50 protein-coding genes, 3 tRNA genes and 1 pseudogene (2 of these 54 running past the window's edge) are annotated in these 57671 nt (G+C 69.4%); 27 read left to right on the forward strand and 27 right to left on the reverse strand.

The features are described from left to right. Together QSJ60_RS01580 and QSJ60_RS01585 are read right to left on the reverse strand one after the other, a co-directional pair. Positions 1-168: the beginning of a metallophosphoesterase family protein gene (locus tag QSJ60_RS01580; RefSeq protein WP_285462283.1), read on the reverse strand. The gene continues 660 nt to the left of window position 1, outside the view; 168 of the gene's 828 nt are visible here — the first part of the coding sequence; the start codon lies at positions 166-168; its stop codon lies beyond the left edge, outside the window. Further along, positions 131-436, reverse strand: a complete 306-nt coding sequence (locus QSJ60_RS01585) for a helix-turn-helix domain-containing protein (protein WP_285462284.1) — start codon at positions 434-436, stop codon at positions 131-133. Before QSJ60_RS01585 ends, QSJ60_RS01580 begins: the two co-directional genes overlap by 38 nt. Before the next feature lie 233 nt (positions 437-669). Between QSJ60_RS01585 and QSJ60_RS01590 the strand changes: the two genes are divergently transcribed. From QSJ60_RS01590 to QSJ60_RS01600, 3 genes are all read left to right on the forward strand, one after another. After that, positions 670-843: a hypothetical protein gene (locus QSJ60_RS01590; protein WP_251203932.1), complete on the forward strand. Its 174-nt coding sequence runs from the start codon at positions 670-672 to the stop codon at positions 841-843. 1 nt (position 844) lies between these two features. After that, on the forward strand, positions 845-1624 hold the full coding sequence (locus QSJ60_RS01595) for a Fic/DOC family protein (RefSeq protein ID WP_251203931.1): 780 nt from the start codon (positions 845-847) through the stop codon (positions 1622-1624). Positions 1625-1763: 139 nt separating this feature from the next. Continuing rightward, positions 1764-2678: a site-specific integrase gene (locus QSJ60_RS01600; RefSeq protein ID WP_251203930.1), complete on the forward strand. Its 915-nt coding sequence runs from the start codon at positions 1764-1766 to the stop codon at positions 2676-2678. Here QSJ60_RS01600 and QSJ60_RS01605 read toward each other — a convergent pair. Then, the gene (locus QSJ60_RS01605) at positions 2663-3001 is read right to left on the reverse strand and encodes a hypothetical protein (RefSeq protein ID WP_251203929.1); all 339 of its coding nucleotides are present in this window, start codon (positions 2999-3001) and stop codon (positions 2663-2665) included. The genes QSJ60_RS01600 and QSJ60_RS01605 overlap by 16 nt on opposite strands. Positions 3002-3079: 78 nt before the next feature. Between QSJ60_RS01605 and QSJ60_RS01610 the strand changes: the two genes are divergently transcribed. Continuing rightward, positions 3080-4018: a site-specific integrase gene (locus QSJ60_RS01610; protein WP_285462285.1), complete on the forward strand. Its 939-nt coding sequence runs from the start codon at positions 3080-3082 to the stop codon at positions 4016-4018. Then, positions 4018-5835: a hypothetical protein gene (locus QSJ60_RS01615; RefSeq protein WP_285462286.1), complete on the forward strand. Its 1818-nt coding sequence runs from the start codon at positions 4018-4020 to the stop codon at positions 5833-5835. Before QSJ60_RS01610 ends, QSJ60_RS01615 begins: the two co-directional genes overlap by 1 nt. 232 nt (positions 5836-6067) lie before the next feature. Here QSJ60_RS01615 and QSJ60_RS01620 read toward each other — a convergent pair. Continuing rightward, positions 6068-6154, reverse strand: a tRNA-Leu gene (locus QSJ60_RS01620). A 210-nt stretch (positions 6155-6364) separates the two neighbouring features. Between QSJ60_RS01620 and QSJ60_RS01625 the strand changes: the two genes are divergently transcribed. The 9 genes from QSJ60_RS01625 (at position 6365) to pknB (ending at position 18661) form a co-directional block, all read left to right on the forward strand. Next, entirely contained in the window at positions 6365-7150 is a 786-nt protein-coding gene (locus tag QSJ60_RS01625; protein ID WP_285462287.1) for an HAD family hydrolase, read from the forward strand. Beyond that, entirely contained in the window at positions 7147-9657 is a 2511-nt protein-coding gene (locus tag QSJ60_RS01630) for a glycoside hydrolase family 65 protein (RefSeq protein ID WP_285462288.1), read from the forward strand. The genes QSJ60_RS01625 and QSJ60_RS01630 overlap by 4 nt, the downstream gene beginning before the upstream one ends. Before the next feature lie 66 nt (positions 9658-9723). Continuing rightward, positions 9724-10458, forward strand: coding sequence for an FHA domain-containing protein (locus QSJ60_RS01635; protein WP_230765126.1), 735 nt, complete (start codon positions 9724-9726; stop codon positions 10456-10458). Further along, a complete protein-coding gene (locus tag QSJ60_RS01640; protein WP_285462289.1) occupies positions 10455-10997 on the forward strand; it encodes an FHA domain-containing protein FhaB/FipA in 543 nt (180 codons plus the stop codon). Before QSJ60_RS01635 ends, QSJ60_RS01640 begins: the two co-directional genes overlap by 4 nt. Positions 10998-11000: 3 nt before the next feature. Then, entirely contained in the window at positions 11001-12230 is a 1230-nt protein-coding gene (locus QSJ60_RS01645; protein WP_189083951.1) for a Stp1/IreP family PP2C-type Ser/Thr phosphatase, read from the forward strand. A 130-nt stretch (positions 12231-12360) separates the two neighbouring features. Next, positions 12361-13710 (forward strand): FtsW/RodA/SpoVE family cell cycle protein, encoded by a 1350-nt coding sequence (locus QSJ60_RS01650; RefSeq protein ID WP_229781629.1) that lies wholly within the window; start codon positions 12361-12363, stop codon positions 13708-13710. After that, positions 13707-15161: a peptidoglycan D,D-transpeptidase FtsI family protein gene (locus tag QSJ60_RS01655; protein ID WP_189083952.1), complete on the forward strand. Its 1455-nt coding sequence runs from the start codon at positions 13707-13709 to the stop codon at positions 15159-15161. Before QSJ60_RS01650 ends, QSJ60_RS01655 begins: the two co-directional genes overlap by 4 nt. Then, positions 15158-16900 (forward strand): protein kinase domain-containing protein, encoded by a 1743-nt coding sequence (locus tag QSJ60_RS01660; protein ID WP_285462290.1) that lies wholly within the window; start codon positions 15158-15160, stop codon positions 16898-16900. Before QSJ60_RS01655 ends, QSJ60_RS01660 begins: the two co-directional genes overlap by 4 nt. A gap of 66 nt (positions 16901-16966) precedes the next feature. Next, on the forward strand, positions 16967-18661 hold the full coding sequence (gene pknB / locus QSJ60_RS01665; protein ID WP_230765132.1) for a Stk1 family PASTA domain-containing Ser/Thr kinase: 1695 nt from the start codon (positions 16967-16969) through the stop codon (positions 18659-18661). Between the two features lie 37 nt (positions 18662-18698). On the opposite strand, the gene QSJ60_RS01670 is transcribed toward pknB, so the two are convergent. From QSJ60_RS01670 to QSJ60_RS01680, 3 genes are read right to left on the reverse strand one after another with little or no spacing between them, the layout of a single operon-like run. Then, a complete protein-coding gene (locus tag QSJ60_RS01670; RefSeq protein WP_285462291.1) occupies positions 18699-19331 on the reverse strand; it encodes an anthranilate synthase component II in 633 nt (210 codons plus the stop codon). Then, the gene (locus QSJ60_RS01675; RefSeq protein ID WP_189083956.1) at positions 19332-19487 is read right to left on the reverse strand and encodes a hypothetical protein; all 156 of its coding nucleotides are present in this window, start codon (positions 19485-19487) and stop codon (positions 19332-19334) included. It abuts the gene before it with no gap. A 1-nt stretch (position 19488) separates the two neighbouring features. After that, positions 19489-20229, reverse strand: a complete 741-nt coding sequence (locus QSJ60_RS01680; protein ID WP_230765137.1) for a class E sortase — start codon at positions 20227-20229, stop codon at positions 19489-19491. Positions 20230-20390: 161 nt separating this feature from the next. Here QSJ60_RS01680 and QSJ60_RS01685 point away from each other — a divergent pair, with 161 nt between their 5' ends. Further along, complete coding sequence (locus tag QSJ60_RS01685) at positions 20391-20630, forward strand: cell division protein CrgA (protein WP_189083957.1); 240 nt, start codon at positions 20391-20393, stop codon at positions 20628-20630. 239 nt (positions 20631-20869) lie between these two features. Here QSJ60_RS01685 and QSJ60_RS01690 read toward each other — a convergent pair whose 3' ends face one another. After that, entirely contained in the window at positions 20870-21724 is an 855-nt protein-coding gene (locus tag QSJ60_RS01690; protein WP_189083958.1) for a rhomboid family intramembrane serine protease, read from the reverse strand. Positions 21725-21749: 25 nt separating this feature from the next. Further along, positions 21750-22301 (reverse strand): peptidylprolyl isomerase, encoded by a 552-nt coding sequence (locus QSJ60_RS01695; protein WP_189083959.1) that lies wholly within the window; start codon positions 22299-22301, stop codon positions 21750-21752. A gap of 120 nt (positions 22302-22421) precedes the next feature. On the opposite strand from QSJ60_RS01695, the gene QSJ60_RS01700 reads away from it, so the two are divergent. Beyond that, positions 22422-22931 carry a DNA helicase gene (locus QSJ60_RS01700; RefSeq protein ID WP_189083960.1) on the forward strand — a complete coding sequence of 170 codons (510 nt, stop codon included), beginning with the start codon at positions 22422-22424 and terminating at the stop codon, positions 22929-22931. 529 nt (positions 22932-23460) lie between these two features. Continuing rightward, on the forward strand, positions 23461-23709 hold the full coding sequence (locus QSJ60_RS01705; RefSeq protein WP_189083961.1) for a hypothetical protein: 249 nt from the start codon (positions 23461-23463) through the stop codon (positions 23707-23709). Positions 23710-23832: 123 nt separating this feature from the next. Here the strand turns inward: QSJ60_RS01705 and QSJ60_RS01710 are convergent, their stop codons facing one another. Both QSJ60_RS01710 and QSJ60_RS01715 read right to left on the reverse strand, forming a co-directional pair. Then, a complete protein-coding gene (locus tag QSJ60_RS01710) occupies positions 23833-24270 on the reverse strand; it encodes an NUDIX hydrolase (RefSeq protein ID WP_189083962.1) in 438 nt (145 codons plus the stop codon). Between the two features lie 78 nt (positions 24271-24348). Then, a complete protein-coding gene (locus QSJ60_RS01715; protein ID WP_285462292.1) occupies positions 24349-26727 on the reverse strand; it encodes a hypothetical protein in 2379 nt (792 codons plus the stop codon). A gap of 168 nt (positions 26728-26895) precedes the next feature. On the opposite strand from QSJ60_RS01715, the gene QSJ60_RS01720 reads away from it, so the two are divergent. Then, positions 26896-29433, forward strand: a complete 2538-nt coding sequence (locus tag QSJ60_RS01720; protein ID WP_285462293.1) for a helix-turn-helix transcriptional regulator — start codon at positions 26896-26898, stop codon at positions 29431-29433. 15 nt (positions 29434-29448) lie between these two features. Here the strand turns inward: QSJ60_RS01720 and QSJ60_RS01725 are convergent, their stop codons facing one another. The 10 genes from QSJ60_RS01725 to dnaA all read right to left on the reverse strand — a co-directional run bounded on the left by QSJ60_RS01725 (position 29449) and on the right by dnaA (position 40362). Further along, entirely contained in the window at positions 29449-29994 is a 546-nt protein-coding gene (locus tag QSJ60_RS01725) for a putative immunity protein (RefSeq protein ID WP_285462294.1), read from the reverse strand. Between the two features lie 23 nt (positions 29995-30017). Continuing rightward, positions 30018-30093, reverse strand: a tRNA-Ala gene (locus QSJ60_RS01730). Positions 30094-30134: 41 nt separating this feature from the next. Then, positions 30135-30208, reverse strand: a tRNA-Ile gene (locus QSJ60_RS01735). A 90-nt stretch (positions 30209-30298) separates the two neighbouring features. After that, positions 30299-30703, reverse strand: a complete 405-nt coding sequence (locus QSJ60_RS01740; RefSeq protein WP_285462295.1) for a DUF3566 domain-containing protein — start codon at positions 30701-30703, stop codon at positions 30299-30301. 24 nt (positions 30704-30727) lie between these two features. After that, positions 30728-33316 carry a DNA gyrase subunit A gene (gene gyrA / locus QSJ60_RS01745; protein ID WP_189083967.1) on the reverse strand — a complete coding sequence of 863 codons (2589 nt, stop codon included), beginning with the start codon at positions 33314-33316 and terminating at the stop codon, positions 30728-30730. Between the two features lie 55 nt (positions 33317-33371). Further along, on the reverse strand, positions 33372-35390 hold the full coding sequence (gyrB, locus tag QSJ60_RS01750) for a DNA topoisomerase (ATP-hydrolyzing) subunit B (RefSeq protein WP_189083968.1): 2019 nt from the start codon (positions 35388-35390) through the stop codon (positions 33372-33374). 123 nt (positions 35391-35513) lie between these two features. Beyond that, on the reverse strand, positions 35514-35999 hold the full coding sequence (locus QSJ60_RS01755; protein ID WP_189083969.1) for a DciA family protein: 486 nt from the start codon (positions 35997-35999) through the stop codon (positions 35514-35516). Further along, entirely contained in the window at positions 35996-37285 is a 1290-nt protein-coding gene (gene recF, locus QSJ60_RS01760; protein WP_285462296.1) for a DNA replication/repair protein RecF, read from the reverse strand. The genes QSJ60_RS01755 and recF overlap by 4 nt, the downstream gene beginning before the upstream one ends. 64 nt (positions 37286-37349) lie before the next feature. Next, entirely contained in the window at positions 37350-38501 is a 1152-nt protein-coding gene (gene dnaN / locus QSJ60_RS01765; protein ID WP_189083971.1) for a DNA polymerase III subunit beta, read from the reverse strand. Between the two features lie 442 nt (positions 38502-38943). Further along, positions 38944-40362 (reverse strand): chromosomal replication initiator protein DnaA, encoded by a 1419-nt coding sequence (dnaA, locus tag QSJ60_RS01770; protein ID WP_189083972.1) that lies wholly within the window; start codon positions 40360-40362, stop codon positions 38944-38946. 435 nt (positions 40363-40797) lie between these two features. On the opposite strand from dnaA, the gene rpmH reads away from it, so the two are divergent. From rpmH to QSJ60_RS01810, 8 genes and pseudogenes are all read left to right on the forward strand, one after another. Beyond that, positions 40798-40935, forward strand: a complete 138-nt coding sequence (gene rpmH / locus QSJ60_RS01775) for a 50S ribosomal protein L34 (RefSeq protein ID WP_021010601.1) — start codon at positions 40798-40800, stop codon at positions 40933-40935. A gap of 8 nt (positions 40936-40943) precedes the next feature. Then, the gene (gene rnpA, locus QSJ60_RS01780; RefSeq protein WP_285462297.1) at positions 40944-41318 is read left to right on the forward strand and encodes a ribonuclease P protein component; all 375 of its coding nucleotides are present in this window, start codon (positions 40944-40946) and stop codon (positions 41316-41318) included. A gap of 1 nt (position 41319) precedes the next feature. Next, positions 41320-41610, forward strand: a pseudogene (gene yidD, locus QSJ60_RS01785) (membrane protein insertion efficiency factor YidD); the annotation flags it as partial. A gap of 195 nt (positions 41611-41805) precedes the next feature. Beyond that, positions 41806-42777, forward strand: a complete 972-nt coding sequence (gene yidC / locus QSJ60_RS01790; RefSeq protein ID WP_285462298.1) for a membrane protein insertase YidC — start codon at positions 41806-41808, stop codon at positions 42775-42777. Between the two features lie 5 nt (positions 42778-42782). Next, on the forward strand, positions 42783-43280 hold the full coding sequence (locus QSJ60_RS01795) for a Jag family protein (protein WP_189083976.1): 498 nt from the start codon (positions 42783-42785) through the stop codon (positions 43278-43280). A gap of 32 nt (positions 43281-43312) precedes the next feature. After that, on the forward strand, positions 43313-43954 hold the full coding sequence (rsmG, locus tag QSJ60_RS01800) for a 16S rRNA (guanine(527)-N(7))-methyltransferase RsmG (protein WP_285462299.1): 642 nt from the start codon (positions 43313-43315) through the stop codon (positions 43952-43954). Positions 43955-46927: 2973 nt separating this feature from the next. Next, positions 46928-47866, forward strand: coding sequence for a ParA family protein (locus tag QSJ60_RS01805; protein WP_271202658.1), 939 nt, complete (start codon positions 46928-46930; stop codon positions 47864-47866). After that, complete coding sequence (locus QSJ60_RS01810) at positions 47866-48849, forward strand: ParB/RepB/Spo0J family partition protein (protein ID WP_230765159.1); 984 nt, start codon at positions 47866-47868, stop codon at positions 48847-48849. The genes QSJ60_RS01805 and QSJ60_RS01810 overlap by 1 nt, the downstream gene beginning before the upstream one ends. 333 nt (positions 48850-49182) lie before the next feature. Here the strand turns inward: QSJ60_RS01810 and QSJ60_RS01815 are convergent, their stop codons facing one another. The 6 genes from QSJ60_RS01815 to QSJ60_RS01840 form a co-directional block, all read right to left on the reverse strand. After that, positions 49183-50139, reverse strand: coding sequence for a D-alanine--D-alanine ligase family protein (locus tag QSJ60_RS01815; RefSeq protein ID WP_285462301.1), 957 nt, complete (start codon positions 50137-50139; stop codon positions 49183-49185). A gap of 76 nt (positions 50140-50215) precedes the next feature. Next, entirely contained in the window at positions 50216-51541 is a 1326-nt protein-coding gene (locus QSJ60_RS01820) for an aminotransferase-like domain-containing protein (RefSeq protein ID WP_230765163.1), read from the reverse strand. A gap of 141 nt (positions 51542-51682) precedes the next feature. Further along, complete coding sequence (gene trxA, locus QSJ60_RS01825) at positions 51683-52006, reverse strand: thioredoxin (protein WP_189083981.1); 324 nt, start codon at positions 52004-52006, stop codon at positions 51683-51685. A 72-nt stretch (positions 52007-52078) separates the two neighbouring features. Continuing rightward, positions 52079-53053, reverse strand: coding sequence for a thioredoxin-disulfide reductase (gene trxB / locus QSJ60_RS01830; protein ID WP_285462302.1), 975 nt, complete (start codon positions 53051-53053; stop codon positions 52079-52081). Between the two features lie 129 nt (positions 53054-53182). Next, entirely contained in the window at positions 53183-54808 is a 1626-nt protein-coding gene (murJ, locus tag QSJ60_RS01835; RefSeq protein WP_285462303.1) for a murein biosynthesis integral membrane protein MurJ, read from the reverse strand. Beyond that, positions 54801-57230, reverse strand: a complete 2430-nt coding sequence (locus QSJ60_RS01840) for a DUF6049 family protein (protein ID WP_285462304.1) — start codon at positions 57228-57230, stop codon at positions 54801-54803. The genes murJ and QSJ60_RS01840 overlap by 8 nt, the downstream gene beginning before the upstream one ends. A 106-nt stretch (positions 57231-57336) precedes the next feature. Between QSJ60_RS01840 and QSJ60_RS01845 the strand changes: the two genes are divergently transcribed. Then, positions 57337-57671, forward strand: the beginning of a protein-coding gene (locus QSJ60_RS01845; RefSeq protein ID WP_285462305.1) for a CCA tRNA nucleotidyltransferase. 1102 nt of this gene lie beyond the right edge of the window; the window shows 335 of its 1437 coding nt (coding positions 1-335); the start codon lies at positions 57337-57339; its stop codon lies off the right edge, out of view.

Below are 57671 nucleotides of genomic sequence, written 5' to 3' on the forward strand. Positions count from 1 at the left end.
GCTCCAGACTCCGAGGTCTCCGAGGTGCAAGATCGTCCGCACATCCGAATGCTGCCGCGCAAGCGCCGGCACCGCCCGCTGGACCCAGCGGACATCGCCATGCCAATCGCCGGCGACCGCAACACGTCGCTCAGTCGCGAGTCGGTCGTCCAGGCCAGAGGTCGACACCCAGGCCGAGCTCGAGCTTCGCGATGGTGGCAAGGTCCGGCCACGCCCGGCCGGCGAGGAGGCTGAGGATAGTGGTGTGGTCGACCCCGGTGTCTTTCGCGACCGCTCTGACGCTCCGGTCACCGATGGCGTCGGCGACGTTCCGGGCGAAGAGACGGGCGACCTCACCAACGGGGTCTACCGCCTCCACGTCCGGCCATCCGGGCGCGACTTCGCGCGGGGACGGTCGAGGTGGCCTGGCCATGATCCGAGCGTAGAGCACGACCATCCAGCCAGCGGGTGCCACCTCGACCAGATGGGGGCGATTCCACGCATACGGTTATTCTAATAACCGACCTGGGGTTGTCAAGGTAGCCACCGCGGGGACCTCGTCGAACCACCGCGCATAGCAGGAGCAGCGGGCCACCCCGCTACCCAGATTGGTAGAATTGTGCTGCTCTCGCGGCACCGAGCGAAAGGAGCAGAGTCGCCATGTCGACCACTCCTCATGAAGATGCCCCGATGAGCGAAGCGGAGATCACCGAGCATCTCGCCGCCGCAGATGCCGCCCTCGCACTGGCAGGACACCATGCCTCCGCGGAATCGGAGGAACTGGCGCGTCGCGTCGGCCGGGGAGAGCTGACCATCGACGAGGCGGTCGAGCTCACTCGCCGTCGCATTCAGGGCGACAGCTGACGTGCCGGGCGCATTCAAAGCCTGGGACGACTACTTCATCCCCGGCACGGAGGTTCTGCGCAACCGACCAGGTTTCTCGGACGCTGCGATGCTCGCCCGCTTCGAACACGACGTCACGCGGCTGCGGATCTTCGAACTGTCCGCGAAACCGATCCCCGGCGACTTCGACTACGCCCACATGAAGGCCATCCACCGGCACATCTTCCAGGACGTGTACGACTGGGCGGGACAGGAGCGGGTCGGGCCAGGGCGGATGACGAAGTCAGGCGTGAACGTCGTCACCGGCAGTGGCGAGGCTGCGTATGCGTACTTCCCCGCCGAGTACATCGCCGAGAACGCCGAGGATCGCTACGCGCTGCTCGCTGAAGAACACCTCCTCGTCGGCCTCCCGCAGGCCGAGTTCGTGGACCGGCTGGCTGACCACTGGGGCGAGATCAACGTGATCCACTCCTTCCGGGAGGGGAACACCAGGGCCCAGTTCGTGTTCTTCAAACAGCTGAGCGAGAACGCCGGATACCTGCTCGACGCGGCGCAATTCCGAATCGGCAGCCCGCTCCGAGACGAGTTCGTCGCTGCACGTTTCGAGAACCAAGCCAGCGGCTCGCATCGGCGTCTGGCCGCCGTACTGGCGCGCGCGGTGCGGCCACGCGAACCGAAGCGAAACACGTCCGTCGGAGCATCCACCGAACGCCAGCCACGTCGGGGCACGCTCGGCCTCCCCGGGAACGCTGGTGAATTCGCTCCCAAGCAACACTCAGACCCGGAGGTCTCGCTCGGCTAGATGCCGCCGCAACGAGCGTTGCACCTCACCACCAGAGCGCGTATTTTAATACCCGTCGTACGTTGGCGGACCCCAGTCCGGGACCGCGCATGGATCCGCACATGGATAGCTGCGCTCTGCATGGAAGCGACGGTCCGCGATGAGCGCGAACCGCATCGGCGCCTTCACGCCTGCGATGCCGGCGACACACTGGACGCGGATCGCGCCGTTCGTGCGCGCCGCGGTGCTCGAATCGCACGCCCAGATCCCGTACTCGACGCAGCAACTGATGAAGACGGTCGCCGCGCACGTGCACTGGTGCGTGTTCGTCGCAGGCCTCGAACTCGACCGGGCGGAGGTGTTTGACCGCGCGATCATCGTGCATGCGGTCCACCACGCCGAGCGGCTCTCCGAGGCAAGCCGCGGGAACACCCGCTCGCAACTGCTGCGTGTCGCCGAGATCCTGCTTCCCGACGCGCACCCGGCACGGCTGCCGGCGCTCTCCTCGGCTGAACCATCCGCGCCGTACACGCAGGCGGAGCTCAATTCGTTCAACTCCTGGGCACGAACCCAACCCACCGAGGTCGCCCGGCAGTCTGCGGCCGCGCTCGTCACCCTCGGCGCCGGCGCCGGGCTCGCAGCTCGCGAGCTCGCTGCCGTCGTGCCTGAGGACATCGTGGTCGACGATGAAGGAACGCTCATCCATGTCCGTGGTGAACGGCCGCGCACGGTCCCGCTGCTGCGCTCCTGGGAAGAACTGCTCGAGCAGACGCGGCGGAGTTCTCGTCCAGGGGTCCCGCTCTTCCGCCCCGGGCACGGGAAGTTCTACCCGAACATCGTCACGAACTTCGTCGCCCGCAGCGCCGGCATCGGGTTGAAGCCGCAATCACCGCGACTCCGAGCAACGTGGATCGTCACGCTACTTGCTTCCGGGGCTCCGCCGCTCGCGCTGCTGGAGGCCGCTGGCGTGAGCTCCCTGGAGGCGCTCACCCGCTACATGCGTTTTGTTCCGCCGCCGAGCCCGGGCGCGGCGAGGTTCGCGCTCCGGCATGCCGAGCTTCAGGATGCCGGCTGATGCATCGGCGCCAGCCGGAGGTCGAAGCTGAAGAACTCCGCAGCGAGGAACAGGTCCTCGAACTTCGCGGGGATCTCACCTCTGAGTATCCGGCCGAACCGGTCGTAGTCGGTACCGACGGCAGTCGTGTACCTGCCGACCGTCCACCCACCTGACTGAAGGCTCCGCCACACGAGGTATGAGAAGTGGTGCTGCAGCTTCGCCGCCCGCAGACGCGCCTCCGCATCACGACCGGAGACGGGGTTCCAAACGATCTCCTTCTCCTTCCCGAACAGCTTCGGCAGCGCCGCGAAACTGCGCGGTTCGAACCTCGGTGCCCCCATAGACACGCACCCTACGTGGATTGCGTCTTTTCCGCATCTTCTGCGCCTCAGACGCAGAAGAATGCTCAGAATACCGGCGTGTCGCGACACCTCGCCAAAACCGAGCGCACAGAACCCCACGTGAATGCATCTTCCATCGACACTCTCATCGGCACCTACACCCCGAACGCTCCGGCGACCCACTGGGCCCCGGTCGCTGAGTTCGTCCGCGACGCCATCCGCGCGACGACGCTCGACGACGCCGAGCAGGTCCGCCGCGCCCTCATCTTCACCACCCAGTTCGTCATCTGGGCGGTCCGAGTGGCGGGCATGCCCCTGACCCGAGACGGCATCTTCGACACCGCCCTCATCGAAGAACACATGGCGACCCGCACCGGACTCTCGCAGACGAGCCAGGTGCGTCAACGTTCCCTCCTTCTCCGCATCGCCCACGACCTCGTCTCTGCGCCCGCACCCGCGTCCACGACCTCGCGAACGTCGGCGCAGCAGCCATACACACGGGCTGAACTCGCGCACTTCGCCGCGTGGGCAACCAGTCAGCCCAGCGAACGTCAGCGGAACAACGCCCTCGCCGTACTGACCCTCGGTGTCGGGTGCGGTCTCACGCCCGACGAGGTGCGAAACGCGCACGCCGACCACATCAAGCCCGCGGGCCTCGGCCTGCACGTGCCGGGCCGGGTACCGAGATTCGTCCCGGTCCTCGACGGATGGGAAGAGTACTTCCGCGCCGTCCGCGACGCGAACCCGGCAGCCTACCTCTTCCGAACCAATGGAGCGCGCGACCAGCACACGCTCAAGGTCTTCATCAGAGACACGCAAGGAATGGGCCCCAAGCCGCGCCCGTCGCGGCTCCGCGCGACCTGGATTCACGCGCAGCTTCGCGCAGGGGTTCCGCTCAACGTGCTACTCCCCGCCGCCGGCCTCACGTCCACCACCTCGCTACAGCACTACCTCGCGTACCTCCCCGACCCCGCAGACAGCGACGCGGTACTCACCTCGGCGAAGGCGGGTGCATGATGAGCCGGCCCACCCCGAACCGTGCTGGTCTCGCCGCCATGCTCGACACCCAGGCGAAAGTCAATGCCCAACGACGGAAAGACCCCATCCCGCTCGCCAGAGTGAACCGTATCGCGCAGTTCATCGACAACGCCGGCATCATCGAGCAGCTCGAAACCTGGCGGCGAGCGGACCGGACGAAGACCGCGCCCGGCGGCCGCCCGGGCACCACCACCATCCGCACCATCCTGCTGCTGATGTTCCTCCTCGCCGACGAGGACAACGCGCTCCTCATCCGGAACATGGTCGACATCGTCATCGACCGGTTCGACGACAAAACCCGCGAACGGTACGGCATCGCCCTGGGCAAGAACTACCGGGCCACGTACGGGCGGATCTGGCGCGCTTGGGAAACGCTCCGCACGCTCCTGGACCCTGAGCCCCTCCCGCGCGGCCGCCGGAAGCGCCTCGACGTCCACACGTACCTCCAGCTGGCCGAATCCGCCCGCAGTGAAGAGCTCTGGCGCGAACGCAAGGACCGCATCGACTGGTTGTGTAACCAGATGCTCGAGGCCACCATCCACGTCCTCCCTGCCGAGTACCAGAAATGGGGCGGCGGCGTCGCCGCCGACTCGACCTTCGTCGAAGCGTTCGGTCGCTACCACTCGCCACGGTCAGTCAAGGGCATCTCCACGGACCCCGACGCCGGCTGGTACATCCGCGACCCCGACCTGCGCGACGCGTACGCGAAGTACACCAGCACGAGCAAGGACCGCCCGCCCCTGAAGACCGCCAAATGGGGATTCGAAGCCTGCTACATCGTCCAGGCGACGAACGACCCCACCAAGCCCGCCGACTTCCCCCAGCTCGTCATCGGCATCGCCTTCCACCGGCCCGCGAAGAAGGCAGCCCAGGAAGCGCTCAGCGCCCTCCGCTCCGTCGCCGACCGCGGCCACCCAGCCGGGTACCTCATCGCCGACCGGCTCTACCTGCCCGGCGCAAAGCCGGAGAACTTCCAGCTCCCCATCCGCGCCCTCGGCTACCTCCCAATCAACGACTACGACAAGAACGAGGTCGGCCGCCAAGGCCACCACGAAGGCGCCATCCTCGTCGACGGCAGCTACTACTGCCCCTCCATGCCCGAATCACTCATCAACGCGACCCGCAACAACCAACGGCGGCCCGATCACCCCGACTACATCGACGACGAAACACACCGCAACTACATCAAGCGGCGCGAGCTCTACCGCTTCCGCCCCAAGGAGAAGCCCGACAAGCACGGCAACACCCCGATGATGTGCCCCGCCGCCGGCCCAAACCCGACCGCGAACTGCCCACTGAAGCCACGCGACGGCAAGACCGGCTCTCGCAAAGTCTCCGTCGAACTCACCATCAGGAAGCCGCCGAGCATGCCCCCAAAGGTCTGCACCGCGAAGTCCTCGACCAGCTTTCCCGCCGAAGCCGGCGCCAAGTACTGGCAGCCCATCCCGCACAAGAGCGACGAATGGCGCCGCTGGTACGCCCACCGCAACGTCGTCGAGGCCTACAACGGCGACATCAAGGACGACTCCCGCACCGGCCTCGGAAGCAAGCTCCGTCGCCGGTTCCGCGGCTACGCCGCCACCTACCTCGTCACCGCCGTCCTCACCGCCGCGACCAACCTCCGTCGCATCGCCAGCTTCCTCCACGACGCCTACGAGAAACACCTCGCCCCGGCAGGACGCCGAACCGCGAAGAAGCCGCGGCCACCCCGCACCAAACACAGCCTCACCAAGTGGGCGAACACCGGCACCATCCCGTACGAGCCCCCACACGAACACGAACGCTGGCAGGAGTAGCCCACCTGCTCAACAGACACCCGGCTGAGACGGCCACCACCCCAGCTCAACGAAGGCGGCAGCATGCCCGGAACCGGGTGCGGGCGCTGCTCGCAGGACTGTAGCCGGGTCGGGCGGGGCCATCGGGCGTCTGAACGGGCCTGAGAAGGAGGAAAGCCCCGGCACTCCTGCCGGGGCTTTCCTTCTGTATTGAGATTCGTGAACCAAATCGCTTGGTTTCGTGAATCTCTCGTGGTGCGCAAGGGGGGAGTTGAACCCCCACGCCCTTTCGGGCACACGGACCTGAACCGTGCGCGTCTGCCTATTCCGCCACTTGCGCATGCCGGCACTCGCGTGCCAGCCGATCGAGACTAACACTTCACCCGCCCGAACTCCATTCGACGGCCGCCACCTCGCGCCGCACGACGCCTTCGAACCCGCTGAGCGTCCTCGCCTCCCCTCGCGGGCCGCGCGCCTCCGGGCATAGCATCGGACGCGGGTGTTGACGCCCAGACCGACGTGACGACGACGACGTGACGAAAGGACCGGCGTGACTACCGTCGACCCCTCCCCCGATCTCTCCCCCATCCGCGCGTGGCTCTTCGACCTCGACGGGGTGCTGACGCCGACCGCGGTGGTGCACATGCACGCCTGGGCGCGGCTGTTCACCCCCTACCTCGCCGAGCACGGAGCTGCCCCGTACACCGAGGCCGACTACTTCGCGTACATCGACGGCAAGCCCCGTTACGACGGCGTGCGCAGCCTGCTCGCGAGCCGGGGCATCCGCGTCCCGGAGGGCGAGCCGAGCGATCCGCCGAGCGCCGACACCGTGCACGGCCTCGGCAACCGCAAGAACGCCGTATTCACCGACACCCTCGCCGAGGAGGGCGTCTCGCCCTATCCCGCGAGCGTCGCCTTCCTCGATGCGATCGAAGCGGCCGGATGCCTCGCCGCAGTCGTGTCGAGCTCGAAGAACGCCCCCGAGGTGCTGCGCGCCGCCGGCCTCGCCCCGCGCTTCGAGGTCGTCGTCGACGGCGGCTACGCGGCCGCCGAGCAGCTGCCCGGCAAGCCCGCGCCCGACACCTACACGCGCGCGGCCGAGCTGCTGGGCGTGCCGTCGAAGGCCTGCGCCGTCGTCGAGGACGCCGAGTCCGGCGTACAGGCGGGCGCCGCCGGCGACTTCGGCCTCGTCGTCGGCGTCGACCGCGGCGTCGGACGCGATACGCTGCTGCGGCTCGGTGCCGATGTCGTCGTCGACGAGCTCGACGAGCTCGTCCCCGCGCTGAGCATCGCACCGCCCTCCCCCGACCCCACGACCGGAAAGCGCACTGCATGAGGTTCGCCGACACCGACCCGCTGAACCGCACCCGGTTCCCGCTCGACGAGTGGGCGCTGGTCGAAACCGATTTCCAGGCCGACGACCAGGGCCGCACCGAGACCCTGTTCGCGGTCGGCAACGGCTACCTCGGCCTCCGCGGCAATATCGAGGAGGGCCGCGACGGCTTCGCGCACGGCACCTTCGTCAACGGCTTCCACGAGACCTGGCCGATCCGGCACGCCGAGGAGGCCTTCGGCTTCGCCCGCGTCGGCCAGACGATCGTGAACGCCCCGGACGCGAAGATCATCCGCCTCTACGTCGACGACGAGCCGCTCGTCATCACCGAGGCCGAGATCCTCGCCTACGAGCGCCGGCTCGACTTCCGCACGGGTGTGCTGAGTCGTTCGATCGAGTGGCGCACCCCGGCCGGCAAGCGGGTGCTCATCACGAGCCGCCGCATGACGAGCTTCGTCGACCGGCACCTCGCGGTGCTCGACTACGAGGTGGAGCTGCTCGACGCCGACGCCGCGGTCACGATCACGAGCCACATCCTGAACCGCCAGGACGGCCGCGACGAGTACCGATCGGGCGTCACCGAGGCGCCCGGCGCCTTCGACCCGCGCAAGGCCGAGACCTTCACCGAGCGGGTCCTGCAGCCGCGGGTGAAGCGGCAGCACGGCGACCGCTACCTGCTCGGCTACCAGACCACGAATTCCGGGATGGCCCTCGCGGTCGGCGCCGAGCACGCCATCGCGACGGACAACCCGTACACCGAGACCGGCACGATCGACGACGATCTCGCCAAGCACACCTATCGGGTGCAGGCGAAGCAGGGCCATCCGATCCGCGTGACGAAGCTCGTCAGCTACCACTCGGCCCGCTCGGTGCCGGCGCGCGAGCTCGGCGACCGCGCCGACCGCACGCTCGACCGGGCGCTCGAGCAGGGCGTCGCCGAGCTCTTCACGCAGCAGCGCGACTGGCTCGACGACTACTGGGTCCGCTCGGACGTCGAGGTCGGCGGGCAGCCGCTGCTGCAGCAGGCGATCCGGTGGAACCTGTTCCAGCTCGCCCAGGCCTCCGCTCGAACCGACGGCGGCGGCGTCGCGGCGAAGGGGGTCTCGGGGTCGGGCTACGGCGGCCACTACTTCTGGGACTCCGAGATCTACGTCATGCCGTTCCTCACGTACACGGCGCCGATCGTGGCCCGGAACGTCATGCGCTTCCGTCAGAAGATGCTGCCGGCGGCCCGTGCCCGTGCGCTCGAGCTGAACCAGCAGGGCGCCCTGTTCCCGTGGCGCACGATCAACGGCCTCGAGTCGAGCGCGTACTACGCGGCGGGCACCGCGCAGTACCACATCGACGCCGACATCTCCTACGCGCTGATGCACTACGTGCAGGCCACGGGCGACGAGGACTTCCTCGCCCGCGGCGCGATCGACATCCTCGTCGAGACGGCGCGGATGTGGGAGGACCTGGGCTTCTGGCGGCACAACGCCGACGACGTGTTCCACATCCACGGCGTCACCGGGCCCGACGAGTACACGACCGTCGTGAACGACAACCTGTACACGAACGTCATGGCCCGGGCGAACCTCGAGGACGCGGCGAGCGCGGTGGACCAGCTGCAGGTGCGGCATCCGCTCGAGTACCACAAGCTCGTCGAGCGGCTCGGCGTGACCCCGGCCGAGGTCGCCGGCTGGCGCCGCGCCGCGGCGCACATGCACATCCCCTTCGACGCGAAGCTCGGCGTACACCCGCAGGACGCCGCGTTCCTCGACAAGGAGCTGTGGGACCTCGAGCAGACCCCGGAGCAGCTGCGCCCGCTCCTGCTGCACTACCACCCGCTGGTGATCTACCGCTTCCAGGTGCTGAAGCAGGCGGATGTCGTGCTGGCCCTCTTCCTGCAGGGCGACCGGTTCACGACCGAGCAGAAGCTCGCCGACTTCGAGTACTACGACCCGCTGACCACGGGCGACTCGACGCTGTCGGCGGTCGTGCAGTCGATCATGGCGGCCGAGGTCGGCTATCACGAGCTCGCGCTGCGCTACTTCCGCTCGGCGCTGTTCGTCGACCTCGCCGATCTGCACCACAACGCCGCCGACGGCGTGCATGTCGCGTCGACGGGCGGCGTGTGGAGCGCACTCGTGTTCGGTTTCGGCGGCTTCCGCGACCACAAGGGCAAGTACGGCTTCGACCCGCGGCTGCCCGACGGCTGGGACGAGCTGACCTTCCGCATCACGCTGCGCGGGGCGCGGGTCCGCGTCACGGTGCAGCCCGAGGCGATCCGCTTCGCCCTCGAGACGGGCGAGCGGGTGGAGCTCGCGGTGCGCGGCACGCCGGTCGTCGTGACCGCCGAGGCGGACGTCTCGGTGCCCCTCGACGGACAGGGCCCGCGCATCCTCGGCCGGCCGACGATGCGCGACGTGGAGGGGGCCCGCCGGGCCGACGGCACGCTGCTCACCGCCTCGGTGCCGACGCTCTCGCTCGACGTCGACGAGGGGGATGCGACCATCCCCCTGGACTGATCACCCAGCATTTTCAGCCGCTCGCGCTAACATGACGCGAAGTCAGACACCGGAATCGGGAGACCTGTGGGCCTACTGGACAACTTCGAGAAGGGTCTCGAGCGCGCCGTCAACGGCGCGTTCGCGAAGACCTTCCGTTCCGGTCTCCAGCCGGTGGAGATCACCTCCGCCCTGAAGCGCGAGATCGACACGAAGGCCGCCGTCGTCTCGCGCGACCGCGTCCTGGTGCCGAACACCTTCACGGTGCGGATGTCGGCGGAGGACTACGACCGGATGTCCCGGCTGGGCCCCGCGCTCACCGACGAGCTCGTCGACCTCGTGCAGAAGCACGCCGCGAGCCAGCGCTTCCAGTTCGCCGGCGGCATCACCATCGAGCTGCAGCCCGATGCCGAGCTCAGCGTCGGCATGGTGCAGGTCGACTCGCAGAACGTGAAGGGCCAGGTCGCCTGGACGCCGGTGCTCGACATCGACGGCAAGCGCTACCCCATCATCAAGGGCCGCACGGTGCTCGGCCGCGGCAGCGAGGCCGACATCGCCCTCGGCGACACCGGCGCCTCCCGCCGGCACGCCGAGGTGCAGTGGGACGGCTCGCGCGCACGCGTGCGCGACCTCGGCTCGACCAACGGCACCCAGCTCGACGGCGCCCCGGTGTCCGACTCCGTCCTGGAGCCGGACTCGGTGATCACCATCGGGCGCACCCGCATCGTGTTCCGCGTCCTCGCGCAGGCCGCGGCCGCGCCGCGCCGCGAACCCGCGACGGAGCGCCACGACATGAACGGGTTCTGGGGGCCGGCCGAATGAGTCAACTCACCCTCCTCGTCCTCCAGATCGGCTTCCTGCTGCTGATGTGGGTGTTCGTGTTCGCCATCGTCTACGCCCTGCGCAGCGACCTTTTCGGCCAGCGGGTGCGCAAGCTCCAGCCCGATGCGGCGCAGGCCGGCACCCCGGCGGCGTCCGGCTTCCCGAGCTCGCCGATCACGCCCGGCGGCGGCACCCGCAAGCCGGCCCCGGCTCCTGCCCCGGCCAACGGTGAGATCGCCTCGGCGCAGAACGCCCGAACGCTCGTGATCACCTCCGGCCCGAAGGCCGGTGCCGAGTTCCCGCTCGGCCGTGACGAGATCACCATCGGCCGCTCGGCCGATTCGGCGATCATCATCCGCGACGACTACACCTCGACCCACCACGCCCGGCTCATGCTGTGGAACGACCGGTGGATGATCCAGGACCTCGATTCCACGAACGGCACCTTCCTCGACGGCTCCCGGGTGAGCGTGCCGACCCCGATCCCGCTCGGAGTCCCGGTCAAGGTCGGCGCGACGACGTTCGAGCTCCGGCGGTAGCCCATGACGCACGTCAAGGCGAGCGCGGCGGTCTCACACGTCGGCCGGGTCCGGAGCAACAACCAGGACTCCGGCTTCGAGGGCAACCACCTCTTCTTCGTGGCCGACGGCATGGGCGGTCACGCCGGCGGCGATGTGGCGAGCGCGATCGCGACGCACCGCATCGCGGAGGTCGACCACGCCTTCACCGACCCCACCGAGGCGGCCGCGACGCTCGAGGGCGCCCTGATCGCGGCGAACCGGCGGCTCGCGGAGACGGTCGCCGAGCACTCCGAGCTGACCGGCATGGGCACGACCGTCAGCGCGATGATGCTGACGGGCGACCGCGTGGTCATCGCGCACATCGGCGACTCCCGCATCTACCTACTCCGCTCGGGCGAGCTCAACCAGGTCACCATCGATCACACCTTCGTGCAGCGGCTCGTCGACGCCGGCCGCATCACCGCCGAGGAGGCGATGGTGCACCCCCGCCGTTCGGTGCTGATGCGCGTGCTCGGCGATGTCGAGGCCTCCCCGGAGATCGACACGATGGTGCTCGAGACCCGTCCGGGCGACCGCTGGATGCTCTGCTCCGACGGCCTGTCCGGCGTCGTCTCCTTCGAGGAGATCCACGACTTCCTCGCGAGCGATCAGAGCGCGAAGCCCGTCGCCGAACGACTCGTCAAGGCTTCGCTCGACGGCGGCGCGCCCGACAACGTGACCGTCATCGTCGTCGACATCGGCGAACCCCCCGCGCCGGAGACGCCCGGCGTCATGGTCGGCTCGGCCGCCGCGCCGCTCGCGTTCAAGACGCCCGAGCCCGCCCGGCCCCGCGGCATCCGACTCACGCCGTTCCGCCCGCACCCGGTGCAGGAGACGCACTTCGAACCGGACTCGGTCGACTACTTCGACGAACTGATCGAGGAGGACGAGCGCCGCCGGCGCCGCCGCCGCATCGTCTGGGGCGCCTGGATCGTGCTGCTCGTCGGCGCGATCGTCGCGGCCTTCGTCATCGGCTACCAGTGGACGCAGACCCGCTTCTACGTCGGCGAGCACAACGGGCGCGTGGCGATCTACCAGGGCATCCAGCAGAACCTCGGGCCGATCTCGCTGCACGAGCTGCACACCGAGACGACGATCGACGTCTCCGAGCTGCGCACCTACGATCAGCAGCGGGTGGAGCAGACGATCAGCGCCGACTCCTACTCCGAGGCGTCCCGCATCGTCCAGCGATTGGAGGCGTCGCTTGACTGACCCCATCGCCCCCATCTCGGCCGGCTCCCCGAGCTCGACTGGTTCCCCGAGCTCGACTGGTTCCCCGAGCTCGTCGAGGGGCGCCCGTCGCGCCGCCCGGGCCGCCGGCGAGCCGACGCCGCCCTCCGGCATCCGCCGCATCCGCCTGCCGCAGAAGCTCCGCAACCTCGAGCTCGCCCTGCTGCTCTTCGCCTGCGCGATCAACGCCGGCGCGATCGTGCTCGTGCAGCTCGGCGCGCTCGGGGCCATCGACACGCAGCTGATCCTGCTGGGCGCCGGGCTCTCGGCGCTCGTCCTGGCGCTGCACATCTCGATGCGCTTCGTCGCGCGCGACGCCGATCCCTTCCTGCTGCCGATCGCGACCCTCCTCAACGGCATCGGCATCGCGATGATCTACCGCATCGACATCGCCGAGGGCGACACCGGCTGGGACAGCGCGGCCGTGCGCCAGATCGTGTGGAGCGCCATCGCGATCGTCTGCGCGATCGTGACGATCCTCGTGATCCGCAACCACCGGGTGCTGTTCAAGTACACCTACCTGTCCGGTCTCGTCGCGATCGTGCTGCTCCTGCTCCCCCTCGTGCCGGGGCTCGGCGACGACCACGACGGCGCGCAGGTGTGGATCTCCATCGCCGGCGTGATGAACTTCCAGCCCGGCGAGATCGCGAAGATCGCCCTGGCCGTGTTCTTCGCGGGCTACCTCGTGCGCAACCGCGACTCCCTGTCGATGGTGGGCCGCACCTTCCTCGGCATGCGCTTCCCGCGGGCGCGCGACCTCGGGCCGCTGCTCGTCGTGTGGGCCCTGTCGATGGCGGTCATCGTGTTCCAGCGCGACCTCGGCACCGCCCTGCTCTACTTCGGGCTGTTCCTCGTGATGCTGTACGTCGCGACCGGTCGACTGTCGTGGATCGTGCTCGGCCTCTCGCTGTTCCTCGCCGGCGCCCTCATCGCGAGCCAGGTGCTCGAGTACGTGGGCAACCGTTTCGCAAACTGGCTGAACCCGTTCGACCCGGCCCGCTACGAGGCCGAGGTGGGCGGCAGCTACCAGCTCGTGCAGGGCCTGTTCGGGCTCTCGAACGGCGGCTTGATCGGCACCGGCTGGGGCCAGGGCCGCCCGGACATCACGCCCGTGCCGCAGTCGGACTACATCATCGCGAGCCTCGGCGAGGAGCTCGGCCTCGCCGGAATCTTCGCGATCCTCGCGCTCTACCTGCTGTTCGTGTCCCGCGGCTTCCGGATCGGTTTCGCCGGGCAGGACGACTTCGGCAAGCTGCTCGGCGTCGGGCTCTCCTTCGTCGTGGCCCTGCAGGTGTTCATCGTCGTCGGCGGCGTCATGCGCGTCATCCCGCTCACCGGCCTGACTACCCCGTTCCTCGCGGCCGGCGGATCCTCGCTCGTCGCGAACTGGATCATCGTCGCGCTGCTGCTGCGGCTCTCCGACACGGTCCGCAACCATCCGAGGCTGGTGATCGACGGATGAACCGCGAACTGAAGCGCATCACGATCCTCGTCTTCGTCATGTTCCTGTCGCTCTTCGTCGCCTCGACGATCGTGCAGTACGCGCAGGCGGAAGCGCTGGCCAACGACCCGCGGAACTCGCGCACGCTGTACGAGAGCTACTCGGTCGAGCGCGGCCCGATCCTCGTCGGCGGCGAACCGATCGCGTACTCCCAGCCGTCCGACGACGACTACAAGTTCCAGCGCGTCTACGCGAACGGCCCGCTGTACGCGCCGATCACCGGCTTCCTCCCGGTCAACGGCGAGGCGACCGGCCTCGAGCGCTCCCTGAACTCGTACCTCAGCGGCCAGTCCTCCACGCAGTTCTTCGACCAGCTGAACCGGCTGATCTCGGGCCAGGACCCGATGGGCGCCTCCGTCGAGGTCGCGATCGATCCCGTCGCCCAGCAGGCGGCGTGGGACGCGCTCGGCGACTACACCGGCGCCGTCATCGTCACCGAGCCCTCGACTGGCCGCATCATCGCGATGGTCACGAAGCCGACGTACGACCCGAACTCGCTCGCGGTGCACAACAGCGGCGAGGTCCAGGACACCTACCAGGCGCTCCTCGACGACCCGTCCGACCCGCTCTACAACCGCGCGACGGGCGGCGACATGAACCCGCCCGGCTCGGTCTTCAAGCTCGTCGTCACCGCCGCGGCCCTCGAATCCGGGCAGTACACGCCCGACAGCACCTTCCCGAACCCGGCCGAGCTCACCCTCCCCGGCACGAACTCGGTCGTCCGCAACACCGACGGTGGAACGTGCGGGGGCGGTGCGCAGGTGACCCTCGCGGACGCCCTCCGGCTCTCGTGCAACATCCCGTTCGCCGAGCTCGGCATGGCGCTCGGCGACGACGCCATCCGCGAGCAGGCGGAGAAGTTCGGGTTCGACTCGGAGTTCGACATCCCGACCGCGACGGAGCCGAGCACCTACCCGCGGGCGCTCGACGAGCCGCAGACCGCGCTCACCGCGTTCGGCCAGGGCGACGTGCGGGCCACGCCGCTGCAGATGGCGATGGTCTCGGCTGCGATCGCGAACGGCGGCATCGTGATGAACCCCAACCTCGTCGACCAGATCACGGCTCCCGACTTCACTCCGCTGCAGGAGTTCCAGAAGAGCGAGTTCGGCCGCGCGATCAGCAAGCAGACGGCCGACACCATGGTGCAGATGATGGTGAACGGCGTCGAGAACGGCGCCGCGAGTAATGCAAGAATAGACGGCGTCAGCGTGGCTGGGAAGACGGGCACCGCGGAGAACGGCGAGAGTGACCCGTACACTCTCTGGTTCACCGGTTTTGCCCCGGCCGACGCCCCCCAGTATGCGATCACGGTCCTGGTGGAAGACGGCGGGGGACAAGGGCAAGAGGGGTTCGGCAACGGAATTGCCGCACCGGTGGCGAAACAGGTACTAGAGGCGGTGCTGAACAAATGAGACCGAGCGCAGGGCTCACCTTCGGTGGGCGCTACGAACTGCAGTCGCGCATTGCGATCGGCGGCATGGGCGAGGTGTGGCAGGCCACTGACCTCGTCATCGGCCGACAGGTCGCCCTCAAGATCCTGAAGGACGAGTACCTCGGCGACCCGGGCTTCCTCGAGCGCTTCCGCGCCGAGGCCCGGCACGCGGCGCTCGTGAACCACGAGGGCATCGCCAACGTCTTCGACTACGGCGAAGAGGACGGCAGCGCCTACCTCGTGATGGAGCTCGTGCCCGGCGAGGCGCTGTCGACCATCCTCGAGCGGGAGCACGTGCTCTCGACCGACAAGGTGCTCGACATCGTCGCGCAGACCGCGGCCGCGCTCCAGGCCGCGCACGCGGCGGGCCTCGTGCACCGCGACATCAAGCCCGGCAACCTGCTGATCACGCCCGACGGGCGCGTGAAGATCACGGACTTCGGCATCGCCCGCATCGCCGACCAGGTGCCGCTGACGGCCACCGGCCAGGTGATGGGCACCGTCCAGTACCTCTCGCCCGAGCAGGCCTCCGGTCACCCGGCTTCGCCGACGACCGACATCTACTCGCTCGGCATCGTCGCGTACGAGTGCCTCGCCGGCCGCCGCCCGTTCACGGGCGAGTCGCAGGTCGCCATCGCGATGGCGCAGATCAACGAGACGCCGCCGGAGCTGCCGGTGACGGTCTCGGAGCCGGTCCGCAACCTCGTCTACGCGTGCATCGCGAAGAACCCGGCCGACCGGCCGCAGTCGGCCGCACACCTCGCACGGGCCGCGACCGCGCTGCGCCGCGGTGACGTCCAGGCCGCCGCGGCCGCGGTGCCGGCGGTGCTCGGCGCCGGAGACGGCACCGCCGCGACGATGCTCATGCCGCAGCAGGGGGCGCCGACCGCGGCGACCACCGTGCTCGCGGCCGGAGCCGGTGCAGCCGCCGGCGCGGCGCTCGGCGCCGACGGTGCGGCGGGAGCCGACGACCCCGAAGCAGGCAAGAAGAAGCGCAGCAAGTGGACGTGGCCGCTGATCATCCTGATCGCGATCCTCGCGATCGTGCTGATCGGCACGATCGTCGCGCTGCTGCTCAACGGCGGCAAGGCGGGTCCGTCGACGACGAGCGCGCCACCGAGCTCGAGTGCGCCGCCGAAGACCACCAGCGCGCCGCCGACCTCCGAGGCGCCCCAGACCGTGCAGATCGACCGCACGCACTTCATCGGCATGAACGTCGATGCGGCGCGAGCGGAGATCGAGGGCATGGGGCTCCCGGTGAACGCGGTCGAGGGCGGCCCGGCCTCCGAGCCCGGCCTCGCGAACACCGTCTCCGACGTGAACCCGAGCGGTCCGGTGCAGCCGGGCACGACGATCACCCTCACCTACTACGGGGAGCCGGAGACGCCGGCGGCCCCCGGCTCGGCGCCCACGGTGAACCCCTCCTCGGTGAGCCCGGGGCAGTCCTTCGAGGTGTCGTGGCCGGCCGCGAGCTGCCCCGCCGGGCAGACGCTCTCCGGTTACGCGATCACCGTCGAAGGCCCCGCCGCCCAGCCCTCCCCGGTGTCCGCCGACGTGCGCAAGGTCACCATCTCCACGAACAGCGACGCGACCGGCGAGGTGAGCGTGAGCTACAGCTACTTCTGCGGTCAGCTCAACTCCCCCTCGTCCCCGGCCGCAACCGTGACGATCACCTCCTCCCCGCTGCCCGGCAACGGGAACAACGGCACCGACGACTGACTCGCACTGGCGCGGCGCGGGGGCCCGGAGCACCCGAGCCGGAGCCGATGGAAAGGACTGCACGACGTGAACGATGAAGGACGCATTCTCGCGGGTCGCTACCGCGTGGGCGCGCTCATCGGGCGCGGCGGCATGGCCGATGTGCACGTCGGCACCGACACCCGGCTCGGACGGCAGGTCGCCATCAAGCTGCTGAAGCCGCAGCTGGCGACCGACCCGGCCTTCCGGATGCGATTCCGGCAGGAGGCCCAGTCGGCGGCGCGGATGGCGCACCCGACCATCGTGCGCGTCTTCGACGCGGGCGAGGAGACCGTGGTCGACCCCTCCGGCCACGAGGTGCAGCTGCCGTTCATCGTGATGGAGTTCGTCGAGGGCCGGCTGCTGAAGGACGTCATCAGCGACGGCCCCCTCGAACCGCAGGCGGCCGTACGGATCGCCGAAGGCGTCCTGACCGCCCTCGAGTATTCGCACCGCGCCGGCGTCGTGCACCGCGACATCAAGCCAGGCAACATCATGATCACCACCGCCGGCCAGGTGAAGGTCATGGACTTCGGCATCGCCCGGGCCGTGTCCGACTCGTCGACGACGGTCGCGCAGACCACGGCGATCCTCGGCACCGCGGCGTACTTCTCGCCGGAGCAGGCCAAGGGCGAGACCGTCGACGCCCGCACCGACCTGTACTCGATGGGCGTCGTCCTCTTCGAGATGCTGACCGGGCGGCCGCCGTTCCGCGGCGACACCCCGGTCGCAGTGGCCTACCAGCACGTCAGCGAGCGCCCGGTCAAGCCGAGCGTCATCAACCCGAAGGTCTCGCCGGCGCTCGACGCCGTCGTGCTGCACGCGCTCGCGAAGAGCCGTGACGACCGCTACCAGACGGCGGCGGAGTTCCGGGCGGATGTCGAGACGGCGGCGTCCGGCCGCGTTCCCGTGCACCGCGAGCCCGAAGGCGCGGCACTGCTGTTCGACGCGCCCACCGGCTCGCTCTCCAGCTCCGAGCTCGCCCTGCGGCAGCTCACCGAGGACGAGACGATGACGCGCACCCAGCGTCGCCCGCCGGCCGTCTGGATCTGGTCGGGCATCGTCGCGGTCGTGGTGATCGTCATCGCGGTCATGTACTGGGCGCTGAACCTGCAGCCCACGACCGAGCTGCCGTCCGACGTCGCGCGGGTCCCCGACCTCACGGGGCAGACGTACGAGCAGGCCGTCGATCAGTTGCAGGACCTCAACCTGCCGGCCACCAGGGTCGACCAGACCGACCCGTCGATCCCGGCGGGCCAGGTGATCGACACCGATCCCCCGGCCGGCGAGACCGTCTCGAGCGGCACGACCATCACCGTCTTCGTGTCCAGCGGGCGCGAGGCCGTCGCCGTGCCGGATCTCGCGAACCTGACGCTCGACCAGGCGAAGCAGGCCATCACCGATGCCGGCCTCGTCCCCGGCAGCGAGACGCGCGAGAACTCCCCCACCGTGGCCGAGAACACCGTGCTCGGCAGCGACCCCGCCGCCGGCACCTCGGTCGAGATCGGGTCGACCGTGAACTTCAAGATCTCGAACGGCCGGGTCACGCTCACCGATCTGACCGGCCAGTCCCTCGCGGCGGCGAGCTCGTTCCTGCAGTCGCAGAACCTGCAGCTCGTCCCGGTGCCCGTGCCCGATCCGGAGTGCGCCTCGCAGCCCGGTTCGCCGGTCACCCGGCAGTCGCTGCCGCCCGGCGAGGTCCCGCAGAAGTCCGAGGTCGAGCTGAGCTACTGCGCGGGCTGAGCCCCTCGCGGGCCGCGCTACTGCGCGGGCTGAGCCCCTACTTGAGGAGCGGGTTCAGGCCGGCGGCGCGCTCGCGCGCTTCGGGAAGCCCTGCGGCCGCGAGCCAGTTGCCGAGCATGCGGTACCCGCCCTCGGTGAGCACCGACTCCGGGTGGAACTGCACCCCGTAGATGGGTGCCCGCTCGTGGCGCAGCCCCATGATGACGCCTCCCTCGGTCCGGCTCGTGACGACGAGCTCGGGGGGCAGGGTGCCGTCGACGACCGCGAGCGAGTGGTACCGGGTCGCGGTGAACGGCTGCGGGACACCCGCGTAGAAGTCGCCGTCGTCGTGGCGCACGTTCGAGGTCTTACCGTGCATCAGCTCTTCGGCGTTGGTCACCACGCCGCCGAAGGCCTCCGCGATCGCCTGGTGCCCGAGGCACACGCCGAGCAGCGGCTGCCCGCTCGCGAGCGCCGCCTCGACCGCCGGGATGGAGATGCCGGCATCGGCGGGCTTGCCCGGGCCGGGCGAGACGAGCACGGCGTCGAACTCCGCGAGGCGCGCCGGCACGTCGGCGACCGCGATGTCGTCGTTGCGGATGACCTCGGTCTCGGCGCCGAGCTCCTGCAGGTAGCCGTTGAGCGTGTAGACGAAGCTGTCGTAGTTGTCGATGACGAGGACGCGGAACATTTACTCCACCGTGACGTTGATCGGGTTCAGGATGTGGTCGACCCAGGGGAACACCCAGGTGAAGAGGGCATAGACGGCCGCTGCGGCCAGCACGAGCATGATCAGCAGCCGCAGCCACCACGGACCGGGCAGAATGCGCCAGAGGGCTCCGTACACGTCACTGCTCCCATCGTGCGACGTCTGCCGCGATCTCGGCTGGCGGCCCGGCGGACAGCGGCTGCCACGACTCGAGCACCCCGTAGGCGATCAGGCGCTCGGCGGTGGAGTAGAGCGGGTTGCAGGTCGTGAGGGTGACGATCCGGTCGGTCGCCTGCAGGTCCGGGCGGTGCGGCACCGGGGCGAGGACGTCGACCGTGTCGGGGGTGACGTACTCGAAGTCCCGGAAGCGGTAGGTGTACCAGCCGTCCTTCGTCTGGATGAATATGCCGTCGCCCAGCTGGAGCTGCTCGATCTCGTGCATGCCGCCGCCGTAGGCGCTGCGGTGCGCGGCGATCGCGAAGTTGCCGACCTCGCCGGGCATCTGCGTCTCGGGGTAGTGCCCGACGCCGAGGTCGAAGCTGTTCAGCACGTCGAGGCCGTAGCCCTGCGCGATCGTCCGCACCGAGTCCACCGTGTCGGGGCTGTTGAACCGAGGCACGTACATCACCGCGAACGGCTCGGCGTTGCCGTACTCGCTCGTGTCGACGACGGGATCGCCGTAGTCGGCCGGATCCGGCGGCGGGGCGTCGCCCCGGGTCGCGCGCTCCTCCTCGATCCACTTCGACGACTGGGTGGATGCCGCGGCGGACTGCTGCCCGGCCATGATCGCGTCGTTCCACCAGAGCTGCCAACCGAGGAAGAGCAGGATGAGCACCCCCGCGGTCACGAGGAGTTCGCCGAAGACCCCGACCACGCTCACCCGTGGGCGCGGCCTCGCCGGGCGACGCGAGGCGCGTCGCCCACCCTCAACCGGCGCGGGCGCGGACATACCCGTGAGTCTACTGCCGCCCGGCTGTGCCGGAACCGTGCGCTTCGCCGCCGGGATGGGCTCCGCGCCCCGCCTCGGCTAGAATCTCGGGCATGGCACGTGCGAAATCCCCGAAGCCCGCGAACGCGGAGCAGCCGAGCGGCGAAGAGGCCCCGAACCCTGTCTGGTTCAAGCCCGTCATGTTCGGCTTCATGCTGCTCGGACTGGCCTGGATCATCGTGTTCTACGTCTCCGGCGGGGCCTGGCCCATCGCCGACCTGGGTCCGTGGAACATCCTGATCGGATTCGGCATCGCCTTCATCGGCTTCCTCATGACCACCCGCTGGCGCTGACGCCGGCCGAACCGACGACGAGAGAGGGGCGGGTGCTTCGGCACCCGCCCCTTTCTCATGCCGAGCGAACCGCTTTCCACAGCTCTCCACAGCGTTCTCCCCATTCTCCACAGAGTCCTGTGGAATCTGGGGATAACCCAGCTCGCGGCGAGATTGCCGGGAATCCGGGCTTCTGGAGCGGCACCCGCTGAATCACACCTCTGTAATTCTCCCCAGACTGTGGAGAGGGTGTGGATAACTCAGAAGGCGCCGATCTTCCAGCGGGCCACGAGGAAGCCGAGCACGAAGAGCGCGACGACGAGTCCGGCGAGCAGGCCGATCTGGAGTCCGCGGCGCGAACGGTCCCGCGTCTCGAGGTAGATGAGCCCGACCAGGGCGCCGCCGATCAGGCCGCCGAGGTGGGCCTGCCAGGAGATGTTCGCGCCGGGCAGGAATCCGATCGCGAGGTTGATGGCGAGCAGCACGTAGAGCTGGGTGAGGTTGCCGCCCAGCCGTCGCTGGATCACGACGAACGCGCCCATCAGGCCGAAGATCGCTCCGGATGCGCCGAGCACCCAGGTGAACGGGTCGGCGAACACGACGACGCCGATCGAGCCGGCGAGCCCCGCGATCAGGTACAGCGCGAGGAAGCGCCAGCGGCCAAGCATCGACTCGAGCAGCTGGCCGAACAGCCACAGCGTGTACATGTTCAGCAGCACGTGCAGGATCGAGCCGTGCAGCAGCAGACTCGTGAGCGCCCGCCACGGCTCGATCGACAGCACGAAGGCCTGCGGGGTGAACGCGAAGAGGTTCGTGAGCAGCGAGCCGGTGAGGAACTGCAGCAGGTAGACGACGAGCGTCACGCCGATGATCGAGTACGTGACCACCGGAGCGCCGCGGCCCGCAGCGCTCCGCATGCGGGTGAAGGCGGCCGGTTTCGTGCGCGGCGCCTGTGCGCGCTGCTCACGCATGCACTCGGGGCAGATCACTCCGACGGGTGCCGGGGTCTGGCACTCGCCGCACACGGTGCGGCCGCAGCGCTGGCACAGCACGTAGCTCCGCCGATCGGGATGCCGATAGCAGAAGTCCTCGCGGGACGGCGCGCCCTCGCTCACCCGATGCTCGAGATTCTCGGGCGGGTCAGCGCTGCTCGATGGCGATCGACTCGATCACCACGTCCTCGAGCGGCTTGTCGCGGCCGTCGGTGGGCACCGCGGCGAGCTTGTCGACCACCGCCTGGCTGGCGGCGTCGGTCACCTTGCCGAAGATGGTGTGCTTGCCCTGGAGCCAGGTGGTCGGCCCGACGGTGATGAAGAACTGGGAGCCGTTGGTGCCGCCGCCGGTGATGCGGTCGGGGCCGGCGTTGGCCATGGCGAGAACGTAGGGCTCGGTGAAGTCGAGCTCGGGGTTGATCTCGTCGTCGAACTGGTAGCCGGGACCGCCGATGCCCTGGCCGAGCGGGTCGCCGCCCTGGATCATGAAGCCGGGGATGATGCGGTGGAACACGACGCCGTCGTAGAGCGGCACACCGCTCTGCTTCTGGCCGGTGCCCGGGTGGGTCCACTCCTGCTCACCGGTCGCGAGACCGATGAAGTTGCGCACCGTCTTCGGCGCGTGGTTGCCGTAGAGCTCGACCTCGATCGGGCCGTGGTTCGTCGTGATCGTCGCAACAGCGGTGGGGAGAGCAGCCATGTCGGCCATTCTCTCATGCACGAAGCGGCATCCGCTGGCAACCCCCGACGACTCCCACCTCGTTTCCAGGCGGTTCGGTGGCAAGATGGAGGAGTTCGCTGCACAACGATGGAGGTCGACATGAGCCTGTCACGCAAGCGCCGGAAGGAACTCAAGCGGCTGCGGGGGAGTGCGGAAGAACTGTGGGGGAACCAGCAGGCCGTACTGGAGCACGCGAATTCCGTCGCCCGTGAGGCCAGCCGCCAGCTCGGCAACCTGACGCGCGAAGAGGTCGTCCCGCGGGTTCGAGACGGGTACCAGACGTACGTCCGGCCCGGGATCGACACCGCGCGCGTCGTCGCGAAGCGCGCCGGCGACACCGCCGAGCGCACGGTGGGCGGCTTCCTCGGCTCGCTGCTCTCGGTCGGCGACATCGCCAACGACACCCGGGTGCGCCGCGCGATCGAGCGCGTCAACCCGCGCGCCGTGGTCGTCGAGCAGAAGAAGGGCCCGGGCGTCGGCACGATCCTCGCGATCGGCGCCGGCGTGGTCGTCGCCGCCGGCGTCGCGTACGCCGTCTGGCAGACGTTCCGCGCCGACGACGAGCTCTGGGTCGCCGACGACGAGCCCGAGAGCCCCGCGGCATCCTGATCCCCCGCGTCCCTTCCGACGCGCACCATTGAGCGATGGCCCCGCTGATCCAGCGGGGCCATCGGTGTTTCCGCATCGTTCGGATCCGATTTCGGCCAGGCACTTGCGCGGGCGGCGCGAACACCGATAGGTTCGTGACCGTTCGTTTCCGCCGAGTTTCAGAGAGGAGTGATGACCGATGATGAAGCAGACTTTCCAGTCGCCCGCCGGCCACACCTTCCTCGGCGCAGCGTTCGCGGCCTCCGTCGCCGCCTGCTGAGCCCGGGCTGAGCGCCGCCAGTCTGCACTGGCCCCGTCGCTCCTGAAGGCTCCAGCCCCACGGGTACATCGCGCCATCGAGGCGCATCGCCCATCACCGAGTCGGTGACTCGGACGCCGTACGCTGCGGCTCCCCGCTCCGGAACCTCCGGTGCGGCCGCGCGACGCCGGTCCGCCCGGACCCGTCGCGACTGAGACTCGGCGCGCCCGCGCGCGTCGACCCGGCTCCGACCATCCTCGGCGCCGACCATCCTGAAACGAAGGAACCATCGTGAATCCCACGACCATCACCACCATCGGGACCACCGAATCCCGAGCGAGCGACGTGCGCACCGGTGCGCGCATGCTCCGCGAGCGCGTGGCCGCACGGCTCGGGCTCGCCCTCCTCGAATGGAGCCGTCGTCACGACGAGAGGCGCACGCACCGAGCGGTGGCGCACCACCGCGAGGCGCAGCGCATCGCGACGGCGCTCCGTGACGAGGAGTTCGCCCGCATCGCACTGAGCGTCACCGCCAGGTGACCCCGTGAGCACCGTACGTCCCGCCGGGTGCACCGCCTCGGCGCCGATCCAACGGCCCCGTCCGCTCGGACGGGGCCGTTCCCTTTTCTCCGAGGCGGCGACGTGCTGCCGGGCGAGGACCGCTCAGCGCTGACGCCCGTCGGCGGGCTCCTCGGCGTTGAGTCGCAGCCCGATGTCGAGCAGGCTCACCCGCTTCAGCCGCGGAATCTCCTCGAGCCGCACCCAGCGCGCCTCGTCGCTCGACCCGCCCACCTCGTTGCGCAGCTCGCCGCCGACGACGTGCGCGCGGTACACGACCCGCATCGCGTAGAGCGGCGCCTGCCCCGTATTCCGCCGCTCCGCCGGGATCACCATCGTGTCGATGCCGAGCAGGCGATCGATCTCGGCGTCGTAGCCGGTCTCCTCGCGGATCTCGCGGACCGCCGCTTCGAGCGGATGCTCCGACCCCTCGATGCCGCCACCGGGGAGGGTCCACCCCGAGCGGCCGTGCTCGTTCCAGTGCGAGAGCAGCATTCGCCCCTGGTCGATGATGACGCCATACGCCGCGATGCGGATGTCCATTCGGTCACTGTACCCGCACGGGCCGAAGCCCCGGCGCCCGCACTGCACGCGGACGCCGGGGCGGTCGGATGCCGGGACTCAGCCCAGACGGCGGCGCAGGAACACCGTGCCGCCGGCGGCGAGCAGCGCCATGGCGAGCAGCGTCAGGCCCCCGATCGCGGCGCCGTCGACGCCGGTGTCGGCGAGGCTGCTCCCGTCGCCCGTGCCCGGGTTCGGGCTCCGGCCCGGAGCGGGCGTGCCCGGTCCGGGCGTTCCCGGGCCCGGCGTGCCCGGCCCGGATGCCGCGGTCACGGTGAGCGTCGCGCTGGCGATCCGGTCGCCGCGACCCACGGTCACCTCGTACTCGCCGGGATCGACCCCGGTCGCCCGAAGGGTGTAGCGCACCACACCGTCGCCGTCGGGCACCGCCGTACCGATCTCCTCACCGTCGAAGAACACCGAGACCTCCTCGCCCGCGGTGAAGCCGCTCGCGGTCAGCGCCACCCCCGCTCCGGCGAGGGCGTCGCTCGCGATGCTCGTCTGAGCGAGCTCGAGCGTCGGCTCGCCGGGGCCGGGGTCCGCCGTGACCGTCAGGGTCGCCTCGCCGAGCACATCGCCGGCCGCGAGCGGGCCGACCAGCGCGAACGGCTGCACCGGCAGGACCGGAGCGAAGCCCGGACCCTCGACGAGCTGCACGAGGTACGAGCCGGGAACGACGTCCGCGACGCTGAACCGCAGCGACCCCCCGCCTGTCGGCGAGCTCGTGAAGGCACCGACCTCGTCGCCGTCGAACAGCACCCGGACCGGGAGTCCTGCAGGCAGGCCATCGACGTCGAGGGCGACGCCGCCGCCCTCGAGGTCGCCGCTGCTGAGCTCGTTCGGCGTGAGCACGACCTCGGCAGGGACCGCCGGGTCCTCGGTGACGACGAGCTGAGCCGAGGCCTCCCACTGGCCACTGCGGAGCAGCACGGTCGAGGTGCCGACCGGCGCGCCGGCCCGGACGAGCTGGGTCGCGACCGCGCCGTTCGCATCCGACCGCACGGTGGTGACGAGCTCGCCGTCGAAGCGCAGCTCCACGTCGGCGTTCTCGGGGAATCCGGCCCCCGTGACCCCGACCCCGGTGCCGGCGAGTCCGCTCTGCGTGACCGACCCCGGCGACACGGACGCCTCGGGCTCGTAGACGATCGGGTCCTCGGTCACCTCGAAGCCGGTCTCGGCGCTCCACTGCCCGCTGCTCAGCACGACCGTGTGCGGCCCCGGCGCGACATCGGCCCGGACGAACACGTGCGTGAGCGCCCCGTTCGCGTCGACCGAGACCGTCGCGACGGTCTCGCCGTCGACCGCGATCGCGACCGGCTCGTTCGGCGGGAAGCCGATGCCCTCGATGGTCACGCCGTCAGAGCCGAGCTGCTCGACCGTCAGCGACGCGGGCGAGGCGCTCGCCTCCGGGTCGTACTGCACCGGGTCTGCTTCGACGGTCAGCGTGGCCTCGGCCGACCACTGCCCGGCGGTGAGCCTCACCGTGTGCGCACCCGGCGCCACGCCGGCCCGCACGAGCGTCGTCGCCACGGACCCGTCCGCGCCGCTCGTCACCGTGGTGACCGGCGCGCCGTCGAAGGCCAGCTCCACCGCCGTCGACGGCGGGAAGTCCGTTCCGCTCACGGCGACGCCCGCCCCCGCGAGCCCGGAGACGGTCACCGTGGCCGGGTCGACGGCAGCGGTCGGCGAGTAGCTCGGGTCCTCGACGATCGTGAGCGTGGTCTCGGCCGAGCGCGAGCCGCTGACGAGGCGCAGCGTGTGCTGCCCGACCGTGGCGTTCAGCCACGCGAGCTGCACGGCGACGTCGCCCTGGTCGTCGGCCGTGCGTTCGGCGGCCTGCTCGCCGTTGACCGTCAGCGCGACGGTCGAGCCCGGCACGAAGCCGGAGCCCGTGATGTTCAGCGCGCCCGCCGGGTCCTGCGCCTGGGAAAGCGTCGCGGGGTTCGGGGTGACGCCCATCTCCGGCGCGACGCCCGCGACCGCCGCATCCCAGCTGAACTGCATGCCCTCGCACAGCAGGCCGACGCCGATCATGTCCGCGGCGTTCGAGCCGGCGCTCGTGACGGTGCCGTCGTCGTTGAAGACGCCGCCGAGCCAGTACTCCGCGGAGTAGTCGGCGTCGATCTGGTAGGTCCAGTTCGCGGAGAACGAGCCGTCGGCCGCGATCGGCGTGACCGGGATCTCATTGAACGGGACCACCGTGTTGCTCGGCGGAACCCCGCAGGCGGCGTACGACGTCGTGACGACATCGGTCACGGCGCCGCCGCTCACGGTGATCGAGAAGTCGAAGCCGTGGCTGTTCTCGCCGGTGTACACGCCGTCCTGGGGGGCGGCGTGGGCGGGCAGCGCCACGGCGAGGCCGCTCGCGCCCACCGCGAGCACCGTACCGGTGAGTGCGGCGAGCAATCGCGACCATCGTGGTCGACGGGTCGTGGTCATTTCGTGTTCCTCACGGTTCGGGCGGACACAATCAGGCACACGCTACGGCGGCCCCCGATCGGGTCGCATCCGTAGAACCACGCAACATCCGGAATGTCATCCTCTGGAGTGAGCCGGTGGGTGCGGGATTCCAGATACTCTGACGCCAACCGTGTCGGAGGGGACCCGATGATCGTTGGCAGAACAGCAGAGTTGGCGCGTCTGCGCTCCGCCCTCGGCGCGGAGCCACCCGGGCCCGCTCACCGTTTGGTATTCCTCGAAGGCGCGATCGGCATCGGCAAATCCGCCCTCGTCAACGAGTTCCTCGCAGCCTGGCGAGGGGCTCGTGTCCTCTTCGCCAGGGCCGACGAACTCGACTCGGGCATCCCGTTCGACGGGGTCCGCGGCATCCTCGAGTCCCTCCTCGACACCGAGCTCGGCCCCCTCCTGCAGGCCCAACGCTCGCCGCGCGCACTGCTCCGCTCGGTCCGGACCGGCCTCACGGCCTCCCCCGCCCTCCTCGTGATCGACGACGCGCACTGGCTCGACGCCGCTTCGACCGCGCTGATCGAGCAGCTCCTGCTGGAGCCCGCATCCCTCGGCCTGCGACTGCTGATCAGTCACCGCACCGGACGCGCACCAAGTGCCCTCGCGGCCGCGGCGCGTCGCAGCGGGAGCTCGATGCACCGCATCGTGCTCGCCCCGCTCGCCCCGGAGGACGCCAGCGCCCTCCTCGCGAGTCAGGGCGTCGACGACGCCCGACTCGTCGCGCTCGGCGGGGGGAACCCGCTCTTCCTCCGTCTCCTCGCCGAAGGACACCACCGGAGCGGGGCGATGCAGATCGATCCCGTCGAGGCGGTCGGAGCGAGCCTCGACGACGCCCTGCGGGGCGAGCTTCTGGCGCTCGACGAGGAGGCCCGGGCGCTCCTGGGAGCCATGTCGCTGCGCCAGACCGTGCCACCCGGTGCGCTGCACCTCGTCGCCGGCATCTCGGCGGAGGCCGGGGCGCGTGCAGCGGATCGGCTCGCCGCGCGCGGGCTGATCGACGTCGAGCGGATGCGGGTCGCGCATCCGCTCATCCAGGCCGCCGCGTACCGCGGCATGTCCTCGTCGAGCCGCCATCGTGCGCACCGACGCGCGGCGCAGCACGCGAGCGATGCGATCGAGCGGGCTTCACAGCTCCAGCACCTCGGTCCGATGCTCGACGGCGCGGAGCTCGCGGTCATCGTCCAAGCGGCCGGAATCGTGCTGGCCACGTCACCGCGGAGCTGCATCGGATTGCTCGAGCGAACACGACCGGTGCCGTCGCGCGAACGCGATCTGCTGCTCGCTCGCGCACTGCTCCTCGACGGGCGGCCCGCCGAGGCCGAGGGGCTGATCCGCTCGGCGTACCGGGTCGAAGAGCCCAGCGGAGCCGCACTGGCTCTGCTCATCCAGTGCCTGCGCATCCAGGGACGGCCCGACGAGGCGGTCGAGCTCGCCGTGGGGGCGAGCCCCGCAGCGTCCTCCCCAGAGGTGGCCGTCGAGCTCGCGACGCTCGAGGTGATGCACGACGGCAGCCCGAGCGTCCGCTCGAGCGACCGCCTCGAAGCGCTCGATCCCGCACGCAATCCCCCGCTGGCGGCCGCGATGTCCGCGCTGCGCGCACTCGCCCATCTCCGCGGCGGCGAGCTCGAACTCGCGCGGCGCGAGTATGCGAGCGCCAAGCACGGCTTCGCCCGGCTGTCCGGGAACGAGGTGCTGTCCGTCATCGACGCAGCGACCGCGCTCGGCTGGTGCGCGCACTTCCTCGGCGACTTCGACGAGGGTGCTGAGCTCCTCGAACGCGCGCTCGGACTCGCGGAGCGGCACGGTCGTTTCCACGCGCTCCCCCACCTCTACGTCGTGCTGGCCTTCATCTGCATTCCACTCGATCGCTGCACCGAGGCGGAAGAACTCGTCGAGCTCGCGATCGATGCCGGACGCAGATACAACTGGCCGGACGCGATCCCACTCGCAGCGACCGCGGCGCTCGTGGCAGCGCCGGGACGGGTCTCCCCGGCAGAGCTGCGCTCCCGCTACCGCCGGCTCCAGGACGCGGGCCTCCCGCAGATCGCGTGGTGGCGCCGCATCGTCGAGCTGTTCAGCGTGCGCGCGGCCATCCGACTCGGTCTCGAGGTCGATCGCGCGCCGCTCGCGGTGGGGCCGCACGACCTCTTCGGCGGACAGAAGCACCTCGGTCTCGGCGAACTCGCACTGGCGTCCGGCGACCCCGCGACCGCACTCCAGCACGCCGAGGCCGCGATCGCGGTCGGGTTGCGCGCGCGGCACGCTTCTCAAACCGGTCATGGCCTGCTGTTCCGCGCTCAGCTGTTCCACGCACTCGGCCGGAACGCGGACGCCCGCGAGGATGCGAGCCGCGCGGCCGACTGCTTCCGTCGCGGCGCAGCGCCGTTGTACGCCGGCTTCGCTGAGCATTGGGTGCAGCAGCTGTCGACCCCCGGCCCTTCGACCCCGGCTGCGCTGGCCGAACGCGGCGGCCGAGCCGCCGCCCTGGAGGGCGCGGCGCTCACCCCGCGCGAGCGCACCGTAGCCGAACTCGTCGCCGAAGGGCGCAGCAACCGCGACATCGCCGCCACGCTCCACCTCAGTCCGCGAACGGTGGAGACCCACGTCTCACGGATCCTGCGGAAGACAGGGCTGCGCTCGCGGGCGGGCCTGGCGCGACGCCTCGACGCAGCGGGGTGAGGACCAGGGCCGCTTTCAGCTCGGGCGAGAGGCGCCGAGCGCGGCCTGGATCTCGCGGATGGTCGTGGCGAGTACGCCGGTCGTGAGCAATCCCGGTCCCAGCGGGCCGGCGGAATCCGTGCCGAGCAGCGGGAGGCGCGCCAAGGCGTCGCGCGCTTCGGGCGTCAGCCGCTGGAGCTGCCACTGCACTTCCTCGCGCCGAGCGGACTCCGGATCGCCCGCGGCGAGGGCCGCCGCCTTCGCCGCGTAGGCTGCTGCGCCGAGCGCGTGCGCGCCCATGTGGGCGACGCCCGCGGCCTGGCCGGCCGCTCGCGCGGCAGCCACCGCGGCGGGGGTCCTCGCCGAGCCGGCGGCCCGGCCGGCGACGAAACGGATCCGGATCTGCCCCGCGGTGTCGAGCTCGCCACGGCCGAACGCCCGCGCGCGGTCGATGCCGTCGCGCGCGCGATCGTCGGCGTCGGCCTCCGCCTCGAAGAGCGGCAGGACCCGCTCGGCGCACTCGGCGGCCCAGGATGCGACGATCCTGCGGTCGGCCTCGCTGAGCGCCTGCGGTGTGGTCATGCGGAACCCCCCGGTGACCGAACTGGTGGAGCCTAGGAGAATCGAACTCCTGACATCCTGCTTGCAAAGCAGGCGCTCTACCAACTGAGCTAAGGCCCCGGAACCGGCGGCACGCCGCCGGTGAGTGTGGAGTTTTGGAGTGGGGATACGAGGACTTGAACCTCGGACCTCTTCGTTATCAGCGAAGCGCTCTAACCGCCTGAGCTATATCCCCGAATCGGTGCCGGCCCGTGAAGGCCGAAGGACAGCCTACCCGACCGTGGGCGAAACTCCGAATCGGGTTCCGCCACGCCGGCACCGTCGATCAGTTGTTGGTGAAGCCGACCAGGATGCCGCCGGTGACCTTCACGCTGAGGTTGTAGAGCACCGCCATGATGGCGCCCAGCGCGGTCGTGACGACCAGGTTCAGCAGCGAGACCACGATCGCGAAGCCCATGACGTTGCCGAGCGAGAGGATCGACGTGAGGTCGCCGCCCTGGCCCGCGACGTCCTGCACCAGCTCGTTCACCTTGCCGAAGATGCCGGTCGAGTTGAGCACCGTGTAGACGAGGAACGTCGCGACGATGTTCACGACCGCGAGGCAGACCGCGATCAGGAAGGACAGCTTCACGGCCGACCAGAAGTCGATGTAGACCAGGCGCAGGCGCACCTGCTTGGCCGGGCGCTTGCGGCCGGACTTCTTGGCCAGCTTCTCGGCGACGCTACTCATCGGTGGTGATTCTCCCTCAGGCGGTTACTCGGTGTCCGTCGACTCCACCGACTCTTCGGTTTCCTCGTCGAGGTTCCTCTCAGAATTCTTCGCAATCGCGATGATGCGGTCGTCGTTCGCGAACTTCGCGAACACGACGCCCATCGTATCCCGGCCCTTGGCCGGGACTTCGGCGACATGGGAGCGTACCACCTTGCCACTGGCAAGAACCACAAGGACCTCGTCGTTCCGCGAGACCATCAGGGCGCCGGCCAGATCGCCGCGGTCCTCGGAGAGCTTGGCCACCTTGATGCCGAGGCCGCCGCGGTTCTGCTTGCGGTACTCCTCGATCCGGGTGCGCTTCGCGTAGCCGCCCTCGGTGACGACGAAGACGTACGCGTCGCTCGGGCTGAGCTTCTGGCCCGCGGAATCCTCCGGGGCATCCGCCTCGTCGTCGTCATCGGAGGACGGGACGACGGATGCCGCGAGCAGCGCGTCCCCGTCGCGGAACGACATGCCCTTGACGCCCGAGGTGGCACGGCCCATCGGACGCAGCGCCTCGTCGGTCGCCTCGAAGCGGAGCGACATGCCCTTCTGCGAGACGAGCAGGATCTCGTCGGTCTCGTTCGCGAGCATCGCGGAGACGAGCTCGTCGCCCTCGCGGAGGTTGATCGCGATCACGCCGCGCGAGCGGTTGGTGTCGTACGCGGCGAGCTCGGTCTTCTTGACGAGGCCGTCGCGGGTGGCGAGCACCAGGTAGGTGGCCACCTGGTAGTCGCGGATGTCGACGATCTCGGCGATCTGCTCGTCGGGCTGCATCTCGAGGAGGTTCGCGACGTGCTGCCCCTTGGCGTCGCGGCCGGCCTCGAGGATCTCGTAGGTCTTCGCCCGGTAGACGCGGCCCATGTTCGTGAAGAACAGCAGCCAGTGATGCGTCGTCGTGACGAAGAAGTGGTCGACCACGTCGTCGGCGCGCAACTGCGCGCCCTTCACGCCCTTGCCGCCGCGGTGCTGCGAGCGGTAGTTGTCGCTGCGGGTGCGCTTGATGTAGCCGCCGCGCGTGACGGTGACGACCATCTCCTCTTCGGGGATCAGGTCTTCCACCGACATGTCGCCGTCGAAACCCGGCATGATGTGCGTGCGCCGGTCGTCGCCGAACTTCGCGACGATCTCGGTGAGCTCCTCGGAGATGATGGTGCGCTGGCGCCCCTCGTCGGCGAGGATCGCGAGATACTCGGCGATCTCGAGCTCGAGCTGCGCGAGGCGGTCGATGATCTTCTGCCGCTCGAGGGCCGCGAGGCGGCGGAGCTGCATGGTGAGGATGGCGTCGGCCTGCAGCTGGTCGACCCCGAGCAGGTTCATCAGGCCGGTGCGGGCCTCGTCGACGTCGGGCGAGCGGCGGATGAGCGCGATGACCTCGTCGAGCGCGTCAAGGGCCTTCACGTAGCCGCGCTGGATGTGCGCGTCGGCCTCGGCCTTCTTCAGGCGGAAGTTCGTGCGACGCACGATGACGTCGATCTGGTGCGCGATCCAGTGCGTGATGAAGCCGTCGATCGAGAGCGTGCGCGGCACGCCGTCGACGATCGCGAGCATGTTCGCGCCGAAGTTCTCCTGCAGCTGGGTGTGCTTGTACAGGTTGTTCAGCACGACCTTGGCGACGGCGTCGCGCTTCAGCACGAGCACGAGTCGCTGGCCCGTTCGGCCGGAGGTCTCGTCGCGGATGTCGGCGATGCCGGAGAGCTTGCCGTCCTTGACGAGCTCGGCGATCTTCACCGCGAGGTTGTCGGGGTTCACCTGGTACGGCAGCTCGGTGACGACGAGGCAGGTGCGGCCCTGGATCTCCTCGACGCTGACGACCGCGCGCATCGTGATCGAGCCACGGCCAGTGCGGTAGGCGTCGTGGATGCCCTTGACGCCCAGGATCTGCGCGCCGGTCGGGAAGTCCGGCCCCTTGATGCGCTCCATGAGCGCCTGCTGCAGCTCCTCGTGCGAGGCATCCGGGTGCTCGAGCGCCCAGAGCGCACCCTCGGAGACCTCGCGCAGATTGTGCGGCGGGATGTTCGTGGCCATGCCGACCGCGATTCCGACGGAGCCGTTGACGAGCAGGTTCGGGAAGCGCGCCGGGAGCACGGTGGGCTCCTGGGTGCGACCGTCGTAGTTGTCCTGGAAGTCGACGGTCTCTTCCTCGATGTCGCGCACCATCTCGAGGGCGAGCGGCGACATCTTCGTCTCGGTGTATCGGTGCGCGGCCGCGCCGTCGTTGCCGGGCGAGCCGAAGTTGCCCTGCCCGAGCGCGAGCGGGTAGCGCAGCGACCACGGCTGCACCAAGCGCACGAGCGCGTCGTACACCGAGCTGTCGCCGTGCGGGTGGAACTGGCCCATGACGTCGCCGATGACGCGCGTGCACTTCGAGAACGCGCGGTCGGGGCGGTAGCCGCCGTCGTACATCGTGTAGATCACGCGGCGGTGCACCGGCTTCAGGCCGTCGCGGACGTCGGGCAGCGCGCGCCCGACGATCACACTCATCGCGTAGTCGAGGTACGAGCGCTGCATCTCCAGCTGCAGATCGACCTGGTCGATCTTGCCGTGGTTGTGCTCGCCGTCTGCGGCTTCGGTGCTGAATTCGTCAGTCATGTCTTCTCGTCGATTCGAACTGCTCGCGGATCGCGCGCCGGGTCACGGCGCGCGCTCAGATGTCGAGGAAGCGGACGTCCTTCGCGTTCTTCTGGATGAAGGAGCGACGGCTCTCGACGTCGTCGCCCATCAGCGTCGAGAAGATCTCGTCGGCGGCCGCGGCATCCTCCATCGTGACCTGCAGCAGCGTGCGGGTCTCGGGATTCATGGTCGTGTCCCACAACTCCTGGTGGTTCATCTCGCCGAGACCCTTGTAGCGCTGGACGCCGTTCTCCTTCTGGAGGCGCTTGCCCGCGGCCTGGCCGGCGGCGAGCAGCGCGTCGCGCTCCCGGTCGGAGTACACGTACTCGTGCTCGGAGTTCGTCCACTTCAGCCGGTACAGCGGCGGCTGCGCCAGGAAGACGTAGCCCATCTCGATGAGCGGCCGCATGAAGCGGAACAGCAGGGTGAGCAGCAGCGTGGTGATGTGCTGGCCGTCGACGTCGGCGTCGGCCATGAGCACGATCTTGTGATACCTGGCCTTCTCGGGGTTGAAGTCCTCGCCGATACCCGTGCCGAAGGCGGTGATCATCGCCTGGATCTCGGCGTTGCCGAGGGCGCGGTCGAGGCGCGCCTTCTCGACGTTCAGGATCTTGCCGCGCAGCGGCAGGATGGCCTGCGTCGCCGGGTCGCGGCCGGTCTTCGCCGAGCCGCCGGCCGAGTCGCCCTCGACGAGGAAGATCTCGGAGATCGTCGGGTCCTTCGAGGTGCAGTCGCTCAGCTTGCCGGGCATGCCGCTGGTCTCGAGGAAGCCCTTGCGGCGCGTCGCCTCGCGGGCCTTGCGCGCCGCGATCCGCGCGGTCGCCGCCTGGATGGCCTTGCGGATGATGTCGCGGGCCTGGTTCGGGTTGCGCTCGAACCAGTCGCCGAGCTGGTCGCCGACGATGCGCTGCACGAACGACTTCGCCTCGGTGTTGCCGAGCTTCGTCTTCGTCTGGCCCTCGAACTGCGGCTCGGAGAGCTTGACCGAGATGACCGCGGTGAGGCCCTCGCGCACGTCGTCGCCCGAGAGGTTGTCGTCCTTCTCCTTGAGCAGGCCCTTCTCGCGCGCGTAGCGGTTGACGAGCGTCGTCAGCGCCGCGCGGAAGCCCTCCTCGTGCGTGCCGCCCTCGTGCGTGTTGATCGTGTTCGCGTAGGTGTGCACCGACTCGGTGTACGCCGTCGTCCACTGCATCGCGACCTCGAGCGCGATCTTGCGCTCGGTGTCCTCGGACTCGAAGGAGATGATCTCCTCGTTGACGAGCTCGGCGCGCTTCGACTTGTTGAGGTACTCGACGTAATCGCTCAGGCCGCGCTCGTAGAGGAACGTGTCGCTGCGCGGCACGAAGGCCTCGGGGTCGGCGTCCGCTTCGACGTCGGCGGGGTCGACCGGCACGCCACCGTTCGGCCGCAGGTCGGTGAGCGTGATGCTGAGGCCCTTGTTGAGAAAGGCCATCTGTTGGAAGCGGGTGCGGAGCGTCTCGTAGTCGAAGACGACCGTCTCGAAGATCTCGGGGCTCGGCCAGAACGTGATCGTGGTGCCGGTCTCGTCGCTCGCCTCGTCCTGCGAGAGCGGGGCCTCGGGGACGCCGATGTTGAAGGCCTGACGCCACACGTTGCCCTCGCGCTTCACCTCGACCTCGAGTCGCGTGGACAGGGCGTTCACGACGGAGGAGCCGACGCCGTGGAGACCGCCCGAGACGGCGTAGCCGCCGCCTCCGAACTTGCCGCCGGCGTGCAGCACGGTGAGCACGACCTCGACGGTCGACTTGCCCTCGGTCTTGTGCATGCCGACGGGGATGCCTCGGCCGTTGTCGATGACCCGGACCGCACCGTCTTCGAGGATCGTCACGTCGATCGCCGTGGCATAGCCCGCGAGCGCCTCGTCGACGGAGTTGTCGACGATCTCGTACACGAGGTGGTGCAGGCCGCGCGGACCCGTCGAGCCGATGTACATGCCGGGACGCTTGCGGACCGCTTCGAGGCCCTCGAGTACCTGGATGTCGTCGGCGCCGTATTCGGATGCGCCCTGGGCCTTCGTCGGTTCCGCTGTCATGGGTGAATCGAGGCTCCGCTCTGTCGTTCTGGCGACTCTCGATCCTATCAAACCGCCCGCCTCAAAAGGCCGGAAACGCCGATCTGAGGCAATGAACGGGGCAGGTTGACCGAATTTGTCGTCTCAACCGTAGGTGTCGCGCGGACCGCGGCCTGGAACCGATCTGGGGCCGCGTTTCCAGGTGGGGGCGTCCGGCCCTTGAAACCGGATCGATTCCACCCCCGCCCCCGGGTGAACCTCGGCGATGCGCGCAAGCAGCTGCTGGCGCATCAGCCGCAGCTGGGTGGCCCAGGCCGTGGAATCGCAGCGGACCTGCAGCGTGCCGCCCTCGATGGCGATCGGCTCGGAGTGCCGCGCCGTCTCCTCGCCGGCGATGTCGCGCCACGTGGTGAGCAGGTCGGCCTGCGAGAGCGGGCCGCTCCAGCCGAGCTGCGAGGAGAGCTGATCGATCGCCGTTCCGAGCGGGCGCGGGTCGCGACCCGGGGTGAACGGCTCGCTGCCGGACGTCTCGCGCGTGCGGCGCGCACGGCCCGGGCGGTAGCGCGGCTCGCCGCCGAAGATCTCGCGGAAATGCTGATAGACCCGGACGGCCTCGGAGGCGTCGCTCATGCCGTCGCCCCCTCTTCGGCGGCCGGGGCGTCGTCGGGCGCGGACGCGGAGGCCGGATGGGCGGGGGGCGCCGGGGCATCGACGATGCGGCCAGCGTCGATGTGCACGATCGTCGCGGTGAGCGGCTCGGGCACGTCTTCGAGCACCGCCGCGGTGACGAGCACCTGCTCGTAGCCGCCGATCGCCGCGGCCAGACGTTCCCGCCGCAGGCGGTCGAGTTCGGCGAAGACGTCGTCGAGCACGAGCACCGGGTCGCCGGTGGCCGAGTCGCGGCGCAGCAGCTCGGCGGCGGCGAGCCGCAGCGCGAGGGCGAACGACCAGGACTCGCCGTGGCTCGCGTAGCCCTTGGCCGGCAGGCCGTTGAGCAGCAGCAGCACGTCGTCGCGGTGCGGGCCGGCGAGCGTCACGCCGCGCTCGAGCTCCTTGCGGCGGAGCCCGCGGAGCGCGGCGGCGAAGCGCTCGGCCGTCGGCACGGCGGCGGCTCCCGTCGCGCTCGCGGCGGAGCCGTCGGCGGATGCCTCGCCCGAGGCATCCGCTCCGTCGCCCCGCGGTGCCGGGCGCGGCTCGTCGTCGTCTTCGGCGACCGCCCCGTCGATGGAGAGCACCGGCTGCAGCGACGGCCCGTGGTCGGCGTCGACGATCGACTGGTAGGCGGCCGCGAGCGGATCGGCGAGCTCTGCGACGAGCGCGAGCCGCTGGTCGATGAGCTCGGCGCCGAGGGCGACGAGCCGCTCGTCCCAGATGTCGAGCGTGGTGAGCTTGTCGGCGCCGAGGCCTCTGGCGCGGGCGCTCTTGAGCAGGGTGTTGCGCTGGCGGAGCACCCGGTCGTAGTCGCCCATGACGCCCGCGAGCCGGGGCGAGCGCTGCACGAGCAGCTCGTCGAGCATGCGCCGGCGGACGCCGGGCTCGCCGCGCACGATGGCGAGGTCTTCGGGCGCGAACAGCACGGTGTGCGCATAGCGCGGAAGCTCGCGGGTCTTGACCGGCGAGCGGTTGAGCTGCGCACGGTTCGCGCCCTGCCGGTTGAGCTGCAGCTCGAGGAGGAGCTGGCGGTCGCCGTGCACGAGCAGCGCCCGGACGATGGCCGACTCGGCCCCGGCCCGCACGAGGGCCTGATCGCCGGAGACCCGGTGCGAGCCGAGCGTGGCCAGGTAGCCGATCGACTCGACGAGGTTGGTCTTGCCCTGGCCGTTTCGGCCCACGAGCACGGTGGCACCCGGGCCGAGCTCGAGCTCGGCCCGCTCGTAGTTGCGGAAGTCGGTGAGGGAGAGGCGGGCGACGTGCACCGGCACCACTCCTCTCGCTCGACCTCCGTCTACGGTACCCGCGACCGCCGACAGCGGCGCGGGATCAGCGCAGCAGCAGGTTCGGCTGCAGCAGGTAGCGGTAGCTGTCGCTGCCCGCCTGCTCCCGCGAGGTCTGGCTGGTGATGAGCACGGGGCCCGGCTTGTTCGGGTTCTCAGTCTTCGTGAACGAGACGCGGACGAACTCGGAGTGCACGGCGCCGAGCCCGTCGAGCAGGAACTGCGGCTTCAGCGAGACGACGGTCTCGTCGCCGGTGAGGATGGCGTCGATCGACTCGGAGGCCTGGGCCTGCTCGCTGCCGATCGCCTCGAGGGTGAGGCCGTCGGGCGTGAACGAGTAGCGGAGGGCCGCCTCGCGCTCGAGCACGAGCGCGACACGGCGGGTCGCCTCGATGAGTTCGGCGGTGTTCACCACCGCGTAGTTGTCGACGACCTCGGGGAAGAGCCGGCGCACGGGCGGGAAGTTGCCCTTGATGAGCAGGCTCGTGACGGTCTTCTTGTCGGCGCTGAAGGCGATGAGCTCACGGTCGTCACGGCTCGTGATCGAGACCGAGATCGTGCCGGAGTGGCCGAAGGTCTTGCCGACCTCCTGCAGGGTGCGGGCCGGGACGAGCGCGGTGAGCGCCTCCTCGGCCGTGGCGACGGAGCCGCCGTCCCAGTCGATCTCGCGCACGGCGACGCGGTAGCGGTCGGTGGCGACGAGGCCGAGGCTGTTCTCGCGGACCTCGAGCTGCACGCCCGTGATGACCGGGGTGACGTCGTCGCGGGACGCGGCGACGGCGACCTGCGCGACGGCGGCCGCGAACTCCTCGGCCGGGACGACGCCGGACTGGTCGCCGATCTCGGGGATCGAGGGGTACTCCTCGACCGGCATCGAGAGCAGCGTGAAGCTCGCCGAGCCGCAGCTGACCTGGATGCGGTTCTCTTCGGTGGCGATGCGCACCGGGGCGTTGGGCAGACGGCCCGCGATCTCGGCGAGAAGTCGGCCGGAGACGAGCACGGTGCCCGGCTCCTCGACGTCGGCCTGGATCTCGGTCTGGCTGGAGACCTCGTAATCGAAGGAGGAGAGGACGAGCCCGTCTTCGTTCGCCTGGATCAGGACGCCAGAGAGGATGGGCAGCGTCGTCCGCTGCGGGAGCAGCTTGACCGCGAACGACACGGCCTCGCTGAAGACGTCGCGGTTGACCTGGAACTTCACGGCTCTCCTGTCGTCATGGCGCGTGCTCCGCACGACCGTGCCCTCCCGCGTCGGTGGACGCGGGTTCCTATGCTATCGAGCGACCTTCGAGGCATCCACACCGTCAGGTTGTCGAATCCCCGTCATTGAAGGCTTAAGTCTCTTAACGGTGTTAACCGCTGTGGAAACTGTGGATGGTGTTCGGAGATCCGCGGAGTGATGCCGATCCGGGCCCATTCGATCTGTGCACACCGTGTGGGAATCGCCGAGGGGACGCTGAACGGTGTACTGGGACGAATTCGGGTTGTGCACAGGCCGAGCTCGCGTCTCAACAGCTGGGAGCCGGTTGCTCGTTAACAATCCACAGGCTTTCCACAATTGTGGGGAACGCCCCGAACGGCCCGCAGAACGCGGCCTGCGGCCGCCCCGAGGCATCCCTCGAACCCGCCGCGACGGCCGGAACTCAGCGGTAGCGCGCGGTCTGCTTGATACGGGCGGTGAGCTCGGTGACCTGGTTGTAGATCGAGCGGCGCTCCTTCATGAGCTCCGAGATCTTCTTGTTCGCGTACATGACCGTGGTGTGGTCGCGATTGCCGAACAGCTGCCCGATCTTCGGCAGCGACAGGCTCGTCAGCTCGCGGCAGAGGTACATCGCGATCTGCCGCGCCGTGGCGACGGCCTGCGAGCGGCTCGAACCGTAGAGGTCGTCGACGGTGAGCTTGAAGTAGTCCGCCGTCGCCGTGATGATGTCGACCGGTGCGATGACGTTGTCGGAGTCGTCGGTGATGAGGTCCTTCAGCACCGTCTGCACGAGCGGCATGTCGACCGGCGTGCGGTTGAGGCTCGCGAACGCGGTGACGCGGATCAGCGTGCCCTCGAGCTCGCGGATGTTGCTCGAGACCTTCGAGGCCATGTACTCGAGGATGTCGTCGGGCACCTGCAGCCGCTCCGACTGGGCCTTCTTGCGGAGGATCGCGATGCGCGTCTCGAGGTCGGGCGCCTGCACATCGGTGATGAGGCCCCACTCGAAGCGGCTGCGCATCCGGTCCTCGAAGCCCGTCAGGTGCTTCGGCGGCACATCGCTCGTGATCACGACCTGCTTGTTGTGGTCGTGCAGCGTGTTGAAGGTGTGGAAGAACGCCTCCTGCGTCTCCGCCTTGCCCTGCAGGAACTGGATGTCGTCGATCAGCAGGATGTCGATGTTGCGGTAGCGCTGCTGGAACAGCGAGCCGCGGTTGTTCGCGATCGAGTTGATGAAGTCGTTCGTGAACTCCTCGCTCGAGACGTAGCGCACGCGGATGCCGGGATAGAGGCTCATCGCGTAGTGGCCGATGGCGTGCAGGAGGTGGGTCTTGCCGAGACCGGAGTCGCCGTAGATGAAGAGCGGGTTGTAGGCCTTGGCCGGCGCCTCGGCCACCGCGACGGCGGCGGCGTGCGCGAAGCGGTTCGACTGGCCGATGACGAAGCTGTCGAAGGAGTACTTCGGATTCAGTCGCGAGTCGCGCGGACGGTCCTGCGGGGAGCTCTCGAAGACGGCCGGCGGCGCGGCGTGCAGCTCGACCGGTTCCGCGTACTCGTCGCCCGGGCCCTGCGGCTCGCTCGGGCGGACCTCTTCGAGCTCGGGGTTCACGACGACGTAGAAGGAGGTCACCGGGGACGGCACGTCGAGCTCCGACATCGCGGCCAGCAGCGGCACCCGCATCCGCTGGTTGAGCATGCTGGCGGTGAACTCGTTCGGCACCTCAAGGTAGAAGGTGCCTGCGGCGATGCCCTTCGGCTCGACGAGGTTCAGGAAGCCCTGCAGCATGGGGGTGATCGCGTCGTCCTGCGAGAGTCGCTCGAGCACCGTCGCCCACGTCTCGGAAATGGGCTGTTCCGTCATTGCTCCCCGCAATCTGCCGCGCTCGGCTGTGCGCCGTCGATCGAACGCATTCTCCGGTCCCCCTCCGGAGCGCGAAACGGCGCCAGGCGAATTGTTCACAATGTTGTCCACCGCCTGTGAGCAGATCGGCCGGAAACCCGATGATTCCGCGTTCGAGGCTGGGGATAACTGGTGACTCACGCTAGCGAATGGATGTGCCGCCGACAAATGCCGCGAGCGGGATTCGACGCGCCTGGCGTGTCGATCCACAGCGCTCGCGCAGGATGGCGGGATACTGTGTGGTTCGATCGCCGAAGGTCTCGGTCGTGGTCGGTTTGACCCCGCCGCGCCGAGGCCGTAGTTTTAATAGGTTGACCGCCGCCCTTTGGGCACCCAGTTTTCCCGCAGACGCACCGTTGACGCGCCGCGAGGAGAGTCCGACAGCCGGAGAGAAGAATGAGCAAGCGTACCTTCCAGCCCAACAACCGTCGTCGTGCCAAGAAGCACGGCTTCCGTCTGCGCATGCGCACCCGTGCCGGCCGCGCCATCCTGGCCGCTCGTCGTCGCAAGGGCCGCACCGAGCTCTCCGCGTAGTTCTTCCGGTGCTCGCCAAAGCCAATCGCCTCACGAGCGCCGATGACTATCGAGTCGTCGTGCGCCGTGGAGCGAAGGCGGTCGGCCCCAACACCGTGAGCTATCTGCGATCGGGTGAACCGGGATCGGCCGCACGCTTCGGCTTCATCGTCTCGAAGAAGGTCGGCACCGCCGTGCGACGCAATCTCGTGAGACGCCGCCTCAAGGCCGCGTGCTCCGAGCTCGTCGACAGCGGTGCCGTCGGCGTAGACATGGTGGTGCGAGCGCTCCCGACCGCAGCCGACGCCGATTGGGCGTCGTTGCGCGCGGAGGTCTTCTCGGCGTTCGAGCGCCGGGGCCGCCGCGTCGCCGCCCAGGCATCCGCTTCCTCTCGAGACGTGTGACATGCGAAACCTTGCGCGATTCGTGCTGCTGCTCCCCCGCAACGCCGGGGTTCTGCTGCTCCGCGGCTACCGCGCACTGATCTCGCCCCTCTACGGCGACGTCTGCCGCTACTACCCCTCGTGCTCGGCGTACGGTCTCGGCTCGGTGCAGCAGCGCGGGCTGATCGTGGGCTCGGCCCTGACCGCGTGGCGCATTCTCCGGTGCAACCCGTGGTCCGCCGGCGGCATCGACGACGTGCGGGCGGCTCGCCACGACCGCGATCGGATCACCAGCTTCGGCTGGGTCGTCCCCGCGGGCATGTTCCCCAAGGCCGAGGCCGCTGCAGAAGCGGCTCGACAGGCTCACCTGAGCGAGCACCTTCGTCGGGACGAGGCCGCACCGGCTCGTCCGGCGTCGTCGCCCGCTTCAGTTCTCCGCACGCCCGCGCCGCTCGGCGCGCCCGTGCTCGCGACCTCCTCCCCCATCCCGTCCCGGAAGGACTGATCCTTGGATCTCATCGGCACGCTCCTATGGCCCATCAAGTGGGCCATCGAGCTGATTCTCGTGGCGTTCCATTGGCTGTGGACCACCATCGGCATGGACCCCGACGCCGGGGTCACCTGGGTGCTGTCGATCGTCGGCCTGGTCATCGTCGTCCGTGCCGCGCTCATCCCGATCTTCGTCAAGCAGATCAAGAGCCAGCGCCGCATGCTCGAGGTGGCGCCGCAGCTCAAGAAGATCCAGGACAAGTACAAGGGCAAGAAGGACCAGTTCTCGCGCGAGGCCATGTCGCGCGAGACCATGGACCTCTACAAGCGCACGGGCACCAACCCCCTCTCGTCGTGCCTCCCCCTCCTGCTGCAGATGCCGATCTTCTTCGGCCTGTTCTCGGTGCTGAACGACGCGCAGCACGACAAGGCGGGCGTCGGCCTGTTCACGCAGCAGCTCGCGAACTCCTTCGCGAACGCCGAGTTCTTCGGCGCGCCCCTGAAGTCGACCTTCATCGGCGAGTGGAACCACATGACGGCCGGCCAGCTGTTCAGCCTCTCGGTGATGCTCATCGCGCTCACGATGATCGTGCTGATGACCGCCTCGCAGTTCATCACGCAGCTGCAGATCGTCTCGAAGAACATGTCGCCGGAGACCAAGGCGAGCCCCATGTTCCGTCAGCAGCGCATCCTGCTGTACCTGCTCCCCCTCGTGTTCGCCTTCTCGGGTGTGGCCTTCCCGCTCGGCGTCATGTTCTACTGGCTCGTCTCGAACTTCTGGACGATGGGCCAGCAGTTCGTCGTCATCCGTAACATGCCCACCCCCGGTAGCGAGGCGGCGAAGGCCCGCGAGGCGCGTCTCGCCAAGAAGGGCAAGCTCGTCGCCCCGGACTCCCCCGCCGTTGAGGCTGAGGACGAGGCGAAGCCGAAGACCACGCAGCGCCAGCAGCCCATGGGCAAGTCGCGCGCCAAGAAGCAGGGCGGAAAGTGACCGACATGACCGACGTGAAGCAGGACACCGAGGAACGCACCCTCTCGCAGATCGAGGAAGAGGGCGACATCGCGGCCGACTACATCGAGGAGCTGCTCGACATCTGCGATCTCGATGGTGACATCGACATCGACGCCCGCAACGGCCGCGCCTACGTCTCGGTCAACGCCGGTGACGGCGCGAACCTCGAGCTGCTGTCGAAGCCAGACACGGTCAATGCGCTGCAGGAGCTGACTCGCCTTGCGGTGCAGAGTCGGACCGGCGCGTTCTCGCGCCTCATCCTTGACATCGGCGGCTCGCGTGACGCGCGTCGCACGGAGCTCGCGGCGCTGGTCTCGCGTGCTGCCGAGCGCATCGACGGTGGTGCCGCCGAGGCTGCGCTGCCTCCGATGTCGTCGTATGAGCGCAAGCTGGTGCACGACCTCGTGGCCGAGCGTGGCCTGCACTCGGCGTCGCGCGGTGAGGGCGCCGACCGGCACACGGTCATCACGCGCGTCGGCTGATCGCCGCCGTGGCGGATGTTTCACGTGAAACGATGACCGAGAACCTCGAGCCTGAACCCGCGTTCGCGGCTGAGCTGTTCGGCGACACGCTGCCGAAAGCTCGCGCCTTCACGGCGGCGCTCGCGAAGCACGGCGAGGAGCTGGGCCTGATCGGGCCGCTCGAGTTGCCGCGCCTGTGGACCCGCCACATCATCAACAGCGGTCTCGTCGCACCCTTGCTGCGGCCTGGCCACGTGGGAGATGTCGGCTCGGGAGCCGGACTCCCCGGGTTGGTGCTCGCGATCGCGCGACCGGATGTTTCATTCACGCTGATCGAGCCCATGGAGCGTCGCGTGGCGTGGCTCGAGCAGCAGGCGGCTGAGCTTGAGCTGGCGAACGTCTCAGTGATGCGGGCGCGAGCCGAAGACGCGAAGCTCAAGGGCGCCCTGGATCAGGTGACTGCGCGAGCCGTGAGCGCACTGCGCACGCTGATTCCCATCACCGCTCCTCTGCTGAAGCCGGGGGGTGAACTCGTGCTGATGAAGGGCGCGAGTGTCGAGCAGGAGATCGCGGGCGCCGAGAAGGCGATGCGCAAGTTCCGCCTTCTTGACGCAGAGGTCATCGTGCTCGGCGAGGGCAAGGTCGACGAGCGCGAAGTGACGCGCGTGTTCCGCGCGACGGTCGCCGCCGGCTGAGGCACGCTTGGGCTTGGGCTTGGGCTTGGGCTTGGGCTTGGGTTTGCGGTGTTCCTACGTACCGTCGCAGCGTGCGGAGCGATCCCGTGGTTCGGTGGGTCCCGCGCGGCGGGCTCGCGCGATGCTACCGATCTTTGAAGCTTCTGGGCTCTCCCGGCGTCGCCGCCATCGCTCCCTCCCACATCGAAGCCAATCGGTGGATCGGATCACGTATGGCTCGTGGATGCCGGCCAGGCGAAGGCAACTACGCCCCGGGTGGTGAGAATGGTGCGAGGTCCATCTGCTCGCGCTGGCAGCGCGTTTCACGTGAAACATCGCCTTATCGCGACCCCCGCGGCGCACACCAACTGGACAGCTCGGCGGTCGCTCCGAAGTCCGAGACGGGATATGCGAGGGGTCAGCCTTCGCCCTTCTTGCCGCGCGATGTGCGAGAGACCGAAGCGAGCATCTCCCGCAGTTGGCGTGTGTGCGGGTGACATCTGGATGGGTGTTGGCTCCTCGGGGGCAGTCGGACGCGTCAAACGCCTCGGGTCCGTACGAGTCCACGGTCTCCTCGGACTTGGCGGAGTCTTCGGACCTCTCGATGTCCACAGCCTCATTGGGCTCCGCGGACGGATCCTTCGGATGCCGTCGTACAGCGCAGACTCCCCCGGTGCCCGACGGGCCACAACGCGCGTTCGACAGAACGGGCGGATAGGCGGTGCAACGTCGTTCTGCGAGATCGGCTGCGCTCAATGCGACGTCCACGGACAGGATTCTCAGCCCGCCTTCGGCCTGTGCGCCCGCAGTGGCACGAGGCGAATGCATGCTGAGCATGCTCGTTCTCGTCTCGAGCTGATGGAGGTCGCCTCATACGGCGAACGGGCCTGACGCTAACTCGCCATCCTCTACGCGCGATCGTACGAGTTCGGAGGGTTGGCGTTGCTGGCGCGAGTCGGGCGTAGGCCGTGATGGATGGTGTCAGTCGTCTAGAGTTCGGGCGGGGCTCCTTCTGGCTGACCGCGTGGCCTGCGGTCAGTGTGGCGGCGGTCGCCAGCTCGACCCGTTCGGAGTTCCGCAGCTGTCGAGGTTGGCGCGGCCGTGGAGAGCTACCGCGCGCGGGTTCCGACTACACGCGCACTCCCCCATCCGTTGGGGCTCAACTGCGCGGCTTCGCGGATCATGTTGCCGACGCGCATCAATCTCCAACAGCCGGTGAGTGCGACGGTCTCCCACGGAAGCCGCGCCGCGCTCGGCCAGGGACCCAGCTCCTCGTGGCAGACCTCGCGAAGCCTGTGAGGCTTCCAACGTGCGACCCTACTAGCGGAATGCCGAAGTTTCACGTGAAACACTGAGCCGATCGAACTCGTCCTGATCCCGCACCTACCGTTCGATGTGCTCTTGGGTCGGCCGCCTGTGGTCGCCCTGACGCACAAGCCGCGAGGCCGCCTCAGCGAGCGGCGGTTCGTTGGCTGAAGTCACGGAGAGGCGTTGCGAACTCGCCCTATCGTCATGTTTCACGTGAAACGATGCGAGGTTCCGCGCCTGACACCGGGCGATCTATGGTGACCGCGGAAGGCGCGCTCTTCCCGCACCTCGTGCGCTGGCCGCGCGTACGCGGCCCGTACCCGCGCAGCGACGGACATTTGTATGCGTCTCGCCCGGCACGCGGGTTCGTCATAGCGAGTGTCACTCGCGGCTGTAGGACAGAGATCATCACTGAGCACCGACTTCCAGTCGCCCCTCCCCCAGTGCTGCTGAAGTAGGCGAGCCCTCGGTGCCCAAGAGCTATGCGCGCGCTGATCCAAGCCGAGGGCGAATCGCTCGTGCAACTGCGGCCACGCCCGTCCGATCGCGGACCCAGCCACACCGCGCCGCACCGCGTTTCACGTGAAACATGACGTGCCGGATAGCATCGCTCCTCCGCGCACAGCGCTGATTCCCACAATGTGCCCACAGAATCGTCGCCCCCGCATAGCTGCTGCTGGTGCTGACGGTTAGGCTTGTGGAGGTCACTCGCGAGATGTCTCTCGCGCAACTGCGTGGCATTTCGTTTCGAGGTCTCGGGAGTCTCACCACATGGCACAGAGCGGGGGTCGAGGGTGGTTCCGCCGCCGTACCCACGCCGATGAGGTGCATGAAGCGGGTCTTGATTCGGATCAGCTCAGTGGCGACCGCGCGGCCAGTTCCGCGGACGATCGTGATGCGCCGAGCGTCCCGATGGCGACTACCAACGATGAGCCGGAACAGGGTTCGGCGCACTCCATTGGATCGGCCTCCGCGGTGCACCCAGCCGACGAGACGCGGCTGCCAGTGAGCCAAAGCGCGGCGGATGCCCCTCGTCATCCCGCCCGCGTCGACTGGGATGCAGCGACCGCAGCCGCACTGGCCGACGACACGGCGGTCTCACCAAGTGCGCCTCAGTCCGCACGCTCGGCTGATCCGCTCCTGGAAGAGATCATCCGCGAGATCGTGGGAGATGCCGCAGTCGATACCGTCGAGTCCCTGCAGCCCCGTTCCGCAGAGTTGAGTTCCGGGTCGCCGACTGGCGGATCGCGTGTCGACGACGATGTTCGCCCGCCCGCCCGTGGCGCCTCTGCCGCACGCGTGAGTGACGCCGTAGCTGACGACGCCCTCATCAGCTCCACTCCCCCGGCCGTGGCTGCACCGAACCCCGCTGAGGTTCCTGCCGTCGGCAGCGAGACGTCTGCGCGACCCGAGACCCCTGCGCACAGCGGCGGGCTCGGCCAGGTCGACGCGGAGAGCAGCGCGCCGCACCAGCCATCGACGAACACGGAACAGCTCCGCATCGCGATTTCGGGGGCGCTCGACCGCAGTCTCGGGCCGGCGCCGGTTCCCGATGCATCGCAGAGTGAGAACCCGTCTGCCCCAGCGGCGCCTGGAGGCTCAGACGCCGCGGAGCGCGGCGTCGTGGACGCGGTCCACGCCTCACCGTTGGCCCCCGGCTCCGCCGACGAGCCGACCGAAGACCTCATCACCACGCCCGATGTTTCACGTGAAACGTCGATCATCCCTGGAGGAACTCCCCTGGCTGACGCATTGGCCGACGAAACCCGCCGTCGGATCGCACTCGAAGAGGCGGTACTCCCCCTCCCCCCGAAGACCCGGGTGCTCACGATCTCGAATCAGAAGGGCGGCGTCGGCAAGACGACGACTGCCGTCAACCTTGCCGCAGCGCTCGCACGATCCGGCGCGAAAGTGCTCGTGATCGACCTGGACCCGCAGGGCAACGCTTCGACCGCGCTCGGTGTGGACCACCGTTCCGAAGAACGAAGCGTCTATGAGGTGCTGGTGTCGGATCTCGCGCTCGGTGAAGTCATCCGCCCGTCGACTGAGCACGAAATGCTCGACTGCGTCCCGGCGACGATTCACCTTGCCGGCGCCGAGATCGAGCTCGTTTCGCTCGTCGCGCGCGAACAGCGTCTGCGCCGCGCGCTCGACACTCACCTCGCCTCGATGGAGCGGCCGTACGACTACGTCTTCATCGACTGCCCGCCGTCGCTCGGGCTTCTTACCATCAACGCGTTCGTCGCAGCGCGAGAGGTGCTGATCCCGATCCAGTGCGAGTACTACGCGCTGGAAGGCCTGTCTCAGCTGTTGAGCAACATCGAGCTCATCGAAAAGCACCTGAACCCGGAGCTCCGACTCTCCACCATCCTGCTCACCATGTACGACTCCCGCACCAACCTGGCGCAGCAGGTCGCACAGGAGGTGCGCAACCACTTCCCCACCCAGACTCTGCAGACGATCATCCCCCGATCGGTCCGCGTCTCCGAAGCCCCGAGCTACGGTCAGAGCGTGATCAGTTACGACTTCGGGTCGACCGGTTCGCTCTCCTATCGGGAGGCCGCGGCGGAGATCGCGAAGCGGGGTGCCGCCAAGAACGGCGAGCCGAGCAAGGAGCAACACTGATGGCCAGCAAGCGTACGGGTCTCGGCCGAGGAATCGGCGCCCTGATTCCCACCGGCGACGACAGTCCGAAGGCGAATCGTCCGGTCGATGTCTTCTTCCCCGACTCCTCCGAGACCGCGACCGCAACTGCTGTCGCGGCGGTCGAGCAAGCCGCCTCCGCCGAGGGACTGCTCACGGTTCCGGGCGCCCGACTCGCTCGGCTCGACCCCAGCACAATCGTCCCCAACGCGAATCAGCCGCGCAGCGTCTTCGACCCTGAAGACCTCGCAGAACTCGTGCACAGTATCCGCGAATTCGGGGTGTTGCAGCCCATCGTGGTGCGTCCTCACCCGAGCGAGGCGGGCAAGTACGAGCTCGTCATGGGAGAACGTCGACTGCGCGCCACCAAGGCGGCCGGTCTCGACACCATCCCCGCCGTGGTCAAGGACACCGCTGACGACGCGATGCTCCGTGACGCGCTGCTCGAGAACCTGCACCGCTCGCAGCTGAATCCGCTCGAAGAAGCGTCGGCGTACCAGCAGCTCCTCGCCGACTTCTCCATCACGCAGGAGGAGCTCGCGAGCCGCATCGGCCGGTCGCGCCCGCAGATCTCGAACACTCTTCGCCTCCTGAAGCTGCCCGAAGCGGTGCAGCTCCGTGTTGCGGCTGGGGTGCTGAGCGCCGGCCACGCTCGCGCGATTCTCGCGATGCCCGACGCTGAGTCGATGCAGAAGCTCGCCGACAAGATCGTCAACGAAGACCTCTCGGTGCGGCAGGCGGAAGCGATCGCCGCGTCGGCGCCGAAGCCGAATCGGGTGAAGCCCGCCGCCGGCAAGCGCCAAGAGTTCCTCGACGACCTCGCTGTGCGGCTCGGTGACCGTCTGAACACGCGAGTCAAGATCGCTCTCGGGGCGCGAAAGGGCCAGATCAGCATCGATTTTGCGACCGTTCAGGACCTGCGAAGGATTCTCACCGATCTCGGCGAGGAGCTCGAAGGCGTCTGAAATCGAGCGGCCGAGAAACGCGGATCTCGCTCGGCTGATTCGGAGCGCAGAATCGCTCCTGACGAACTGAAACGGCCCGGTTCCGGAAGCGGAACCGGGCCGTTCTGCGCCCGGGAAGACCGAGCGGTCGAGCGAGTGGCCGACACCGAGGCGTCGAGACCGGGCGGTCGACACCGAGGCGTCGAGACCGGGCGGTTGACACCGAGGCGTCGAGACCGGGCGGTTGACACCGAGGCGTCGAGACCGAGCCGTCGGGACCGGGCCGTCGGGACCGAGCGGCCAACACCGACCGTCGAGCCTGAGTCGTCGAGACCGAGCCACCGGCCCCGAAGCTCAGCCGCGCGTGATCGCCGCGCGCACGAGCTCCGAGTACAGCTCCGAGGTCTCGATCCCCGCCGCCTCGGCGGCGAGCGGGAGGAGCGACGTCTCGGTGAGGCCGGGCAGCACATTCGCCTCGAGGAACCAGGGCGTGCCCGAGGCATCCACGATCAAGTCGACGCGGGAGACATCCCGCAGCCCGAGCTCGAGGTGCGCGCGGATCGCGACTGCCTCGACCTCGCCCAGCACCTCCGGCGAGAGCCGAGCCGGGACGAAGAAGGTGGTCTCCCCCGCGTTGTACCGCGCATCGAAGCTGTAGACGCCCGCCGTCGGCACGATCTCCACCGGCGGCAGCGCACGGGGGCCTTCCCCCGTGTCGACGATCGAGACCGCAAGCTCGGTGCCGACGACCCGCCGCTCGACGATCGCGACGTCCGCGTAGGTGAACGCCTCGACCATGGCCCGTGGCAGTCCGTCGGGATCGGTGACGACCGTCACACCCTGCGCCGATCCGCCCGAGGCGGGCTTCACGACGAGCTCGCCGGGCAGCGCCTGCCGGATGACCTCGAGCACGCTCGCCGCACCGAGCTCGCGGAAGGACTCGTGCGAGAGCACGATCGACTCGGGCACCGGCAGGCCGGCGGCCTGCACGATCGAGCTTGCGGCCGGCTTCGACCAGGCGAGTCGGGCGGCTTCCGCCGTGGAACCGACGGTCGGGATGCCGAGCGCCGACAGCAGCTCGAGGAGCGCGCCATCCTCCCCGCTCGACCCGTGCAGCGCCGGGAACACGGCGTCGGGGCGGTGCTCCGCGAGGTACGGGAGCAGCGAGGCATCCGGGTCACGCAGGACCACACGGTGGCCCGCAGCCGTCAACGCGTCGGCGACGCGTCGGCCCGAGCGCAGCGAGACGTCGCGCTCATGGGAGATGCCGCCGGCGAGGACGACCACGGTGAGGGCTCCGGATTCGCTCATGATCTGGGGTTTCTCCGTTCGGATCTGACTGTTCGCTTGCGTCGGCCGCCATGCAACCGGATGACGGGGTTACGGGCTACTTGAGGTCGCTCGGCGGGGCCGACTCGATCCCCGGCTTGGCGGGGAGCTGCAGTGTGCCGGTACCGGCGAAGGTGTCGAGCAGATCAAGCTCGCCGTTGATGACGGTCGCGAGCCGGCGGATGCCGAGCCGGATCGCCTCGGGCGTGGGATAGCAGTAGGACAGGCGCATCGCGTGTCGTCCCCGACCGTCGGCGAAGAAGGCCGTGCCCGGGGTGTACGCCACGAGTTCTCGCACGGCCCGAGGCAGCATCTGTTTCGAGTCGAGCACGTCGGGCATGGTGACCCAGACGTAGAAGCCGCCGTTCGGGTTGGTCCAGCGCAGCTGCGGCAGGTACTCCCCCAGCGCCTCGATCATCGCGTCCTTGCGTTCGCGGTAGACGCCGCGGAAGGTGTCGATCTGCCCGCGCCAATCGGCGGTGGACAGGTACTCCGCGACGACGAGTTGGCTGAAGGACGACGGCGAGAGCACCGCCGACTCGGCCGCGAGGATGAGCTTCTCGCGGATCGCGTGCGGGGCGAGCGCCCAGCCGACGCGGAACCCGGGGGCCAGCGTCTTCGAGAAGGAGCCGAGGTAGATGACACCCTCGGGGTCCATCGAGCGCAGGGCGTTGGGCGCGGGCTCGTCGAAGTGCAGCAGCCCGTACGGGTTGTCCTCGAGCACGAGGATCTCGTTCTGCCGGCAGATCTCGAGGATCTCGGGGCGGCGCTCGGCCGAGAGTGTGACGCCGGCCGGGTTGTGGAAGTTCGGGATCGTGTAGAGGAACTTGATCCGCCGGCCCTGGCTGCGCAGGAAGCCGATCGTCTCGCGCAGCGCCTCGGGGATGAGCCCGTCGTCGTCGGTCGCGACATGCACGACTGAGGCCTGGTACGAGCGGAAGACCCCGAGCGCGCCGACATAGGAGGGCGCTTCGGCGAGCACGACGTCGCCCGGATCGAGGAAGAGCTTCGCGACGAAGTCGAGCGCCTGCTGCGAGCCGGTCGAAGTCACGACATCGTCGACCGAGGCGCCGCGGATGCCCTCCAGCGACATGACGTCGAGGATGTGCTCGCGAAGCGCCGGAATGCCCGCTCCCCCGCCGTACTGCAGCGCGGTCGGGCCCTGCTCGCGCATGACCCGGTCCATCGACGAGGTGATGAGGTCCTGCGGGAGCGCCGAGACGAACGGCATGCCGCCGGCGAGCGAGACCACCTCGGGCCGCGACGCGACGGCGAACAGAGCTCGAACCTCGGAGGCGGCGAAGCCGGCGGCTCGCTCGGCGTAGTTCGCATACCAGGGGTCGAGGTTGTTGCCAGTCCGCTCGGGGACGCCGTCAGTGCTCACGTGCCATCCGTTCTGTTCAGGGTTCTCATGCTAGTCATCGGTGCGTCGCCTCGAAGACCGCGTGACGCGGTCGCCGGGCGGAACGCCAAGGACCCGCCCGGCTGGTGCCGGGCGGGTCCTTGGGTCGTTCGAGGATGCCGGCTACTGGATGTAGGCGGCGAGGTCGGCCTCGAGGGCCGGCTTGGGCTTGGCGCCGACGAAGCTCTGCACGACCTCGCCCTGCTTGAAGACCTTGAACGCCGGGATGGCGGTGATCTGGTACTTCATGGCGAGCTGCGGGTTCTCGTCGACGTTGAGCTTGACGATGTCGATCTTGTCGGCGTGCTCGGTCGCGATCTGGTCGAGGATCGGGCTGACCGCGCGGCACGGGCCGCACCATTCGGCCCAGAAGTCGACGATGACGGGCTTGTCGTTCTCGAGCACCTCGGCCTGGAAGGTGGCCTCGGTCACTGCACGTGCGGACATTGCATTCTCTCCTTCGGTGAAACGCCTGGTGAATCCGCGAAAACCGCGCGGAAACCGGATGAATCGGTGTCGCTACTCGGCGACGGTCGCGAGCTCCGCCACTGGGGCGGGCTCCTCGGCCGCGTCGTCGAGCGCCGCGAGGTAGTGCTCGGCGTCGAGCGCCGCGACGGTGCCCGAGCCGGCGGCCGTGACGGCCTGGCGGTAGTGGGGGTCGATGACGTCGCCCGCGGCGAAGACGCCCGGCACCGAGGTGCGCGAGGAGCGACCGTCGACGGCGATCGTGCCCTCCGGGGTCAGCTCGAGCTTGCCGTGCACGAGGTGCGTGCGCGGGTCGTTGCCGATCGCGACGAAGAGCCCGTCGAGGTCGAGCGCGCGGAGCTCGCCGGTGACCGTGTCGCGCAGGCTCACGCCCGTGACCGCCTCGGTGCCGTGGATGGCCGCGATCTCGGCGTTCCAGATGAACTCGATCTTCTCGTTGTCGAAGGCGCGCTGTTGCATGATCTTGGAGGCCTTGAGCGAGTCGCGGCGGTGGATCACGTAGACCTTGTCGGCGAAGCGGGTGAGGAACGTCGCCTCCTCCATCGCCGAGTCGCCGCCGCCGACCACCGCGATCGTCTTCTGACGGAAGAAGAAGCCGTCGCACGTCGCGCACCACGAGAGACCGTGACCCGACAGGGTCGCCTCCTCGGGCAGCCCGAGCTTGCGGTAGGCCGAGCCCGTCGCGTAGACGATGGCACGCGCCTCTTCGACCCCGCCGTTGCCGAGCTTCACGCGCTTGACCGGACCGTCGAGCTCGAGTTCCACGACATCGTCGTAGACGATCTCGGTGCCGAACTTCTCGGCCTGCTCCTGCATCTTGGTCATGAGGTCGGGCCCCATGACGGCCTCGGGGAAGCCGGGGAAGTTCTCGACCTCGGTTGTGTTCATGAGCTCGCCGCCGATCTCGACGGAGCTCGCGATGAGCAGCGGTTTGAGCTCGGCGCGCGCGGCGTAGATGGCGGCGGTGAACCCGGCCGGGCCGGACCCGATGATGATGATGTCGCGCAAGGGGCGCTCCCTCGAGTGCTGTCGGTGAAAGCGGCATCCGACGGAATCGGATGTCACGACGTGGTCAACACAGTCTAGGCGGCGGGTATTCCGCGCGACGAGGCGACGAGCGGCGGATGCAGCGGGTGCTCAGCCTCGGCGGAGGCGGCGGAGCACCGGCTCCGCGAAGCCGCGCAGCTCCGGGGTGCGGATGAGCCAGAGGGTGCCGAGGTAGGCGAGCGACATGACGCCGCCGATGACGGCCATCGAGAGCACCGCGGGGACGAGGCCGGACATCGCGAAGCCGTCCTCCGAGATGCCGCCGAGCAGCACGAGCGTGACGAAGCCGACGATGACGGCGGGCACCGCGCCGATCGCGTACCGCACGAAGCTCGAGGTGATGTGCCAGCCGTCGATGCCGCCCAGCCGTCGGCGCAGCAGGATCGCCGCGAGGGTCACCTGCGCCACGCAGGCGAGCGAGGTGAGCAGGGCGATGCCGATCGCGATGAACTCGGGGAGCACGTTCAGCAGCAGCAGCGCGCCGCCCGAGAAGAGCACGACCTGGAAGAGCGTGAAGAAGAAGGGGGTTTTCGTGTCGCCGAGCGCGTAGAAGGTGCGCTGCACGATGAACAGCATGCTGAACGGCAGCAGCCCCACCATGTAGGCGACGACCACGTTGCCGAAGACGAGCTTCGTGTCGAACGAGGCGCCGCTGACGAAGGCGGTGGCGAACGGGTAGCTGCACATCACGAGCACGATCGAGGCGAGCACGATGATGAGGCCGACGCCGCGCGTCGCACTCGAGAAGTCGGCCCGGACCCGGTCGGTGTCCCCGAGCGAGGCGTGCTCGCTCATCCGGGTGAAGTAGGCGGTGGCGATCGAGACGGTGATCACGGAGTGCGGCAGCATGAACAGTAGCCAGGCGTTGCCGAGCGCGGCCACCGAGGCGGACCCCTGGCCGGATGCCTCGCCGACGACGTTCGTCTCGACGAGCCCCGCGAAGGTCGTGAGCAGGAGCATGCCGAACGTCCAGCTCGCCATCCGTCCCGCGTCGCCGAGACCGACGCCGCGCCAGCGGAAGTCGGGCCGGTAGCGCAGCCCGATCCGGCGCCAGAACCAGAACAGCACCACGGCCTGCACCGCGATGCCGAGCGATGCCGAGCCCGCGAGGACGGCGATCATCGCCGGGTCCCAGCTGCTCGCGTCGCGGAGGCCGTCGGGATCGCTGCCCCACACCGCCATGAAGACCACCAGGCCGGCGATGGCGACGAGGTTGTTGAGCACGGGCACCCAGGTGAAGGGGCCGAAGCTCCGGCGGGCGTTCAGCACCTCGCCGAGCAGTGTGTACAGCCCGTAGAAGAAGATCTGCGGCAGGCACCAGTACGCGAACAGCGTCGCGAGGTCGCGCGTCGATTGGTCGAGCTTGATGCCGTACAGCCAGGCGAGCAGCGGCGCCGCGAGCGTCGCGAGCAGGGTGATGCCGACGAGGATGACGAGCGCGAGCGTGAGCAGCCGGTTGATGTAGGCGCGCCCGCCGTCGGCGTGCAGCCCGGCGCGCACGATCTGCGGCACGAGCACCGCGCTCAGCACACCGCCCGCGACGACGACGTAGACGGTGTTCGGCAGCTGGTTCGCGACCGCGAAGGCGTCGGCGCTCGCGCCGGTGATGCCGATCGCGCTCACGAGCACCGCGGCCTTCACGAAGCCGAGGATCCGCGATACCACCGTGCCGGAGGCGAGGAAGAGGCTCGCGCGGCCGATGCGGTCGTCACTCATCGCGCGGGTCCTCGTCCTTCTGCGCCGGGGCGTCGGCTTCGGGGGCGGTGGCGGCGGCGCGGCCGGCTTCGGCGGCCGGAGCGGATGCCTCGGCGGGGGCGGTGGCGGCAGCGGTCGGCTCGTCCGCCGCGGCGGCGCGGGCCTTGCGGCGTCGGTGGACGTTCCGCCAGATGCCGATGCCGAAGAACAGCACGACGATCGTGGCGAGCACTGCGGCACCGACGCCCTCCCAGTCCGCCTGCACATTGGCAGACAGATAGGTGGGCGAGCCGATCTCGACGCCCTCGGTCGAGTAGAGGGAGACGGTGAGCAGCACGTCGCCGCTGCCGACGCCGGCGGCGACCGGCACCACCACGCTGGCCCGCGATTCCGGCTCGACCGTGACCGTCTGGCGGCCCTCGACGATCAGGCGGCCGTTGGAGGGGGCCACGTCCACCTCGAGCGTCACCGTATACGGCAGCGTGTTCTCGATCGTGGCGGGGACGCCGGACTCCCGGGAGATGACGTTGATCGTGCTCGAGGGGACGACCGAGATGCCCGCGCGGGTCTGCACCTGCGTCGTGAGCCAGTCGTTCGCGGCCGACTGCCAGTCGGTCGGGGTGCTGATCCAGCCGGCGTCGAGCAGCGCGAGGAGATCGCGGCGAGTGGAGTCGGTGAGCTGCGACGGCTCGGTGAGCGCCGTCGCGAACGAGATCGTCTGCGCCTCAGAGTCGATGAGCCGTTGCACGGTCGCCCGGCGCTCCTCGGCCTCGGGCGAGCTCGCCAGCGTTCGCGCGACCGGCGGTGCCCCGATGGCGTCGGACAGGCTGGCCGCTTGCGCCCAGGGGAGCGTCGCGAGCGCCTCGAGGGTCGCCTCGACCCGGTCCGCGGCGCTGCCGCCCGCGCGTGCGAAGCTTGCGAGCAGCGAGCTCGCCGAGGCATCCGCCGCCGCGTAGCCGGCGAGCTCGGCCGACAGGCGGCCCATCGCCTCGCGCCACTCCGCGTCGCTCGTCGCGGCGGCCGCGGCACGCAGCGCCGCGGTCAGGCGGGCATCCGCGACGACCGCCGTGCCGCCGTCGATCGAACTCGCCGCGTTGCCCGGCGCGGTCGAGACCGGGGTCGAGTCCTCGTCGCCCTCCTCGTCGACCGCGGGCGCGGGGGGCTCGACATTGCCCGGCGAGAGCAGGCTCGTGGTGAGCCCGCCGGCCGCCAGCCACGCCAGATCGCCCGCCGCGACGGTGTCGTCCGCGGGCCAGGCGATGTCGGCGCGGGTGTACGGCCAGGACAGCAGCTGCTCGGTGGTCGGTACTTCGTCGACGGTGCCATCGCCGTCGACGTCGCCCGGGGTCGCGGTCGGCGGCGGCGTCGACCCCTGCGTCAGCGCGCGGCCGTCGAGGCTCGCCGGCCCGGTCACGGGCTCCTGCGTCGGAGGGGTGGCCGGAACCCCCGGCATCCCGTTGAGGAAGTCGGCCGCGTCGAGCACGTCGGCGAAGGACTCCGGCTTCAGCGGGGCGGGCAGACCCAGCTGCGACTGCACGGCCAGATCGGCGTCGGCGTAGGCGAGGGGGAACACGACGTTGCCGACCGTGCCCAGCCGCTCGAGCCAGGCGGTCGCCGACTCCGGCGCCCGGGAGCCGAGCACTCGCACCGAGGCGATGATGCGCGGGTCGACGCCGATCGCGACCGAGCGGTCGGCGACGGCGTCGAGCTGACGGGTGAGCAGGCCGTCGGGCGCGGTCCACGCCTCGAGCTGCTCGGCGTCGATGAGTCCGGCCGTGTCGTCGGGAACGGTCAGGGGATACGCGAGTGCGAGGCGCGGAGCGCCCGCCGACGCGGTGTGCGGGGAGGGGAACGCCGCGTCGTTCGTCGCAACTACGACGCCGTCGACGAGGAGCTCCGCGCGCAGGCCGGTCACGGCCGCCGCGCCGTCGAGCCTCCCGGCCGGGATGCTGACCAGGACCTGCGTGGTGCCGCCGCTGACGAGGCCGGGCGCCTGCGACTCGCCCACCGCGCTCGCGGTCCTGGCGGCGTCGCCGAGCCAGGCGTCGAGGGCGGCGGCATCGTCGGGGGCGTCATCGGCGACGCTGAGCCGCACGACGCCCTGGCTGAGCAGCTCGGTGGAGCCGTTGACGATCTCCACGCCGATCGTCGTCGCTGCGGCCGGATCGAGCACGAACGCGCCGGTCGGGGCGAGGTGCAGGGAGACGGTGCCGGCGTCGCTCGCCACGGCGGCGAGCGGTTCGGTGGCGCGCGCGACGGAGTTCGCCGCGAGCTCCGCCGGCGGCGCGGCCTGGACGGCCGCGGCGATCGGGACGGCGGCGCCGAGCGAGCCCAGGGCGACGAGGCCGATGACCCCGGCGGCGGCGACCCGGCGACGGGGCGTCGCCGTGGCCCGGTCGAAGAGTCGGCGGAGTCGACGCGCAGGGTTCGACTCGGCCACCATGCACGCGATTCTACGGTGTGACGCCGGGTGGATCGTGGGCCGCAGCGGGCGCTCGCGGCATCCGCCTCCGGCCACCGCGGCACCCGTGTTGCGTACGATGGTCGGCATGCAGAGCGTGGCCGAGGCCCTCGATCGACTCGGCGAGCTGGCCGCGTCGACGACCGTGTCGACCCTCTCCGCCGCGTTCGAGCGCGCGGGCCACGAGCTCGCCCTCGTCGGCGGGCCGGTGCGCGACGCCTTCCTCGGCCGCCCGGTGCACGACCTCGACTTCACGACGGACGCGACGCCCGAGCGGATCCTGGAGATCGTGAAGCCGATCGCCGACGCCCACTGGGACATCGGCCGGGACTTCGGCACCATCGGCGCCCGCATCGCCGGCGAGACGGTCGAGATCACCACGTACCGCGCCGACAGCTACGACGGGCAGTCGCGCAAGCCGGA

Source organism: Agromyces sp. NBRC 114283, assembly GCF_030268405.1.
Taxonomy (GTDB): Bacteria; Actinomycetota; Actinomycetes; order Actinomycetales; family Microbacteriaceae; genus Agromyces; species Agromyces mediolanus.

Excerpts from the sequence above, each read along its gene's own strand:
- gyrA (WP_189083967.1), bottom strand. The coding sequence starts at position 33,316 with ATGACTGACGAATTCAGCACCGAAGCCGCAGACGGCGAGCACAACCAC.
- QSJ60_RS01640 (WP_285462289.1), top strand. The coding sequence starts at position 10,455 with ATGAGTCAACTCACCCTCCTCGTCCTCCAGATCGGCTTCCTGCTGCTG.
- QSJ60_RS01605 (WP_251203929.1), bottom strand. The coding sequence starts at position 3,001 with ATGGGGGCACCGAGGTTCGAACCGCGCAGTTTCGCGGCGCTGCCGAAG.
- QSJ60_RS01725 (WP_285462294.1), bottom strand. The coding sequence starts at position 29,994 with ATGACCACACCGCAGGCGCTCAGCGAGGCCGACCGCAGGATCGTCGCA.
- QSJ60_RS01585 (WP_285462284.1), bottom strand. The coding sequence starts at position 436 with ATGGTCGTGCTCTACGCTCGGATCATGGCCAGGCCACCTCGACCGTCC.
- rpmH (WP_021010601.1), top strand. The coding sequence starts at position 40,798 with ATGAGCAAGCGTACCTTCCAGCCCAACAACCGTCGTCGTGCCAAGAAG.
- QSJ60_RS01795 (WP_189083976.1), top strand. The coding sequence starts at position 42,783 with ATGACCGACGTGAAGCAGGACACCGAGGAACGCACCCTCTCGCAGATC.
- QSJ60_RS01645 (WP_189083951.1), top strand. The coding sequence starts at position 11,001 with ATGACGCACGTCAAGGCGAGCGCGGCGGTCTCACACGTCGGCCGGGTC.
- rsmG (WP_285462299.1), top strand. The coding sequence starts at position 43,313 with ATGACCGAGAACCTCGAGCCTGAACCCGCGTTCGCGGCTGAGCTGTTC.
- trxA (WP_189083981.1), bottom strand. The coding sequence starts at position 52,006 with ATGTCCGCACGTGCAGTGACCGAGGCCACCTTCCAGGCCGAGGTGCTC.
- QSJ60_RS01695 (WP_189083959.1), bottom strand. The coding sequence starts at position 22,301 with ATGGCTGCTCTCCCCACCGCTGTTGCGACGATCACGACGAACCACGGC.
- QSJ60_RS01600 (WP_251203930.1), top strand. The coding sequence starts at position 1,764 with ATGAGCGCGAACCGCATCGGCGCCTTCACGCCTGCGATGCCGGCGACA.
- QSJ60_RS01810 (WP_230765159.1), top strand. The coding sequence starts at position 47,866 with ATGGCCAGCAAGCGTACGGGTCTCGGCCGAGGAATCGGCGCCCTGATT.
- QSJ60_RS01715 (WP_285462292.1), bottom strand. The coding sequence starts at position 26,727 with ATGACCACGACCCGTCGACCACGATGGTCGCGATTGCTCGCCGCACTC.
- QSJ60_RS01670 (WP_285462291.1), bottom strand. The coding sequence starts at position 19,331 with ATGTTCCGCGTCCTCGTCATCGACAACTACGACAGCTTCGTCTACACG.
- gyrB (WP_189083968.1), bottom strand. The coding sequence starts at position 35,390 with ATGACAGCGGAACCGACGAAGGCCCAGGGCGCATCCGAATACGGCGCC.
- dnaA (WP_189083972.1), bottom strand. The coding sequence starts at position 40,362 with ATGACGGAACAGCCCATTTCCGAGACGTGGGCGACGGTGCTCGAGCGA.
- QSJ60_RS01815 (WP_285462301.1), bottom strand. The coding sequence starts at position 50,139 with ATGAGCGAATCCGGAGCCCTCACCGTGGTCGTCCTCGCCGGCGGCATC.
- QSJ60_RS01700 (WP_189083960.1), top strand. The coding sequence starts at position 22,422 with ATGAGCCTGTCACGCAAGCGCCGGAAGGAACTCAAGCGGCTGCGGGGG.
- murJ (WP_285462303.1), bottom strand. The coding sequence starts at position 54,808 with ATGAGTGACGACCGCATCGGCCGCGCGAGCCTCTTCCTCGCCTCCGGC.
- QSJ60_RS01615 (WP_285462286.1), top strand. The coding sequence starts at position 4,018 with ATGAGCCGGCCCACCCCGAACCGTGCTGGTCTCGCCGCCATGCTCGAC.
- QSJ60_RS01755 (WP_189083969.1), bottom strand. The coding sequence starts at position 35,999 with ATGAGCGACGCCTCCGAGGCCGTCCGGGTCTATCAGCATTTCCGCGAG.
- QSJ60_RS01720 (WP_285462293.1), top strand. The coding sequence starts at position 26,896 with ATGATCGTTGGCAGAACAGCAGAGTTGGCGCGTCTGCGCTCCGCCCTC.
- QSJ60_RS01840 (WP_285462304.1), bottom strand. The coding sequence starts at position 57,230 with ATGGTGGCCGAGTCGAACCCTGCGCGTCGACTCCGCCGACTCTTCGAC.
- QSJ60_RS01740 (WP_285462295.1), bottom strand. The coding sequence starts at position 30,703 with ATGAGTAGCGTCGCCGAGAAGCTGGCCAAGAAGTCCGGCCGCAAGCGC.
- QSJ60_RS01660 (WP_285462290.1), top strand. The coding sequence starts at position 15,158 with ATGAGACCGAGCGCAGGGCTCACCTTCGGTGGGCGCTACGAACTGCAG.
- QSJ60_RS01655 (WP_189083952.1), top strand. The coding sequence starts at position 13,707 with ATGAACCGCGAACTGAAGCGCATCACGATCCTCGTCTTCGTCATGTTC.
- QSJ60_RS01685 (WP_189083957.1), top strand. The coding sequence starts at position 20,391 with ATGGCACGTGCGAAATCCCCGAAGCCCGCGAACGCGGAGCAGCCGAGC.
- QSJ60_RS01710 (WP_189083962.1), bottom strand. The coding sequence starts at position 24,270 with ATGGACATCCGCATCGCGGCGTATGGCGTCATCATCGACCAGGGGCGA.
- QSJ60_RS01590 (WP_251203932.1), top strand. The coding sequence starts at position 670 with ATGAGCGAAGCGGAGATCACCGAGCATCTCGCCGCCGCAGATGCCGCC.
- QSJ60_RS01630 (WP_285462288.1), top strand. The coding sequence starts at position 7,147 with ATGAGGTTCGCCGACACCGACCCGCTGAACCGCACCCGGTTCCCGCTC.